The following is a 56,264-nucleotide window of genomic DNA, read 5'->3' as shown; positions in this document are numbered from 1 at the left end:
ATTTTTAATACAATTATATTTCGACTGAAAAATTAGAACGGACAGGAGGGAATCATCAAATGAACAACATTTTTGAAGAAGAGTTACAAAAAATGAAAGATACATTACGTACGATGGATGATCAATTAGAACAGCTCGAAAAAATTCCAGTTTATTACGGCGATGATTTTAAAGAGCAAATTCTTGAAAGTATGAGGGAGTCTAATAGACAAAACTTACGTATTGGGGTACAAGAACCGTACTTTGGTAGATTAGATTTTCAAGAGGATGGCAAGGAAGAAGTTATGCCGATTTACATCGGTAAAGTTGGTGTTTCAGATAAAGATACGATGAAGCCAATTGTAATTGATTGGCGGGCACCTGTCGCAAGTATGTTTTATTCATTTACCGGCGGTGATGAACTAGCATTTTATCAATCACCAGACGGATTAGTAGAAGGTGATGTTTATTTAAAGCGAAACATCTCTATTCGAAAAAGAGAATTAGAACGTGTTGTTGATACATATGTAAAAGGAAATGAAGATGTCTCGCATGCCGATGATTTTCTTCTATATCGATTAGGTGAGAATAAAGATAATAAACTAAAGGATATTGTTTCGACGATACAATCGGAGCAAAATGATATTATTCGTGCGGAAAGAAACTTGCCATTACTTATTCAAGGGGTTGCAGGAAGCGGTAAAACAACAATCGCTTTACATCGCCTTGCTTTTTTAATTTATGAATATCGTGAGCAACTAGAAGCTGAAAGAATGATTGTATTCGCTCCGAATAGTTTGTTTTTAGACTATATTTCGAGTGTGCTTCCTGAATTAGGTGTCGGGAATATTAGTCAAACAACATTTCCGGACTGGGCATTACGTACGTTAGATGATTCGGTGAAACTGAAGCAGACAGAAGAAAAGTTGAAAGAAGCATTTTCTATTAATCGTGATGAAAGAAAGGTTATGCTTGGTAAATTGAAAGGTACGCTAGAATTTAAGTCCTTTATTGAAGAGCAAATGGTTCAATTTGAAAAAGAACTAGTGCCAACAAGTAATTTTGAGGCATGGGATAAAGCTGTTATTCCAGTGGAAGATATAAAAAAATGGATGCAAGTTGAGTATAAACATTATCCATTAAAGAAAAGAAGAGAACGTTTAGTTGGCCGAATGAAGCGCTGGATTGAAATTGAACTAAAAAAGTATGGCGAAACAAATGAGAAGAAATTATTAAAAAAAGAAGCGACAAAGAGATTGAACAGTTATATGAAGTTTTGGCCGAAAATGAGCTCGCTTTCAATATATAGTTCAATATTGAAAAGCAAAGAAATACTCGAAGTATTACCCGAGGAACTTGTGAAAGAAACTGAGAAGAGTTGTCGTAAAAAAGAAGTGTATGTAGAAGATTTACCCGCTTTAATTTACATACATCATCGCATAACAGGTATTGAAATCGGGCAGAAATTTCATCACGTCGTTATTGATGAAGCGCAAGATTTCTCACCATTCCAAGTTTATGTATTAAAAGAAATTACATTAGGTAATTCTTTCACTATATTAGGTGATTTATCTCAAGCGATTTATGATTACCAAGGGATTGAAGATTGGAGTGCTTTTAAGGAAGTATTCCAAGAAACAGGCTATTATGAACTGACGAGGAGCTATCGTTCTACAAAAGAAATTATTGAATTTGCGAACGAAATAATTAAAAACGCCGAGATTCCAGTAGGGCTTGCGACACCAGTTTTTCGTAGTGGTGAAGAGGTCAAAGTAATTCAAGCAGAAGATCAATTTAATGAGATTATGAAGACGTTAAAACATTTACAAAATGATGATGTGAAAACAATTGCGGTAATAGGAAGAACAGACGATGAATGTCGCGATATATATGAGAAATTAACAAAGGCAGGAGTAGCTGTAAACGTCATTGAAGCAGATCAAAGTAAATATGAAGGTGGTATTTCAGTAGTACCTGTATACTTGGCAAAAGGGCTAGAATTTGACGCTGTTCTACTCATTGATGTTGATGAAGAACATTACAAAAATACAAAACACGATGCGAAGTTACTATATGTCGGATGTACGAGATCACTTCATGATTTATGGATTTTCCATAGTGGGGAAGCATCGCCTTTAATTAACGGATTAAAATAAAAATGAAACGCAAGAGGCTTTTCTAGTAACAAAAAGAAGGACCTCTTGTTTTTCCATATAAAGGTTCGGGGAGAGAATAACAATGATTACAAAAGTAATAACGAAAAGAAATTGGGGAATCGCAAAGATAAATGGAGAAATTAATGAAGCCTCATTAAAAGAAGAGGGATTTATTCATTGTTCGTTTTTTGAACAAGCTTTAAAAGTCGCAGAAAAACATTTTAGTCATGAAGAAGAAGTTTTATTACTAACAATTGATCAAACTCTGTTAAAAGCAGAAATAAAATATGAACTTGCTTCTAACGGCCAAGAATATCCGCATGTTTACGGAGCAATTAATATAGATGCAATTATAGATGTTGTTCCATTGCTTAAGGAAAAAGGGGAATTTATATTACCAGAGTTACAAAGTTAAGCGTGTTATAAGTAAGCTAGAAAAGCACAAATTACAAATTTGTGCTTTTTATTATCCGTTTTTTGGTAAAATATTGTTGTTTTTGTCACACTAATACTGTACGACACATAGTATAAAACATATACTGTATGACATATAGTAATGAAAATGAGGTGAATACATGGATACTTTATTAAATTCGTTAATTACTGAACTAAGAAGAGGTACATTAACATTAGCAGTTTTAAGCCAATTAAGAACGCCGCAGTATGGATATTCACTTGTCCAATTATTAGAGAAATCAGGAATCGTAATCGATCAAAGTACTTTATATCCACTACTTCGCCGGTTAGAAAAGCAAGAGCTAGTGACGAGTAGTTGGGATAAAACAGAGAGTAGACCTCGTAAATATTATGTTTTAAGTGAATACGGATTAGAAATATTCCAGCAGTTGAGAAAGGAATGGATAAAGGATTCGAAAGAACTTCATAACTTATTAAAGGAGGAGGACAAGAATGAATTTGATTGATATTTATGTCGAGGAAGTAGCGAAGAGATTACCTGAAAAAAATCGTGAAGATATTATTCTTGAGCTACGGTCAACAATTGAGGATATGTTGCCTGATGATTATAATGAAGATGATGAAAAAAGAGTTCTTGAAAAATTGGGGAGTCCGGTTTCATTAGCTAATGGATATTTGGATAGACCGATGCATTTAATTGGACCGCGTTATTTTGATGTATATACGACATTATTAAAAATGATCATTCCAATTGCAGCCGTTATCGCCCTCATTGCAATGGTTGCAGAAAATTTTTTAAGTTATACTGGTGATCAAGCAGTATTAAATGTTATTTTACAAGTAATAGGTAAAGGCATTGGAGAAATTTTTGAAGTAGCCCTCCATGTATTTTTCTGGTTAACACTCGTATTTGCTATTTTAGAAAGAACGGATAAAAACAAAGATACTGAGCCGTTGACGACAAGTTTAAAAAAGTGGACGCCAGATGATTTGAAAAACATTTCGCACATTCCGAAGAAAAAAGCAATCTCCAAGTTTGAAGTTTTTGGAGGGTTAATGTGGACGGCAATATGGGCTACACTTTATTTTTATGCGAATCATCTCGTTGGCGTATACAGTGGTACGGAAAGTGGATTGAAGTTTGTCGCGCCAACGTTTAATCAAGATGTGTTACTTCAGTATTGGCCAATCGTTGTGATGATAATTGTTTTTGAAATAGCGATATCTCTTTATAAATTAGTACAGGGACAATGGACAAAAAGATTGGCAATCGGGAATGCTATTCTCCAAATAGCTGGAACGATAGTATTCATTATAATTGTAGTAAATCCGCACATATTTACCGATGGATTTATTACGTTTGTGGCAAATGTGTTCACTATTTCTCCGGAAGAACTTAAAAAGTGGCTAATTAGTGGGGGTATTCTCATTTACGTTTTATCTGCTGCATTAAACATTTATGATGGCTTTCGAAAAGCTAGTGTTCGTGTAACAAATAGGTAGTTAAAAAGAGAACGTATATGAAAGGAAGAAAACGATGATAAGGGAAGCAACGGAAAAAGATGTAATATACATTTTAGATATTTATAATGATGCGATACTGAATACAACTGCTGTATATACGTATAAACCCGTAACCCTTGAAAATAGAATAGATTGGTATGAACAAAAAAAGGCTGATGGTTATCCGATTTTTGTATACGAACTAGATAATAAAGTAGTAGGATTTGCGACATTCGGTCCGTTTAGAGCTTGGCCTGCCTACAAATATTCAATTGAGCATTCTGTGTATGTTGATAAGGAATATAGAAAATGTGGGATTGGAACTTCTTTGATGAGAGCATTGATCACAATTGCCAAAGAAAGAGAATATATGACTTTAATTGCTGGAATTGATGCGGAAAACGAGAAAAGTATTGCCTTACATGAAAACTATGGATTTGTTCATGCTGGGACGATTAAAAAGGCTGGTTATAAGTTTAATAAATGGCTAGATTTAGCTTTTTATCAATTGGAGCTTAATGGTCCTAAAAATCCTTTAGAAGAATAGAGATTTTTTGTAAACATGTATCTTTTAGGTAGCAAGGAGTAATTCATGCTACCTTTTTTTATTGTAAAAGCCTATTTAATCTGCAAAAAAGGGGTTTTTACATTCTATATTGAATGATTAAAGGTGATAAAACGATATGAAATGAGGAATGAAAATGGAAACTGTCATTCAAAAAATGAAAGAGATACAATCTGATCATGTTGGGATAGCAATTTATTCTGCAAAAAGTAATCGTATAGTTGCTTCATATAATAGTGAATTAAATATTCCGTTAGCATCGGCAGCAAAAGTAGTAATCGGATTTGTAGTAGCGCAAATGGTGAAGGAAAATAAACGTAATTGGCATGATATACTTCATCATGTTAAATTTAATCCAAATGAAGATAGTGCGCAGTTGTATCCACATTTACAAGGAAGAAGGAATTTAACACTTAGTAAAGCAGTAGAAGTGATGATAGCATGTCATGATAGTTACGTTGCACAGTCAGTTGTAATGTACTGTGGTGGATGGGATGCTGTGAAAATGTATGTCCAAACGTATTTTTCAAAAATTCATATACAAGAGGACGCTAGAGATGAGAAAAATGTTGGAGAATTAAATGAAGTTCTTTCACTTTTAGTACATATTTTTCAAGGTTATAAATCAGAAGCAGAATTATGGGAACCAATTATTAGCGGCATGGTAAGACAGCAAGGTGAATATGAAGGAATACATTCATATCACTTAGCTCATATGACAGGTGGACTATCTTCAGCTGCAATAAATATTGGTATAATAGGAATATTTAACAAATTCCCGTTTCTTTATGTTATTGGGGGAAAAGATTTACCTAATCGACGTGAAAATAAAGAGGTAGATGAAGCTTTTGCAGTAGCTTTGAAGTACATATACAAAGAATATAGTGAAAGCATCATGCTAGGAGTGAGTAATTGAAAAGAAACTTAAAGACATCAACAATCATTATGTTAATTGTAACGATTATTGCTCTTGAAGTGGGTATCGCACTATACGATCACAATTTGTCATTAGATACTATTTATTTTGCAGCGATCCTCATTTGTATTGTATTACTTTTTGGTACACGTGTTTCTGAGAAGAAAGAGAGACGAAGAAAAACAGCTCTTTTATTTTGGCCATCTATTTTACTGTCTATCGCTTGTTTTGCAGTTATAAGTTACATAAGAATAGGCTATGTTTCTGTACCAGGTATAATTGGCTTTTCATGCTTTGTTATTTATGGTGGTTTCGTATTTATTAGTATGTTAAAAAGGAAAAGTAAAAATGAGAGGTAGCTTACTAAGTTGAAAGGAAGAGATATATGAAACGCATAGAGAATGGTACTCGCATAGAAGGAGAATATATAAAGAATAAAGTCATTCAATATAACATGTCTATTTTAACAGATGAAGCAAAACAGCCGATGGAACAAGTAAGTTTTGTTCTGAAAGATGAGGCTGGGAAAATCTTTGGCGGGGTAACAGGAACGATGTATTTTTATCATCTTCATATAGATTTTTTATGGGTTGATGATTCAGTTCGTCATGATGGTTATGGTAGTCAACTATTACATAAAATTGAAGATATTGCGAAGGAAAAAGGTTGTAGATTAATATTATTAGATTCATTTAGTTTTCAAGCGCCAGAGTTTTATAAAAAGCATGGCTACCGAGAATATGGTGTTGTTGAAGATCATCCTAAAGGGCATAGTCAACACTTTTTAGAGAAGAGGTTATAGTATTCGTGTTTTGCGAGAAAAGTGTTTTTTAAAAGCATCGCCAATAAGGCGATGCTTTTTTTAGTTTATAGAAACTAATCAATCTGATGCAATTATGCGAAGAAATAGTTCGATTCGTATTACAAGGATTTTCTTTTTTTACTATTCAAATAGCTTATTCATTAAATCTTGTATTTCACGTCTTCTTGTATCTGTTTCATCCTTATCAATTGTATACGTATCATCCTCTATTATAAGAACATCACCCTCTTTTGCAGTGGAAGGGAGTTTGGATTTAGGTACATCAATTGTTACGTTATTCACTTCAATAACTGCTAGTTCGCCTTCAAAACGGTCAATAATACCTCTCTTCATAATTATCTCTCCGTTCTTACAGAAATGTTAGAACCATCACTATTAATAATTACAGTTCCATTTAAATCAGTTCTATATACCTTAACAGACATTGCATTTAACTTTGCTAAAGTTTCTTGAGTAGGATGGCCATATCGGTTACCTGCACCTGCACTGATTACAGCGATACTTGGTTTCACTGCATCTAAAAATAGCTGAGAAGAAGATGTCTTACTTCCGTGATGGCCAGGTTTTAATACATCGGATTTTAGGCCGGAACCATACGTTGCAACCATATCTTTTTCACTTTTAGATTCAGCATCACCAGTAAATAAGAAAGATTTGCTGCCATGTGTTACTTTTAATACAGCACTCCACTCATTTAGATCGTTACCGTATTCTTTAACAGGAGCTAAAAATTGTGAGTTTAAACCATTGATTGGTAAAGTTACTCCAGACTTCGCTTCTTTAATAGTTAACCCTTTGTTAGCTACTGCAGTTAAAAAGTCTTTAAACGTTTGTGTCGTATGACTTACTTTAGGTGCGTAAACGTTTTTTACGTTCATAGCATAAAGTACTTCATCTAATCCACCTACATGATCAGCATCAGGATGAGTGGCAATCATATAATCGATAGTTTGGAATCCTAATCCTTTTAAATAGTTTGCTACTACTTTACCTTTCCCGTTATTTCCACCATCAATAAGAATCGTTTCTCCACTTGGAGATTTAATAAACGTCGCATCACCTTGTCCGACATTTATATAATGAACTTCTAACTCTCCTTTAGGCTTAGGAAGAGCCGGACGGAAACTAGGTTCTAATACACGAGCTAAAAATGCAGCGAACTGTTCACGAGTTACTTTTACGTCTGGACCAAATGTACCATCAGGAAACCCAGCTGTAATATTATTTTGAGCTAAAATTTTGACATAATTGTAACCCCAATGAGTAGATGGAACATCAGGGAAATTGACGTCTGCACCTGTAGGTTGCAAATTAAAAGTTTTAACTAAAACTACTGCCATTTCTGCACGAGTTAATGAACGGTCAGGGAAATAGTTTGTTTCACGTTGTACAATGTTATTATGTGCTAACTTATGTACAGAATCATAGTAATAGATACCTTTGGCTACATCGGAAAAAATATGATTATAGCTAGATGGTTTTTCTAATTTTAATGATAAATCTAGCATTAAGGCCATTTGTCCACGAGTTACATCATCACCCGGTTTAAAAGTTCCTTCTGGCGTACCATTAATGATACCTTTATCCGATAAATAGTTAATTTCCTTAATTGCCCAATGATTAGATTGGACATCTGGGAAAGCTTTAGCACTTGTAAGATTTGGAATGAACAATGTTAAAATCATGACAAATGCTGTTAGTAATAAACTAAACTTTTTCAAAAAATCGCCTCACTTAATGTATTTTTTACCTTATTAACTTTACCATTTCTTACAAGTAATTCAAAGTTTAATAGGTAAATATTTTATTAGTTGTTTTGTATTTCCATAAATTCGTTAATTTGAAATAATATAACTTAATAGAGGGGATAGGAAAGGTATTAGAAAATTGTTTATATTGCAATTGTAAAATCCATATTATAAATTTATAAAATCATTTATAATAATTTATATCATGTTAAATGGGAGAAAGAAAATGTATACGTATAAATTACAAGATGAGAAACCAATCTGTTCAGAAAAATTAAAGAGGCTTTACGATTCTGTCGGTTGGTGGCCAGAAAGAAAAGAAATCGATATTCAAAAAATGTTAAAAAACAGTATAGCAATTGGGGTATGGAAAGAAAATGAGTTAATTGGTTTTGCTAGAGTTGTTTCAGATGGTGTTTTTCGAGCGTACTTAGAAGATGTTGTTGTCCATGAGAGTGTAAGAAATAAAAGTATTGGTGAGAAGATGCTTACAATGTTGCTTGAAGAGATATCTCATATCAATATTGTGAGCCTATTTTGTGGAGAGAAACTTATAAAGTTTTATGGTCAACAGCAATTTCAAGTGACGCAACAAATTGTGATGCACCGTAATCAAATAGTGAAAGAATAAGAGGTGACAATTAGAATGATTGCGACAAGAGCGTATTGTTTATCGAAAAGAAAAGCGACAGAAGATTCTCCTGATGGTTGGAATGCAACATGTATGAGGCTAAATAATAAAATATTTGCGATATTGAACCATGAAGAAGGCGAAAAAGCGACAATTACATTAAAATGTGATCCAGAACTTGCGCTAAGATTAAGAGAAGAGTATCCAGAAACAATCATTCCGGGGTATCATATGAATAAAAAACATTGGAATACGGTGTATATACATAAAGATGTGGAACAGGTGCAAATTAATAAGATGATTGATTGGTCGTATGATTTAGTTCTACAATCATTTTCAAAGAGAAAGCAGCAAGAGTTATTAGATTAATATGTATAAGGGGTGGATGTATTGAAAGGCACGATCAAAGATACATATGATAAATTAGCGAGTACATATAAAGAAAATCTAGATGTGGCAAATCCATATAACAGCTATTATGAAAGACCAGCGATGATGGAGATGGTTCCAAAGAAATTAGAAGGGAAGAGTATACTAGATGCCGGATGTGCAGCTGGATGGTATACTTCTCAATTTGTAGAAAGAGGAGCAAATGTTACTGCAATTGACGTAAGTTATGAAATGGTAAAAGCTGCAAAGGAAAGTATGGGTGATAAGGCAACGTTTCTTTGTCATGACTTGCAAGAAATATTACCGTTTGAAGATCATACTTTTGATGTAATTGTAAGTTCGTTAACCCTTCATTATTTAGAAAATTGGAATCAAGTATTTCAGGAGTTTCGTCGCGTACTGAAGCCAGGTGGAGAATTTATATACTCCATTCATCATCCTTTTATGGACTTTACAAAGTTTACTTGTAAAAATTATTTCGAAAAACAATTATTAGTAGATACTTGGGTTAAACCAAACATTACAATTGAAGTTAAATTTTTTAGAAGGTCACTTCAAGATATTATTAATGAAACAACAAATTATTTTGTGTTAGAAAAAATGGTTGAACCGAGGCCAGTTGAAAAGATGAAAGAAGTAAATGAAAAATCTTATTACTATTTAAATACAAATCCACATTTTCTTATTGTTAAAGCAGTTAATAAATAGCTAGTAAAATGATTATATTTTACTAGCTATTTTGCAGTTATAAATGATGAATTAGGAGTTTTGAAATGAATACGAAACGAAATAGATTACTATACGCAATGTTTACAATCCTTGTTATTATTTTAGGGCTTAGTTCAAGAAAATTTGCTTTTGCGCTGCCGGCTCTATTAAATGATTATTTAGGTGATGCTTTATGGGCGTTAATGATTTTCATTGGATTTGGATTTTTATTTCCTAAAATAGCGACGAAGAAATTGGCTTTTATTAGTTTAATGTTTTGCTACGGGATTGAAGTGAGCCAATTGTACCATGCCGAATGGATAGATAGCATTCGTGCAACGACTTTAGGTGGACTCGTGTTAGGTTATGGATTTTTGTGGAGTGATTTAGTGGCTTACACAATTGGTGTTGGAATAGGATTTCTTTTTGAGTTGATTTTACGGAAGAAATAAGTGAGTTTAAATGGGGGGATTTATTATGAGGGATATATTAGAAATTGTAAAATTTTGGTTTCGTGATTATGATGTCAAAGCTACTGAAATAAAAGCAAATGTAATAAAGATTCATTGTAATAATAAATCTTATATTTTAAAGGAGAAGGGATCGATAAAACAGCTTTTAGTTGAAATAAACGCATTAGAACAGCTTGAGGAAAAGGGGGTTAAAGTACAAAGAATAGTTAAAACGAGTAATAATGAAAGGTATGTATTTTACAAAGAGAAGTATTATTGTGTGTATGAATATGTTGCTGGAGATGTACTTGAAATAAAAGATATAGAAAATCTGAAAGAGCTAGGAGGCACAATCGGGGAAGAAATAGCGTATCTACATCAAGTTCTTAATTCAATAGATAGTGGAAATGGGTTCGCAAAGAGAGATTTATACAAGGTAGTATACGGTTGGGCTTTACCTATTTTAGAAAGGAATGAGCATGTTCATCAGGATGTAATTCGAAAAATGAATCAAATACATACAAATTTCAAGGAAACAATCCGCCCATTACGAAAACAAGTCATTCATCGCGACATGCACTTATCAAATGTAATCTTTAAAGAGAATGAATTTCAAGGATTTATAGATTTTGAACTGTTAGAAAAGAATATTAGAGTATTTGATTTATGTTATTGTTGTACGAGTATTTTGAGTGAATTATATAGTGATAAAGAATTAAGAGAGAAATGGCAACATATCATTAGTAAAATTTTTGAAGGGTATAATAAGCAGGGCGTTTTAACGCGAGAAGAACTACAATCCATTTGGTATGTTATGCTTTCTATTCAAGTTATATTTATTACTTATTTTGTTCAGTTAAAAGATTTATTAAAGTTAAATGAAGAGATGTTTTTCTGGATTTTTGCTAATAAAGAGGCTATTGAAGAGTCAATAGAAAGGATCGCACGAAAATGAAAAAAATTATATTAATAGGTTCTGGTGGTTCAGGAAAATCTACACTAGCAAGGCAGTTAGGAAATAAATTAAATATTAAAGTACATCATCTTGATGCGTTATTTTGGAAACCGAATTGGGAAGGGGTACCGAAAGAGGAGCAAAGAACGGTTCAAAATGAATTAGTTAAAGAAGATGAGTGGATTATTGATGGGAATTATGGTGGGACAATGGATATAAGAATGAACGCAGCTGATACAATTATTTTTCTTGATATTCATAGAACAATATGTGCTTATCGTGCTTTTAAAAGAGTTATACAATATCGAAATAAAACAAGACCGGATATGGGCGCGGGATGTAAGGAAAGATTTGATTTGCAATTTTTTAAATGGATATGGGAATATCCTAAGACGAAGCGACCTACAATTTTAAAGAAGTTAAATCAATTGAGTAAGGATAAAGATGTTATTATTTTAAAATCTACAAATGAAGTAAGACTATTTTTAGAGAAGTACAATGCTATAAATGGTTAGATTATAAAAAGAAATAACCTGGGGGTATAGAATTGGATAGATTTATTAGGCTAGTTGATTCTAATATGGTGAAAATTCCAGCAGGAAAAGTAGAATTAAGAGATGATCGAATAAAGAAAGAATGGAAAGTCCAAGTTAATTCGTTTCTTCTTGCAAAGTATGTTGTAACGATGGAATTATATGATGCGATTACGAATCATACATCAAATTTATCCAAAGATAAAAACAAACCAGTTGTAATTTACATAGATGACCTTGGATTTAGGCTCGCTAAGTCCATTTAGAAAAATTATAAGAGCAAAATTATATAGATAAGATTTAAAGTAAGGAGTGTTTTAAGTGGCACGTGTTTTATTCATTAATGCTGGATCAGAAGGACATATAAATCCAACGTTGCAAGTTGTAGAAGAATTAGTTTCGCGTGGAGAAGAGGTAGTTTATTTTTCAATAGAAGCTTTCAGAGAACGTATTGAAAAAACAGGGGCTATTGTAAGAACAATTGACGACCAAAGGTTTATAAAAGCATTTCTTTCCGGTGGCCGAAATTATTTGCAGGAAAGAATAAATGGCCTTCTACATACAGCAGATGTTATTATACCAAGTGTTCTTGAACAAATTGAAGGAGAACATTTTGATTATATGATTCATGATTCGATGTTTGGCTGTGGCCGTATAATTGCTCAAATTTTAAAGCTTCCGGCAATAAATTCCTGTACATCTTTTGCACAAGATGAAAAATCATTTCAACAAATGTTAGATCACTTGTCTAAAAGTATCCCAGTGAAAGTTCAGGAGAGGATACATAATGATTTTGAAAGATTAACTAAGGAGGTTGCGGAAAAGTATAGTGTTGAAATAAACTCACCATATGAAGTTTTCTGTAATCCAGCGTCACTTACTATTGTATATACAATAAAAGAGTTCCAGCCTTTTGGAGATATGTTTAATGAAACATTTAAATTTGTAGGTCCATCCATCCCTGCACAAGTAAAAAATGAAGACTTTGATTTTACTTCAATTGAAGAAAAAAGCCCGATTTACATTTCGCTAGGCACTGTTTTTAATGAAGCGCTTGATTTTTATAAACTTTGTATGAAGGCGTTCGAGAATAGCGAGCATACAATTGTGATGTCTATTGGTAATAAAACGAAAATAAGTGATTTAGGTGCTATTCCTAAAAACTTCATTGTAAAAAACTATGTACCACAAACGAAACTACTTGCATATACAAAGTTGTTTATTACACATGGTGGAATGAACAGTACACATGAAGGGCTATATAACGGGATTCCACTCATTGTAATTCCGCAAAGTGCAGATCAGCCAGTAATCGCAAAGCAAGTGGAGAATCTAGGAGCTGGGATTAAGTTATCTATGAAAGAATTAACTGTAGAACAACTACGTGAAAGTGTAGAACTTGTATTAAATAATCCATCATATAAAGAAGTTGCATGGAATTTGAAGAAATCTTTTCGGAAATCTGGTGGCTATCAGGAAGCTGCTGATGAGATTTTTACATTTATAGGTCAATAATAAATAGAAAAGTAAACATGAGAAGAGTGTCTATATGAAATGAAATAGACACTCTTTTTTTATATGAAGCGGAGAATTCGTTGTTTTGAAATGTTAAATATTCTGTTTTGCAAATTCGAACCATAGTTTTACGTGTTACTAATGCTTTCATCATTTCTGCACAACTTCTGCACATACTTTGATGATTTCTATGTCATGATATATTCATCAAGTGAAATATTTCACAAGAAATGAAATATATTTTCACTGCGGTGTATGCATAACACACACATACATCGTTACAAGATTGTCTCTTGTTATTCTTTTACATCGAAGCCCACATTACACTACGAATTATAACAAAAAGGGGACAGGAACATGAAGAATCAATTTTTAAAACAACTACAAAATATGAAAATGAACAAAAAAAGTCTAGGAGCTGTTGCATTAACAGCTGGAATTATTGGCACGACACTTATTCCTCAAAACGCATACGCGCACGGTTTTGTTGAAAAGCCGAGCAGCCGATCTGCTTTATGTAGTCCAACTTATGGTGCACTAAATGTAAACTGCGGAAGTGTTATGTATGAACCACAAAGTTTGGAAGCTCCAAAAGGGTTCCCGCAAACTGGCCCAGTTGATGGTCAAATCGCTTCTGCAGGTGGTAAGTTTGGTGGTATTTTAGATCAACAAACTGCCGATCGTTGGTTTAAAAATACAATTACAGGCGGGGAAAATACATTTACGTGGAAATATACAGCGCCTCACTTAACGAGCAAATGGCATTACTATATTACAAAAAAAGGATGGAATCCAAATAAAGCGCTCACAAGAGCAGATTTTGAACCAATTGGAACTGTGCAACATGATGGTTCTGCAGCCTCAAATCATTTAACTCACAAAATCAATGTACCTACTGATAGAAGTGGATATCATGTAATTTTAGCAGTATGGGATGTAGCTGATACTGCAAATGCATTCTATAATGTCATTGATGTTAATCTCATCAATGACGTAAAACCAGATACAGAGGCTCCAAGTATTCCAAATGGAATTCAAGCACAAAAAATAACAGCGAATAGTATAGAACTAGCATGGAACGATTCTACGGATAATGTAGGGGTAAAAGGGTATCAAATCTTCCGTAACGGAGAGATGATTGATACAGTACCAGGAACTCATTTTATTGATAAAAAATTACAACCAAGTACAGAATACTTTTATACTATAAAAGCAATTGACGCAGCTGGAAATGTATCGAAAGAAAGTGCAACGCTTACAGTGAAAACAACAGTTGAGGCTCCTGATACAGAAGCACCAACACAACCAAAAGGATTACATAGTATGGGAACGACAGCGTCAAGTGTGGACCTAATGTGGAGTCCTTCTGACGATAATATTGGTGTAGACCATTACGATATTTATAGAGAAACAAAAGGATCAATGGAAAAAATTGCAACATCCAATACGACTTCTTATATGGATAAATATTTACTCTCTAATACTACTTATAAATATGTAGTGAAAGCTGTTGATGTAGCTGGAAATGAATCTGTACAGAGTGATATATTCACAATTACTACAAAAACTGAAAGCGCTTCATACGAAGAGTGGGATGCAACGAAAGCATATGAAAAAGGAGATAGAGTTCTATACGAGGGAAAAGTATATGAAGCAGTGCAGAGTTATAAAGGAAATGGGGATCCAAACTGGATTTATGCCTTATCATTATGGAAAACAGTGTAAGATTTACCTTGGTATGAACTAAGAGATAATGGGCTTTGATGCAAAAGGACATCTTGAGAATTCATTTTTCTATAAATAAAAAAGGACAGTATATGAATACATAAAGTAGTTTCATATACTGCCTTTTTTATTATGATAACATTTTCGTCATAAGTATATGCGGAATGCCATCTTCCATAAATACATCAGAAGAGGTTTGATAACCTAGTTTTTTATAAAATCCTTTAGCCTGCGTTTGACCGTGTAGTTTTACTTTTGTAGATTCTTTTTCACGAGCAATTTCTTCTAACGTTTGAATAATTATTTTTCCTAAACCGTATTTACGATAGTCGTTTAAAATACAAATACGTTCTAATTTTCCAGTTCCATCAACAAATCGTATGCGACCTGTACCAACAGGAAGATTGTTATAATAAACTAAAATATGTTTACATTTCTCCCCGATTTCATCAAACATATCGAATTCATCTTCAAGTGGAACATTTTGTTCTTTTACAAATACTTCTTTTCGAATATGAAAGGCAGTTTCTAAATCTGTAAGTTCTGTTATGAGTTTGGAGTGCAAATTGTTCAATCCTTTCTAGTGTGATGTGCTTTTGTTTTCATAGTATATCATAATGTTACGTAATAACGAGAAAATATAAAAAAGCTGACTGTAAGAGTCAGCGTTCATTATAATTCCTGTATCCCGTTTTTTGTTCCAATAATCGCCTTACTAGTCATATTAACAAACAATCCGGTTTCAACTACACCAGTAATCATTTTTAATCTTTTGTGTAAATCGGAAGGAGTAGCTATATGATTAGGGAATATACAATCGATAATCATGTTATTATTATCGGTTATAAACGTTTCATTATTTTTTAAGCGTAACGTTGTTTGACATCCTAAAGATTGAATTTTACTTTCGGTTTGTTTCCATGCAAAAGGTATGATTTCAATAGGTAATGGAAAAGTCCCTAAACGTGTCACAACTTTTGATTCATCAACGATAATGATAAGTTCTTTCGAGGAGGAGGCTACAATTTTCTCGCGAAGTAATGCACCACCGCCTCCTTTAATAAGCTGTAAATTAGAATCAATTTCATCAGCTCCATCAATTGTAAGATCAAGACTTTGTACGTCGTTTAACGAAATCAACGGAATATTTAGCTGCTGTGCCAATGCTTCCGTTTCCTTTGATGTCGGGACAGCTTGAATTGATAATCCCTCTTTTACACGTTGACCTAATTTTTGTATCGTCCAGTATGCGGTTGATCCTGTACCAAGTCCAACTTTCATGCCATCTTTTACAAAGTTAGCAGCATATTCACCAGCTATCTGTTTTAAATCCATCGCTTTACTCCGCCGGACGTGGTCCAGCATCAAGACCTGAACTTTCAGCTGTAAGTACTGGACGAACTACTATATCCTTATGTACACGCATTTGACAAGATAATCGTAAATGATCTTCAATTCCTTTTTCTGTCATCGCATTTTTTTCATTCGCACTCGCTTCACAAAAATCACCGGCTATAATTTCTACTCTACAAGTTGTGCAACGTGCTTTTCCGCCGCAACGATGGAGTATGTTTACACCGTTATCTTCAATTGCTAATACTAATTTTGTGCCTTCTTTTACATCAAAAGTTCCCGCACCTTCAATTGTTAATTTTGGCAAATTTGTTCCTCCTCACGTAAAATTGTACATAACATATTTATGACCGCGAATTATTGAACATAAACATAATTTTTTTATATGCCCCGTAACTTTTTTATTTGTTGAATCGTTAATTAAGTAAGCGCTGAAAAGGAGTGGTTATTTTGTGCACAAAAGTAACTCATATTTTGAAAAATCATATCGATATGAATCATTCAAATATAACTTTTTTAATTGAGCAATACGGAGAGTTGAAAAGATACTGTACATTTTTAACGAAAAATAAATGGGATGGCGAAGATCTTGCCCAAGAAACAGTTTGTAAAGTACTTCAAAAATATAGTAATAAAGATATTTGTATGACGCTCGTATATAAAATAGCTAGAAATCGTTGGTTAGATCAAATAAAGTCAAAATCAGTTCATGAAAAAATAAGAGACCAAATTACTTTTGAAGAACCCCATGAAAAAATTGCAGATTTGCATGAAATGGTAGGGAAAGTATTATTTTCATTAAATGTACAGCAATCCGCAATTTTATTATTAAAAGATGTTTTTCAATATAGTATCGCTGATATTGCTAAAGTATGTTCCGTATCGGAAGGGGCAGTAAAAGCTTCTTTGTTTCGGAGTAGAAATAGGTTGAAAACTGTAAGTGAAGAAGGGGTAGAGATAGTTGAATTCACAGACGATATGGAAGTTGTAGTAACGTCTATTCGAGAAGAGAGACCGGAATTATTAACGAAACTGCTTCCAACAATAGATTTTACTAAGTTACCATCTAAACAGCCAGTCTTATTATTTAATGTGAAACAACCTTCTTCCTACAGTTGTATGCTTTTAGCAGCATAACAATTATTGGAGGGATTTAAAATGAATGCAATTCCATATGTTGTAGAACAAACGAAATTAGGAGAACGTTCCTATGATATATACTCAAGGTTATTAAAAGACCGTATTGTTATTATCGGTTCAGAAATAAATGATCAAGTAGCGAGTAGTGTCGTAGCTCAATTATTATTTTTAGAAGCAGAAGATGCAGAGAAAGATATATTTTTATACATTAATAGTCCAGGCGGATCAACGACAGCAGGTTTTGCCATATTGGATACGATGAATTTAATTAAACCAGACGTGCAAACGCTATGCATGGGCTTTGCAGCATCATTTGGTGCATTGCTATTATTATCAGGTGCAAAAGGAAAACGGTTTGCACTCCCAAATAGTGAAATTATGATTCATCAGCCGCTTGGTGGTGCACAAGGGCAAGCAACGGAAATTGAAATCACAGCAAAAAGAATTTTAAAGTTAAAACATGATATTAATAAAATGATTGCAGAAAAAACAGGGCAACCGATTGAAAGAGTAGCACATGATACAGAAAGAGATTATTTTATGACTGCAGAAGAAGCGAAGGCATATGGGATTGTAGATGATGTTGTTACGAAAAAATAGCAGAAAGCAGGCTAGAGAGTAAAGTATATTCTCTAGCCTGTTTTATTAATCTTTTATCCATTTATCAACTAACGTTTGATTCTTTTTAATCCATTTTCGCGCCGCTTCTTCGGGATCTTTCGTTTTATTTAACTCGACCATTAATGTACCAAGCTGTTCATCGTTCATTTTCCATTTATCAAAGTATTTTATGATATCTGGATGATCTTTTTCGAAACCTTTACGAACGGAGTAATAAATGTCATCTTTTTCACCATATACTTTCTTAGGGTCTTTTAAATATTTTAAGTCAAATTCTGAAAAACCCCAATGTGGATTCCAAAGCGTAACAGCGATTGGTTTCTTTTTCGTATATGCTTTTTTTAGTTCACTCATCAAAGCAGCTTCAGAAGACTGGACAAGTTTTAGCTTTATATCATATTCCTTCATCGCTTTATTCGTTAAATTCATAAGACTGCTGCCAGGTTCAATTCCGACAATTTTATTATCTAGTTCATCTTTATGTGCATTTAGATCTTCAATGCTGTTTATGTTTTTCACATAAGAAGGAACAACTAAACCTAGTCCGGTTCCTTCATACCATTTTGATTTTAAGACAATATCATCTTTATAACGATCATTTAGTGGTTTATCCGTAACGGGTAGCCATACTTCTAAATTAGCATCAACATCACCGCGAGCAACACCAGTCCAAATTGCCGCTTTTTCTAAATACATGAGTTCAACTTTGTAGCCTTTTTGTTCTAGTAGTACCTTCCACATATTTGCAGTTGCAATGTTTTCTTTCCAACTTGTTACACCTAGTTTAATTTTTCCTTTCGAATTTGCATTTGTTGCATTACATGAAGAGAAAATCATAGTAATAAATAATGCAAGGCATATGAGCCATATTTTCTTTCTCATTAAAAACCTCCTAAGAAACGTTTGCTTTTTAAATAAATGTATAAGTAAGCATTCTTATTATGAACGGAAAAAAGAATTTTAAAGAAATCTTATAAATGTTATTTTTATGTAATATTTCTTTGCAAAATCGCAACACTATGTGAATAGATGGGTAGAAAAGGAGTAGTGACATGGATAATACAAAGGTACGTGTTGAAAACGTAACAAAAGTATTTGGGAAACACCCGCAAAGAGCGCTTACCTTATTAAAAGAAGGAAAAAGTAAATCGGAAATTTTGAAAGAGACAGGAATGAACGTTGGCGTAAAAAAGGCGACGTTCGAAGTATATACGGGAGAAATTTTCGTTATTATGGGATTGTCTGGTAGCGGGAAATCAACATTAGTTCGTATGTTAAACCAACTGATTAGACCAACAGCGGGGCATATATACATAGATGGAGAGGATATCGCAACGATGGGAAAAGAAGAGTTGCGAAGAGTGAGAAGAACGAAGATGAGCATGGTGTTTCAGAAATTCGCTCTATTCCCTCATCGTACCGTTTTGCAAAATGTTGCATATGGGTTGGAAATACAAGGAGTTCCAGTAGAGGAACGAGAGAGAAAAGCGTTAGAGTCCTTGAAGTTAGTTGGATTAGACCATCATAAAGATAATTATCCAAGTCAACTGAGTGGTGGTATGCAACAGCGTGTCGGCATTGCGAGAGCGCTTACGAATAATCCGGATGTTTTACTTATGGATGAGTCATTTAGTGCATTAGATCCACTGATTCGAAAAGAAATGCAAGATGAACTGTTAGAATTACAAGATAAAATGGAAAAAACAATTATTTTTATTACGCATGATTTAGATGAAGCCCTTCGAATTGGTGATCGAATTGCGTTAATGAAAGATGGAGAAGTTGTCCAAATTGGAACGCCAGAAGAAATTATGATGAGTCCTGCGAATGAATTTGTAGAGAAATTCGTGGCGGATGTGAATTTAGGAAAAGTAATAACGGCGGAATCTATATTAAAACGACCAGAGACGTTATTAATTGACCGTGGACCACGTGTAGCACTTCAAATTATGAGAAATGCCGGCGTTTCTACAGTGTATGTTGTTAACAAAAAATATGAGTTTTTAGGAATATTAACGGCAGATGATGCGAGTAAAGCAGTACAAAAGCAATGGCCGATTGCTGATTTATTACTTACCGATATTCCGCACGTGTATGTAGATACTTTACTGGAAGAAACTTATGCGAAAATGGCGGAGATGAAATATCCGTTACCAGTAATTGATGAGAAGAAAAGGCTAAGAGGAATTATTAAACGTGAAAGTGTCATTCAAGCTCTTGCAGGTAATATTGAAGAAGAGGTGAAAGACGATGAATAGTATACCACGTATTCCTTTAGGGGAATGGGTCGACTCATTTGTTGCAAGTTTATATGAGCACTTTGAAGGCTTATTCCGAGGATTCTCTTATATTATCGGCGGATTCGTTGATTTACTCACTAATTTTTTAACAATAATACCGGCCATATTGATGATTATCATCCTATGTTTCCTCATTTGGTACACAACGAGGAAGGTATCTTTAATTATTTTTACACTGATCGGTTTATTATTTATTTTAAATATTAACTACTGGGCACAGACAATGCAAACATTAGCACTTGTACTTACATCTGTAATTATTTCAATTATTGTCGGAATCCCAATCGGAATTTTAGCTTCGCAAAATGAACGGTTTTCAAAATTTTTAAAACCGACATTAGATTTTATGCAAACAATGCCGGCTTTCGTATATCTTATTCCCGCGATTACATTTTTCGGAGTAGGAGTAGTACCTGGGATTATTGCATCCGTAATCTTTGCAATGCCACCGACAATTCGTTTTACTGACTTAGGAATTAGACAAGTTCCAGAAGATTTAATAGAAGCAGCGAATGCGTTTGGCTCTACCGCATCACAAAAATTATTTAAAGTACAATTACCACTCGCAACTGGAACGATCATGGCTGGTGTGAACCAAAGTATTATGCTCTCTTTATCAATGGTAGTAACAGCATCGCTTGTAGGAGCTCCAGGTCTTGGAGTTGATGTATACCGCTCTGTGACACAAGTTAATATCGGGATGGGATTTGAAGCGGGACTAGCCATTGTTGTCATTGCGATTATATTAGATCGTATTACACAAGGATTTCACCAAAAAAGAAGATAACAAGAAAACACACTTTATTATACAAAGTGTGTTTTTTGTTTGAATAGATTATATTCGAACGATAACAGAACCGTCAGCTGACGCAAAAACTTGTTTTTTTATTTCATTGATTTAATTCTTCGATGAATAACGATATGTTTGTTTAATAGCGACTTGAAAATCTCTTCTTAAGAAGAGGATTATGTGGTGGAAAAGTATAAGTAATAAAGTACATTTTTTGGAAATTATTAAGTGGAATAGCGAATATATTAGGAGACAGTGAAGTCATGTAAATAGATATTATTTTGGAAGAAATTATGAGAGGAGATGCTATTTTGTCTAAAAAGAAAAAAAGCAATGATGCCTTGGCAATAGGCGTCGGTATAGGGGTTGTAATCGGTGTAGTCCAAGGTTATTTTACAAATAATTTAGTAATCGGAATTGTGATTGGGATTGTAATTGGAGTTGTGGTTTTGAAGAAAAAATGAGCTGTAAATTCAATTCAAAATTGTTACATTAAAAGAATGAATTTTTGGAATATAAATCCTATTTTTCCTTTTTTTATGATATTATATATATAAAGGTTGATGGTGCAGATATTAATAAACAATCGTTTGCGAAAAACATTCAGAAAAAGTGTATTGGTTACAAAATGCTTGATATCATCGGCCAAATTGCATATTGGACTGGTGCACGATATGAAGATTCAGTAGAAATAAAAAAATATGCGAAAGTATATGGTGAGTGAATATGCATACAACAAATAATAGACAATATTCATGGGTTGGAAGTAGAGAAATGTGCTTAGACGAAATTTCGATAAAGCAATATGGTGAAATCGTAATTGGTAAATACGGCGGGAATATAAGTGCCGGAGCAAAAAAGAATGAAGATGGTGCGTTAGTTTGGTCAAATGGTGATTGGGAATTTGCAGCTATACTAGATGGACATAATAGTGCAGAAAGTGTTGATTTAGTAGTAAATACAATTCAAAAAGAATATGAAAATATAAAAGAAATGATGAATGAATCGATTGATACAGTATTTCGATCTGTTGAAAATCATATTCTTACAATCTTACAATCTTCTTCATTTAAGGAAAAGTGCAAAAGAATTAAAGGTGAAACAGCTTGCTTACTATGTGTAAGAAAAGAAAACTACATATGGTGGCTATCTATTGGAGACTGTTTAGTTTATGTATTTCATGAAGAGTTACATAAGTTAGGACAATACGCACTAAATCAACGTCATTTTTACGAATGGATTGGTAACGTAAATACTTTTGATTTACCTGTTCCTTGTTATTCAACAGGCATTCGTGAATTACGTAATGGAAAGAATCGAATTGTAATGGTGACAGATGGAGTATTAGAATGCGGGGAACGTCGGTATGAAACTCCTGTAAATCTGTATAGTGATATGAATAGAAATAATATAAAACTTGAAGAAAGTGTTCATCATGTATTAGAGCACGTTCATCATCAATTCGGACGCGACAGTGCGACAATTATTAGTTGGGACATTGATAATAAAGGAAAAGCTACTTATCCGAGTGATCAGCCAGATAAAAAGTAAAGGAGGAGACATCACTGTTTTTAGTTAAAGGAATTTTATTAATAGTATGGATCATATTCTTAGTTGTTTTGGAAAAAGTAGTGAGAAAAAAATTAAATATACCGAAACAAACAGATTGGAATAGTAAATATGTAAACAACTCTCATAAATGGGGGACTAGGGCTCTTATCGTTTCTTATATAATTGTTACGCTGATATGTGCTACTTTAAATCCCATTTATATTAGTAATTTACCCATATTATTTTTAATAACTTTATACTGCTTTCAATCATATATGGAGTGGAAATATGATAAAGAATCGAGGGAATATGTCATTTCTTTAGGAACGGTTCCGTTATTAATAATAACAGGAATTATGCTTAATCTTTTCTTTTATAGATATTGGATTTAATTATATATGGAATGAATGGGGAGACAAAATGAAAATGCCTAAATTACGTGCTGAAGCAATGATTGTAAATAAAGATCATTCTAAAGTACTAGTACAATGTGATTTAAGTGAAACATTTTATCGTTTTCCAGGAGGCTCTATTGAATTTGGTGAACCAGCAAAAGAAGCGATAATACGAGAATTAATGGAAGAATACGATTTGAAAATTGATGTCCAAGAGCTAGCTGTTGTAAATGAGCATATTTTCGAGTGGAACAACGAAAAAGGACATCATTGTACATTGATACATTGGGGAACTGTTCAAGAGATGGTTACAAATGAAATAAGGCATAAAGAACATGAGAATATTATATTAATATGGAAGAGCATAGAGGAATTAAAGGAGAAGCCAACATATCCTGAAGGAATTGTAAGTTATTTAGAAGAGAATAACCATAATATAGTCCACTTTGTTTCTAAAAATATATAAAGTAATTGGAGGGATAACAATGGATACCTCTACAATTTTAATTATTATTATTGGACTTGGTATAGGTGGTTACTTTTTAGAACAGTTTTTAAGAAGAAAATTAAATATGGAGAAAAGAGGCTTTTTTGGATATAAGCATGTGAATAGCTTGCATGTGAAATTGGAAATAGGATTGTTCTTTATTTATTTCGTAAGTAGTATCATTTATGTTAATAGTAATGAAAATGCAAATGTAGGATATGCCCTTTTCATTTTTTTTGGAACATTATGGACGTTAAGGGCATGGATGGAGTGGAAATATGATAGGGAATCGAAGGAATATATTCTTTCGATAATCGGTTTATTGGCATTTATAGTTATGATTTCATTGCTCATTTACTTTGATCCGTTTTCAATTTAAAACGAAAAGAATAAAAAAAGGGGATGGAATAATTTAGGGCTAAATAAGATAATTGAAAGAATTCAAGAAAAATGTACGGAACAATCAGTTATAATAATAGGTATTGGTGGTACAAATAATGAGATAACTAATAAATAAGAAACCATTTACTGCTAAATGGTTTCTTATTCAATTTAAACATTTAATTTCGCTAATACGGATTTAACGAAATTTGTTTTATCCTCTGCATATTGATGTTTATCATTAGGATTAGCTTTTGAAAGTTGAATCTTCAATTGTTCATATTGTTTACGAGCAGTTTTATTGTCTATTAAGTAATCACGAAATTGTAATTGTTCTATTAAATATGTATTCCCTCGTTCATACATATGAATTTGATGAGTTCTTGGCTCACCTTTATTAAAATAATATCGTTCAGGCAATACATCTTTTCTATATTTATAGTTTAGTAGTTCTAATTTTTTAATACAATGTATACCGTCCCTATAATTTTCTAATTCAATTGCTATATCAATAATGGGCTTTGCACTTAAATGTGGAATAGAAGTACTACCAATATGGTGTATCGCTAAAATATGTTCGCCAATTTGTTCCTCAATGAATTGTTTCTCCTTTACAAATTCAATTGCCCACTCTTCAGTCCACGGAACTAAAAACACTTTACCATATGGTAAACCTAACATTTAATTAGCACCTCTTTCAAAATGTTTTTCAATAAAGGTAATTACATTTTCTTAAAGCTTCTCAAAACAAGATATTCCCACAATCTCCAAGGAAGAATTTTCTTTGCAAAGATCATAAATTTTACACCTTTACCGATTGGATAACGTAAATTCGTACGCTTAGACTCAGCAATTTCTACAATTTTATTAGCAACATCTATCGGATTACCAAATGTATCACTGCCGCTATTAATATGTTTTTGTATTTTATCCATATATTCTTTGTATGGAGAGGTAGTTTCAGATTGATTTTCTGCTAATTGTTTACCAACTTCCCATATATTCGTGTTATAAGAACCAGGTTCCACTAAAGCAACATTTATTCCGAACGGTTTTACTTCTAAACGAAGGGATTCGCTCCATCCTTCTAATGCATGTTTTGAAGAAACGTAAGGAGATAGACCAGGGAATCCAACTTGACCACTAATGCTGCTTATATTAATAATTTTTCCGCTTTTTTGTTCTCTCATATAAGGTAAAACAAGCTGAGTAATTGATATAGCTCCAAAAAAGTTCGTTTCAAATTGTTTACGGTATTCCTCTACTGGAATTTCTTCTACAAAGCCACCATTTGCATATCCTGCATTATTAATGAGGAGGTCCACTTTGTTTATTTCTTTTAAAAATAATTGAAAGTTATGTAAAGAGTTTTGATCGGTTACATCTAATTGTTGAATTTTTATGTTTTGCTGTAAGTTGAGTTGAGTAACTTGAGATAATAAGTTTCCTTGTTTTTCAAGGTTTCTCATTGTTGCGATAACTAAATAATCTTTTTTTGCGAGTTCGAGTGTAGTTAATAGTCCGAATCCACTTGAAGCTCCTGTAATAACCGCGATTTGTTTATTCATTTTCTGCCAGCTTTCTTTTTCTTTTATCATAACGAGTTATGATAAGAAAATCTATTATTCTTATACTTTCTTTGAAAGCTATTCATGTTAATTCTATATTCTATGGTTTTTAAAGAGGGAATTATACGGACTTATCGTATATAGAGAAGTGAGTATGAATACGTTTATGAAATGAGGGAAGAGAGATGGCCCATGTGAAAGATGTATTAGCAGATCAGTTATTAGCGAATGCAAACGATCCTAGTTGGTATATTCCGTTTTCAGATGCAGTTAAGGGTTTATCTGAGAGGGAAGCTTTCTGGAAACCGAATGAAGAGAGTAACAGTATAGCTGAAATTGTACAACATTTATTGTATTGGAATTCTACGTGGCAAACTAGATATAAAGAATCGAATGTGAATGCTGTGCCTGCTATCGGAGATAATAACAAAAGTTTTATGCTTTCAAATAATCAAACTTTCGATGAATTACGAGAAAAACTACTAGAAAAACTGTTACTATGGCAAAATCTCATAAATGAAGAAAAGGTTGAAAGCGATGTAGTGGGATTTCCTGTTTCTGCAAAGTGGTGGGAAGTGCTAGCCAATGTAACTACTCATAATGCATATCATATCGGTCAAATTATTTACATCCGAAAATTACAGAAGAGTTTTGATGGTGAATAAGATAATAATTTTCAAATTAGGTGAACAAAAGTGGACAAAACGAGACTAATGTCTCATTTTGTCCACTTTTTTATTTTCAACATAGAGAGAAAACCTATTAAATCAAGGATTGGAAATTGGCACGGTACTTGCTATATAAATGATGAACAAGAAAATAGGAGGGCTGAACATGTTAAAAACAACTGAAAGTAAAGGGAATGGAATTACGAAAGAACAAGCTCGCTGGATGTACGAAAAAATGTTAGAGATTCGTAAGTTTGAAGATAAGGTGCATGAATTATTCGCGCAAGGCGTTCTGCCAGGTTTCGTTCATTTATACGCTGGGGAAGAAGCGGTAGCAGTTGGTGTATGTGCTCACTTAACGGATAGTGACAGTATTACAAGTACGCATAGAGGCCATGGGCATTGTATCGCAAAAGGTTGTGATTTAAACGGTATGATGGCTGAACTTTTCGGGAAAGCGACAGGATTATGTAAAGGTAAAGGCGGATCCATGCATATTGCTGATTTAGATAAAGGAATGCTTGGTGCAAATGGTATTGTAGGCGGTGGTTTCCCGCTTGCTTGCGGATCGGCATTAACAGCTAAATATAAAGGAACGAAAGATGTAAGTGTTTGTTTCTTCGGTGATGGAGCAAATAATGAAGGAACATTCCATGAAGGGGTTAACTTAGCGGCGATTTGGAAGTTACCAGTTATTTTTATCGCTGAAAATAACGGTTACGGTGAAGCAACGACATTTGAATATGCTTCAAGTTGTGATTCTATTGCGGATCGTGCAAAAGCTTATAACATTCCAGGTGTTCAAGTGGATGGAAAAGATCTGCTAGCTGTATATAAAGTTGCTGAAGAAGCAGTAGAACGTGCGCGTAATGGCGATGGTCCAACAATAATTGAATGTATGACATATCGTAATTACGGTCATTTCGAAGGTGAAGCACAAACGTATAAAACTTCAGAAGAAAAAGAAGAACATTTAAACGAAAAAGATGCAATTGTGAATTTCCGTAAGCATTTAATTCATGAAGCTTTATTAACTGAATCTGAGCTTGTAGATATGGAAAAGGCAGTAGATGAAGCAGTACAAAAATCAATTGAATTTAGTGAAAATAGTCCATATCCAGAGGATGAAGAATTATTAAAAGATGTATACGTTTCTTACAAATAAGAGGAGGGTGAAACAGAATGACTAGAACAGTAAGTATGTCAACTGCAATTAATGAAGCGATGAAAATCTCAATGCGCCGTGATGAAAATGTAATTTTAATAGGAGAGGACGTTGCAGGTGGTGCTCAAGTTGATCATTTGCAAGATGATGAAGCATGGGGCGGTGTTCTTGGTGTTACGAAAGGTCTTGTACAAGAATTTGGTCGAAATCGTATTTTAGATACGCCAATTTCTGAAGCGGGTTATATGGGAGCAGCGATGGCAGCTGCGGCAACAGGTTTACGTCCGATAGCTGAATTAATGTTTAATGATTTTATCGGTAGTTGCCTTGATCAAGTATTAAACCAAGGTGCAAAGTTCCGTTATATGTTCGGTGGTAAAGCGAAAGTGCCAGTTACAGTACGTACGATGCATGGTGCTGGATTTAGCGCAGCAGCGCAGCATTCACAAAGTTTATATGCGTTGTTTACGAGTATTCCAGGAATTAAAGTTGTCGTTCCTTCTACTCCGTATGATGCAAAAGGTTTACTATTAGCGGCAATTGAAGATGATGATCCAGTAATCTTCTTTGAAGATAAAACACTCTACAATATGAAAGGTGAAGTGCCGGAAGGGTATTATACAATTCCATTAGGTAAAGCAGATATTAAACGAGAAGGTTCTGATGTAACAATCGTTGCCATTGGAAAACAAGTTCATACAGCACTTGTAGCTGCTGAGCAATTATCGAAAAAAGGACTTGAAGTAGAAGTAATTGATCCACGTTCTTTATCACCACTGGATGAAGATACGATTTTAGCATCAGTTGAAAAAACAAATCGCCTTATTGTTATTGATGAAGCAAATCCAAGATGTAGTATCGCAACGGATATTGCGGCAATTGTAGCGGATAAAGGATTTGATTTGTTAGATGCACCTATTAAACGAATTACAGCACCACATACACCAGTTCCGTTCTCACCACCACTTGAAAAGTTATATTTACCAACGCCGGAGAAAGTAATTGAAACTGTATCAGAAATGATCGGAGACCAATCTTTATTACATGTGTAATGAAACGATGAGAAGGGAGAGAGAAATATGGCTGTAGAAGTTGTAATGCCGAAGTTAGGTATGGCGATGAAAGAAGGTATTATTACGAGCTGGAATATTAAAGCAGGCGATCATGTATCAAAAGGTGAACTAATTGCTAGTATTAATTCGGAAAAAATCGAAACGGAAATAGAAGCACCAGCGGATGGAACTGTTCTTGATATAGCTGTAAGTGAAGATGAGGGAGTTCCACCTGGCACTGTCATTTGCTATATCGGTAAGCTGAACGAAAAAGTAGAAATCAATGAAAGTATAAATGTTGTAGAAGAAAAAGCACCTAATCTAGAGCCTAAAAAGGTCCAATATCCAGAACCATATGCGAAAGAAGTGGCGAAGAAAAGAATCAAAATTTCACCTGTAGCGAAGAAAATTGCAAAGTCTGAAAATCTAGATATCAAAGCATTAGTTGGTACAGGCCCTGGCGGAAGGATTACAAAAGTAGACGTATTAAAAGCGATTGAAGAAAGAGTAACAATTCCAGAAGTACTTGAACAAGAAGAAAGTAAAGTAATTCCTGTTACTGGTATGCGGAAAGCAATCGCAAACCGTATGCATGCAAGTTTACAAAATAGTGCGCAATTAACATTAACGATGAAAGTAGATGTTACAGATTTAGTTGCTTTACATAAAGAAATAGCGTCAGTTGTACAAAAACGATACGATAACAAACTAACTATTACGGATTTCGTTTCTCGTGCTGTTGTATTAGCGCTTGGAGAGCATAAAGAAATGAACAGTGCTTATATGGATGATACAATTCATCAATTTGAACATGTTCATTTAGGCATGGCAGTCGCATTAGAAAAAGGATTAGTCGTTCCAGCTATTCGCTTTGCTAATAATCTATCTGTAGTAGAGTTATCTAAACAAATTAAAAACGTTGCACAAAAAGCAAGAGAAGGTAGTTTAAGTAGTGATGATATGCAAGGGACAACCTTTACAATTAGTAATTTAGGTAGCTTCGGTATTGAATATTTTACGCCAGTATTAAATACACCTGAAACTGGTATTTTAGGTGTAGGTGCAATTGAACATGTTCCAGTATATAAAGGGAAGAAAATAAAAAAAGGCAGTATGTTACCTTTAAGTTTAACATTCGATCATCGTGTATTAGATGGTGCACCAGCAGCTGCATTTTTACGCACAATTAAACGTTATTTAGAAGAACCTGTAACAATTCTTTTATAAAGAGAAGGTGAGAGAATGAGTAAACTAGTCGTTATTGGTGGCGGACCTGCTGGCTATGTAGCGGCAATTACCGCAGCTCAAAATGGAAAAGATGTCACTCTTATTGATGAAGCTGATCTTGGCGGGACTTGTTTAAATGTTGGGTGTATGCCTACAAAATCATTGTTAGAAAGTGCGGAAGTGCATGACATTGTGAGAAAAGCGAATCATTATGGAGTTACACTCAATAATGGAAGTATATCAATTGATTGGAAGCAAATGCAGGCGAGGAAATCACAAATCGTAACGCAGCTCGTCCAAGGAATTCAATATTTAATGAAGAAAAATAAAATAAAAGTTATACAAGGTAAAGCGAAATTTGAAACGGATCACCGTGTTCGAGTTACAAACGGTAATAAAGAAGATGTAGTAGATGGAGATCAGTTCATTATAGCGACAGGTTCAGAACCGACTGCATTACCCTTTGCTTCATTTGACGGAAAGTGGATTTTAAATAGCAGCCATGCAATGTCCATAGATTATATACCAAAATCATTATTAATCGTTGGCGGTGGTGTAATAGGATGCGAGTTTGCAAGTATTTATAGTCGCCTTGGAACAAAAGTTACGATTGTTGAAATGGCACCGCAATTATTACCAGGTGAAGATGAAGATATCTCACACATTTTAAGAGGGAAACTAGAAAATGATGGTGTAGAAATATTTACAGGAGCAGCTTTAAAAGGATTAAATAATTATAAGAAGCAGGCTTCATTTGAATATGAAGGAAGTATCCAAGAAGTTAATCCAGAATTTATTCTCGTTTCTGTCGGCCGAAAACCACGTGTACAACAATTAAATTTAGAAAAAGCAGGCATTCAATATTCAAATAAAGGAATTTCTGTGAATGAACATATGCAAACCAATGTATCACATATTTATGCAGCAGGCGATGTGATTGGTGGAATCCAGCTTGCTCACGTTGCCTTCCATGAAGGAACGACGGCAGCATTACACGCGAGTGGAGAAGATGTAAAAGTAAACTACCATGCTGTACCTCGCTGTATTTATACCGCTCCAGAAATTGCTAGTGTCGGTTTAACAGAAAAAGATGCAAGAGAGCAGTACGGTGACATACAAATTGGAGAATTTCCTTTTACAGCAAATGGAAAAGCGCTTATTATTGGAGAACAAACGGGGAAAGTAAAAGTTATTGTGGAACCTAAATATCAAGAAATTGTTGGAATTTCTATTATTGGTCCTCGTGCAACAGAACTAATTGGTCAAGGAACTGTAATGATTCATACGGAAGTTACTGCCGATATTATGAGAGATTATATTGCAGCGCACCCTACTTTATCTGAAGCGATTCATGAAGCGTTATTGCAAGCTTTAGGACATGCTGTACATGCTTAAATGAAAATATAATAAACCACTATTCTCTAAATGAATAAGAGAATAGTGGTTTGCATTTTTACAGAAAAAATTGAATATCCTATTATTTTTTTACGTCAATCGCTGAAGTAATATCGTTCCAATCAGCAGCTAAATTAGCAGTTTTACCGTACCAATCAGCATGTTTAAATATAACACCTTTTCCATAGCCTTGTGTAGAAGTATGCTCCCAAAGTGTCGTTGAATAACTTGCTGAAGGCGATGCTGTACTTACAGAGGAAATTCTGTCGTTCCAGCTAGATGGTAAGTTTTTAAAGCCGCTGCTCCAGTAAATATATTGGCCACCTTTATCTTTATGTTCATAAAAATCAGTACTACCAGCACCGCTACCTAAAGGATTAATTTTATTTTTAAGTACTTTTTTATCCTTTTCAATATAAGCATCTAATGTTTCGCGGCTAGTAAAACCATAAGCTAGCCAATCTCCATTTTCATTTTGCTCTGGTAATACCATAGTAATTTGGATGTCTTTCTTATCTTGATCACTTAATTTTGTAAGTGAATTAACATTCTGTTCATCCACTTTTAAATAATCAAAAGACTTAATTGTGTTACTTTTTTCTTCAGCACTTGCTACTCCTAGTCCTCCAGTTAATGCAAATCCCGCTACTAATGTACCTGCTACTAATTTCTTCAACATATAACCATCCCTTTTTGTTTAGATTTTTGTACAGGTGAATCTTTGTACTAGTAAAATGTATTCTAATCATTAACTATTGTAAATATTCTGAAGTTTTAGAAATAAAAGATGGAATATTTACATTTTTGCATTTTTTCTTTAGAAAAAATAGTTATTGGAATGATATAATAAATAGATATATCGCTTTTGTTAGATCTTAAAATATTTTAGGGGGAAAGTTTTTGAAGTATTTTAATAAAGATTGGTATAAAGAAATGCAAGTATCTGGTTTTTTAAATTTCCCAGAAACAGTAGAAGAATGGGAAGAGATGTTGCGAGAGAGCGAAAAGGTAGGAATGGATTATAAGCAAAGTTTAAGAGAAGACGTGGAAGAAAAGAAAGAAGATTTATTAAAGTTCCTCCCTAAATCACTGCATCCATACATTCATGACAATACAATTAATTCAGAATACCCAACGGAAAAATTAAAGAGACTTATGCTTGAGTGGACAAAAGATTATGAGAAAAGAATGAATGATTTAGAGAAAGCCTATATAGATAATTATAATTCTATAAAAGAAAAGCTCGCGCAGAATGTCGTTCAACTACATGAATACTCACTACATGACAGTGTAGTCAAATCAGTGGAGAAAAAATCAGAAGCTACGCTAATTATAACTTTAGATTGCAGTGGTACTTTCAGTGAATTTGATAAACTACAAGCAACTTTTACAGGAGTAACGAAATGTTCTATCCCGGAAAATTTTGAAGGTGCTTGGTGGTTATGTCATGAAATAGATCTTATTCATGAAGGATTTGAATTGGGTGTTTTATTTGATTGCCCATTTGAAGAAGTGACGATTTGTGCAAAAGATGTATTGCTTAAGATAGGTAACTAGTAAACTTTACAAACAAAAAACAGTCTTATTTGACTGTTTTTTATTTAGTTGCTAAATTATCAAGTTTCCAATATGTATCTGTTAACGGCGCAGATTTGCTATCTATGTATAAATACATATTATTTAAATCTTTTGGTGAAGTTTTCATATTAAATACAATGTCGGTAGTTAAAGAAAACTCAGATGGAACCTTTTTAGCATTTTCATTTTGTATAACTTCACCTTCGTATTTTTCACCCGTTTTTTCATCTTTTATGAAATATTTTATTTCTGAAAGATCTATCGTTTGTCCGTCAGCACGAGCGTTATTTATAGTAACACGAGCTGTGAGACGCCACTCTTTGTCTATTTTTTCGAATTTAGCATTTTCAACAGTTGCTCTATAGTATTCATTTTTAACTATTTCCCCATAGTGCATTGCATTCTTTTCAAGAGCGCTCTTTTCTTGTTTCGGTGCAGTATTCCCACTACATCCTGCCATAAGTCCTGTAAATAATAATGCTGTACAAGTTACTTTCATTATAGATTTCATAATAATTCCTTTCTGTATTAAAAAGTAAAACATAGGAATAATTTTACATGAATAGGAAAGGAAATGGAAGCATATTTGCAGAATATGCAAATATGCATTTATTTTGTTGTCAAGTTAATGGAATAGAAAGAGGGAGAAAGCTGAATAAAACAGAGTGAACAAGAATTAAAAATATTGTAACACGGAAGAGACATGCATATAATTAAAATAAAGATAAAGTTTCAGAATCTTCAATGACGGCGGTGGATACATGTTTACTGAAGAGCGCAGAGAGAAAATTTTAGAATTACTTAAGAAAAACGGAAGGGTAATTGCTAAAGATCTTGCGGAAAGTTTCGATATGTCTATTGATTCTATAAGAAGAGATTTGTCTATTATGGAGAAGGATGGCTTGTTAAAAAGAACACATGGAGGTGCAATCGAACTTACTAGAGTAAGAAATTTAACTGCTGAACCATCGAAATGTTATCGTGATAGTTCACTAGGTGAAGAAGCGATTGCGAAAGTTGCTGCATCCTACATACAAGAAGGAGATTCCGTTTTTATTGGTGGAGCTTCTATCCATTATGCCATGTTAAAATATTTACCTGAAACATCATTTACAGTGATTACGAATGCTTTAGAAATTGCTAGTAAGTTAAGGGAGTATAAGAATGTAGAAACATATTTAATTGGTGGAAAGGTGAAATCATCAGGAAATATGACAGATACACTTGCCTCTGAAATGATCAATAGATTGTCTATTGATTTGTATTTCTCTACAGGTGGCGGCATTTCATTGGATGGTATAAGTACTGCCACGCCGGAAGTTGCTTATTTTGGAAAAACAGTAAGTAAAATTGCTAGAAGAAATATTTGTTTAGCTCCGCATACTAAACTTGGAAGAGATTGCTTTATAAAAGGAGAGTCACTGAGAGAAATTGAACTTATAATAACAGATGAAGAAGCTCCTAAAGAAATAATTCAACAATTTGAGAAACAAGGCAAAGAAATTTTGATAGCATCAATAGATTGCATTTAAAAGGAGTTTAAAATGATTATAAAAGAACAAGAGTTTCACATAAATGGATTAACTTACACAATTCGTTCAGCAGCTGAAACGGATGCGGAGCAATTATCGAAGATTAGAGTTCAGATCGATGGCGAAACTGAAAATATGGATAGAGAAGCTGGAGAGGGATTTATAGATAAAATAGGTTTTCAAAAAATAATAAAAGCAGATAGTGAAGAGGTGAAGAATCTCTTTTTAGTTGCAGAAGTGCACAACCAAATCGTAGGGTTTTCAAGATGTGAAGGGTCAAATTTGAAAAGATTATCCCATAAAGTAGAGTTTGGCGTTTGTATTTTAAGAGAGTTTTGGGGATATGGAATCGGGAAGAGTCTCATGCAACAATCTATTCATTGGGCTGATGAAAATGAGATTAAAAAGATATCATTACAAGTATTAGAGACAAACGAAAAAGCCATTCAGCTATATAAAAAATTAGGTTTTGAAGTAGAAGGTATTTTAAAAAATGATAAAAGGCTGTCGGATGGGAAGTATTATAATACGGTTGTAATGGGAAGGTGTATTTGAGTCTGTTCATTAAAGAGGTGGAAATGTATGTTTTATAGAAGAAAGTACTATATAGTAAAAAATGAATTTATTAAAATTTTTAATGATCATTTCAATCATACGAACTTACCTAATCAGTTAAAGCATGGCTCTAGGCTAATAGGACGCTGGATGAAAGATAATAAGAATGGTACGACTGAAGTGTTTGCCATATGGGAATATGATAGTTATGAACAGTATAAAGAAATAGAATCAAAGATTAGAAATGACGAGAAGCATATTAGAAAAATACATGAATGGTATGAAAAACATGGCGGAAGGGAATATGTTTTACAGGAGTACATAGTAGAGATGAAAAACGAAGAGTTAGTATGTACTGTAAAGTGATAGAGAGGTGAGAGATAGTGGGAATGAAAACAAAATTATATTTTAGTGTAGCATCCACAATTTTATTTGCAATAGCCGTAATTATTTTCTTTATAAACGGTAATCCACAAATGTGGTTTTGGTTATGTATTTTCTTTGCGTCCATTATACAAAACATAGTGCTACTAAAAAAGAATAAAGAAGTGCATTAAGATATTCAAATTATTAACATATTTGTGTCGTCTTTCTAGTTTTATTGAAAACGCTTTTATTCAGTTTTATAATAAAGGTATGTTTTTACAGATCTCCAAAACAATGAATAGGGAGATGATACAATGTTAGCTTCACCGTTTTACTTACATACATGGAAAAAGTTTGTTGATGAAGGGGTCCTTGATTCGAACCGTATGAACGAGAGAATTTCAGAGTCATGGCATCGATGTAAACAAGCAAATGTGAATCCTCATATGAATAAAGGTCAGAAAATTTTGTCTTCTAAAGTTTTTCAAGATCAAAAGAAAAAGAGTGAAATCTTCCTCGATATAGCAATACCTCAAATACAAAATATGAGAAAAACCATTGATGAACTACAAATGATGGCATTATTAATCGATCCAGACGGTTACGTTCTATCGCTAAGTGGAAATCAACAAACGTTAAAACGAGCGAAACATATTAACTTCATTGAAGGTGTGAAATGGACGGAAGCAGCTGTTGGTACAAATGCGATAGGAACAGCGCTTGAGATTGAAGAGGCTATTATGATAAGTGGTACAGAGCATTATTCTGTCGCATCTCATAGCTGGAGCTGTGCGGCTGCTCCCATTCATAATGATGACGGGAAATTAATTGGAGTTCTAGATTTCTCTTGTCCCATTGAATTTTCCCATCCGTATATGCTCGGGATGGTAACTTCGATTGCACATGCGATTGAACGTGAATGTAGTATTCGAGTGCATCAAAATGAATTACATTTAATCCATCGTTTTTTAGATGTAATTGACAGTGATGAACAAGTTGTAATTTGTAATCATCGTAATGTTATCGTTTCTGCAAGCAAGAGGGTTCGGGAACGAGTATGTAATTGGTCACGGATGAAACTTGAAGATTTAATGCACTATGGATTGAAAACTAAATTAGAAGTTCCAGTATACAGTAATAATAGAATGATTGGGAAATGTATTTATGTAAAGGGAAATAAACAAGTAAAATCATTTTCAACGTCCCCATTTATAAATGGCATCACTTTTCCTGGAGTAATTGGGACAAGCAGTGCATTTCAACATACTTTAGAAGAAATTAAGCTCGTATCACCAACTGACGCAAGTGTATATGTTTGTGGTGAAACAGGTGTAGGGAAAGAATATGTAGCGAGAGCGATTCATGAAAATAGTCCAAGAAAAAATGGTCCTTTTATAGCTGTTAACTGCGGTTCATTACCGAAAGAATTAATGGAAAGTGAATTGTTCGGTTATGCTGAAGGAGCGTTTACAGGTGCACGGCGCCACGGATATAAAGGGAAATTCGAACAAGCAGACGGAGGAACAATATTTTTAGATGAAATTGGTGAAGTGCCGCCAGAGATGCAAGTAGCATTATTGCGTGTTTTACAAGAACGAACAGTAAACCCAATTGGCAGTTCAAAAGAGATACCAGTAAATATTCGTATTATTACTGCGACACATAAAGATTTATTGCGATTAGTAGAAGAAGGGAAATTCCGTCAAGATTTATATTATCGTTTACATGTTTATCCACTATATGTCCCATCGTTAATAGAAAGAAAAGAGGATATTCCGTACTTCATAAAACATTTTTGCAAACGAAAGAATTGGAATGTTGCATTTCCAAAAAGTATTTGTAATCAATTTTCTCAGCATACATGGCCCGGAAATATTCGAGAATTATTAAATGTATTAGAACGCATCTACATTTTGTCGCAAGGACGAGAAATATGCGAAAAACAAATCTCTTTTTTATTACAAACAATGATGGGAAATCAACCTCAATTTGAATTGCAAGCAGAAAATAAAACAGAGAACACATTAAATTTTCGTGAAAAAATACAGCGTGATAGCATGATTGAAGCGTTAGAAAAGACAAATGGAAATGTTTCATTAGCTGCAAAACTTTTAGATGTACCTCGAAGTACATTTTATAAACGAATGCAAAAATATAAGTTATAAAGTAGATTTTTGTAATCTACTTTTTCTTTGTGGGCTCATGTTCTGTCGGAATGTGCGCTTACCGGGGAAATAATAGAATAGTTAGAAATTAATTTCCGGAAGGAGGACTTATGTGAAGTATATTGAAATTGGCATCGGAAATAAGTGGTTTGTTCGAACAGAAACCGAAAATAAAGATGGAACTGAATTTGAAGAAAGAGGAATTATAAAACCTATTTATTTTGAGTCATTATATGTACGAGTGTGGTTTCGGAAAACGTGTTTAATTTTTGATACGAAAGAAGGGTTTAAAAAGGTTAAGAAGAGAAGGATTGAATATAAATTTATAGTTGGAATTGTAAGTAGACTGGATAAAGAAAAAGTGGGCTAACATGCGTAGTTATATTGGACAGGAAATTCTTTTGACTTATATCAAATTCATGAAAAGCACTTTTACTAAATATAAATTGTTAATAAAACCGCTAAGGAAACTTAGCGGTTTCTTTTTATAAAGGAGAGATTTGCGTATGAATAGGATCGTAACTGTTTTACTTGCAATTATTATAATGGGGTATTCTATTTATAGTTGGAATAATACTTCGGAACTGAGTATGCTAATTTTACAAACGCTTTTAGGGTTTATGTTAGGTAGTTTAGGGGTGCAAAATTTTAAAAATAAAGAAAATAGAAGTGTGGGTATCGTTTTACTACTCGTTGCGCTATATTTAATTGTTGTATCGTTAGTAAAATATTTGGCATGAATAAGTATTTAAATGACTTATTCATACTTTCCTTATTACGATAAATATTCTCGTAATAAAAATTAAAATTCCACTTGTATTTCACTATATAAAATATGGCATAATGATTTAGTTAAATAGAAATGGATAGGGTATTTGAGAGGGGCAGTATAATGAGTTTTGCAATTGAAATAGTAATAAAAGCACCAATGGATGTTGTATGTGACTACATAATAGAAGATGAAAAAATAAAAGAATGGAATACATTTATGATAGAAAATCGCTATCCTTCAAATATAGATAAAGAGAATCCACGTGTAGGAGATAAATATATTTCTGTTCAAAAAGTCGGTAAGAAAATATTGGAGGCAGAAGTAGAAATTCTTGAATACGATGCACCCCATATTATTTCACTTGGCAGTGAAATGAAGCAAGGTTATTCGGCAATGACTTATATGTTAGAAGAAGATGAGGAGGGTACAGCACTGACATTAATTTCAGAATATGAACCTAGTAATCTTTACTATAAAATTATGTATAAGTTAACAGGCTGGATTTCACGAGGTTTAACTATGGAACAAATTGAGCGTCTAGCAGAATGTGTAGAAGCTGCTTATCATAAAGAAGATTAATATTAAAGATATGTATGAAGGTAAAAGCGTTACTCAATCTCATGAGTAACGCTTTTACTGTTTAAAGATTTTTTATTGAAAACCTCAATAGCTTTTTCATACATTTCTTTATCAATACAAAATCTTTCTGTTATCCAATAATTAAGTTCAGAAGATGTAATGATTTGTTCTCTTTTCTTACCTTGGAAATATCGTTTTAAAACATTATCATTAATAGAAGTTGGAATACCATTGATATAACCGAAAATCTGAATTTTCTTTAATACAGGGGCTGTATACCAATCGTTAGACTTTGTAATGAGTTCTTTCATACTTGATAAATGTATTGGATCTGTATGTAAGATTTTTGTTGGACCTGGATCTCTAGTAATTTTAATCCTATTATTTGAGACTTCATAAGTGAAAGTTTCTCTTACATTACTTACTTGAAATGATTCATAAAGTGGGTAAGCTTGGAATAAAGGTGCACAATAACCAACATCAACATAATAAGGTTGGTCTAAGTTAACCCGTAAGCATAAATGTCCGGGATCCATATACATATAATGAACATTAAAACCAAGATTTGATAATAACCAATGGAATCCAATTGAGTGCGTCCAACAAGTACCCCCGAGACCTTTTGTTGTAATACGGTTTATGTATGTCTCAATGGAAGGGAAATAATTACCTGTTTCCTTACCCTTTTCCCAGTCAATTATTTTAGTGAGGGTTTCCCATTTTATTTTTTCTTGATGAGCTTTAATAAGCTCATTTAAAAACTTTAAGCTAGTAGGCTGTTTTGTCGTATCTAAAAATGATAGAAAGCTATTTACTAGTTGTACTTGGTTCATTTTCTTATCCTTTCTATATAGAAATTGTTATTGGTATTATTATACAATAGGTGTCAGAAAATACAGTTATTTATTAATGGAGTGGGAGAGAATTATATGTCGATGTCGCTATATTATAAACAAATCCGGGAGAAATTAGGTCATGAACTAATTTTTATACCGAGTGTAGCTGCTGTTATTAAAAATGAGCAAGGGGAAATCTTATTTCAATATCCTGGCGGAGAATACTGGAGCTTGCCAGCTGGAGCAATTGAACCTGGAGAAACTCCAGAAGAAGCAGTAGTTCGGGAGGTTTGGGAAGAAACGGGGCTGAAAGTACGAGTGAAAAAGCAAAAAGGGATATTTGGAGGGAAAGAGTTCCGTCATACATATTCGAATGGAGATCAAGTAGAATATATTGTTGTTGTGTTTGAATGTGAAATTACTAGTGGAAAACTGAAGTCAATAGATGGTGAATCTTTAAAACTACAATATTTCTCATTATCTGAAAAGCCTTCTTTAGCGCTACCATACCCAAATAATATATTTTTATAGATGTAAAATAGCACACCTTATGTATTGAAGGTGTGCTATTTATATAAACCAGTCGTATACATTTTCGTCAATGTATGCACAATTTCTTCTAGGTTGATCTTTTTATCATTTTGCACAATCGTCCAAAGAAACATCTCATTCATCGCAAACCAAGCACGTGCTACAATTTCTTTATTCAATTTAGAATGTGCTAACCCACTTTCTTGAGAGTATGTAATATCTTGCGTAATACTGTTTATAAAGCGTTCCCGTATCTCGTCCCATTTTTGACGTATCTCTTTTGATAACCCAATTGCTTCTTCTACAACTTGTAAAATTGCTCGTTCTTTCTCTGCTAATTGTAGAAATGCTTTAACTTGATTTTGGATCATTGTACGTGCTTCTTCTGTCGTTTGAGGCGAAAAAGAGCGCTCAGCGATATTATAAAATTGATTCATAACATCTTCCATTAAAACGATGAGAAGATCATCTTTGTTTTTAAAGTATACATATGCCGTGCCATAACCGGTTTCAGCGTGTTTAATAATTTGTGTAATGGTTGTTTTCTGAAATCCATTATTAATAAAAACAATGTAGCCGGAATGTAAAAGTTTCTTTTTAGTTTCTAAGGAGCGGTGTTTTCTTGATGAAAGAGTAGTGTTTTTCAAAGAATCACCTCTTTATACTGAAATATCTGAAAATATAACTGTATTGTAAAAGAAATTCATATATAAAGTCAACTGACATAATATCATTGACGTTATATCAACTAAGGTGATATATTTCAATTAGTTAGAATAAAAAGAAAATTAAGAGAAGGTGACACCATGTATAAAGAACCATTTCAACCAACTTATGAGTATGCGCTTGAATGTGATAAACATGATGAACTGAAAGATTTTCAAACTGAATTTTATAAAAAAGAAGGAACAATATATTTAGATGGAAACTCATTAGGGCTACTTTCAAAAAGAGCAGAGAAATCGTTACTTACGTTGCTAGATTCATGGAAAGAGTATGGCATTGACGGCTGGACCGAGGGTGAGCATCCGTGGTTTTTCCTTTCGGAGAAATTAGGTGAATTGACTGCACCTCTTATTGGAGCTTTACCAGAAGAAACTATTGTAACCGGTTCCACGACAACGAATATTCATCAAGTAATCGCAACTTTCTATGAGCCGAAAGGAATACGCACAAAAATTCTTGCAGATGAATTAACATTTCCGTCAGATATATATGCACTTCAAAGTCAAATTCGTTTAAAGGGCCTAGATCCAGATGAGCATTTAGTACGAGTGAAGAGCCGAGATGGTAGAACACTTTCTGAAGATGATATTATTCATGCGATGACAGATGATGTCGCTTTAATTTTATTGCCTTCTGTACTGTATAGAAGCGGCCAAATTCTTGATATGAAACGTTTAACAGCGGAAGCGCATAAGCGTGGTATTCATATCGGGTTCGATTTATGTCACTCAATCGGTTCTATTCCGCATCATTTCAAAGAATGGGATGTTGATTTCGCTATTTGGTGTAATTATAAATACTTAAACGCAGGACCTGGTGGTGTTGCTGGCCTTTATGTAAATAAAAAACATTGTAATAGACTTCCAGGCTTGTCTGGCTGGTTTAGTTCTAGAAAAGATAAGCAGTTTGATATGGAACATACATTAACTGCAGCAGACCATGCAGGTGCATATCAAATTGGTACCCCTCACGTATTAAGTACAGCGCCGTTAATCGGTTCTCTTGAAATGTTTAAAGAGGCTGGTATAGAACGTTTACGTGAAAAATCTTTACATATTACAAGATACATGCTTAATTTAATTGCTCATGAATTAAGTGATTTTGGATTTACAATTGGAAATCCATTAGAGGATGAAAAACGAGGCGGGCATATTTATTTAGAGCATGCAGAAGCAGCACGTATATGTAAAGCGTTAAAAGCAAATGGAGTAATTCCAGATTTTAGAGCGCCAAATGGAGTGAGACTTGCGCCAGTTGCTTTATATAATACGTACGAAGAAGTATGGCAGTCTGTTATGATTTTAAAGAAAATTATGAAAGATGAAGAGTATAAGCAATTTGAAAATAAGCGAGAGGTTGTGGCATAAGTATGAAAACATCAGAGTGGATTGATATTTCACAACCTCTAAATAATGATATTGCTACTTGGCCAGGGGATACACCGTTCTCGTATGAAGTTTCATGGTCAAAAGAAGAGAGTGGTTCAGTAAATGTCGGAAAGTTAACGATGAGTATTCATACAGGTACTCATATTGATGCACCGTTTCATTTTGATAATGATGGAAAGAAAGTGTTCGATTTAGATATTCAAGTTTATGTCGGACCTACGCGAATCATTGATGTTTCTAATCTTGAAAGCATTGGGAAAAAGGAATTAGAGAAATTTCATTTAGAAGGAGTAGAACGCTTGTTGTTACGCACATCTTCACATGGTAAAGCGAATGAATTCCCAGATGTAATCCCACATTTACGTGCGGATATAGCACCATTTCTTTCAGAAAAAGGTATACGTTTAATCGGAGTGGATGTACCATCAGTTGATCCATTAGATGATAAAGAATTAGCAGCGCATCATCAATTGTTTAAACATGGTATACACATTTTAGAAAATGTCGTACTAGATCACGTAGCAGACGGTGATTATGAATTGATCGCATTACCACTTGCCTTATCAGATGCAGATGGAAGTCCAGTTCGAGCAGTTATTAGACCAATATAAGTAGAAATATATATAAAGGGGCGTTTTGCTAATATGAAAGAAAATGAAAAGGTAATTATGGAAAAAGGGATTCATACGGACTTTAAAGAGAATATGACGTACGGGGAATATTTACAATTAGATAGTTTACTATCTTCTCAAAAGAGATTATCAGACCACCATGATGAAATGTTGTTCATCGTTATTCACCAAGCAAGCGAACTTTGGATGAAGCTTATTTTACATGAGTTAAACGCAGCAATTGAATCTATTAAACAAGACAAATTACAACCAGCTTTTAAAATGTTAGCACGTGTATCAAAAATTCAGTCTCAAATTATTCAATCTTGGGATATTCTTGCGACATTAACACCATCCGAGTACATTGAGTTTCGTGACTCGCTCGGTCAAGCTTCAGGTTTTCAATCGTATCAATATCGTATGATTGAGTATGCACTTGGTTATAAAACGCCGCATGCCTTAAAAATTTATGAAAAAGATCCAGAATTACACGCTCGACTTCATACAGCGCTACATGCACCAAGTTTGTATGATGTCGCAATTCAAGCTCTTGTAAAAGAAGGATTCCCAATTCATAAAGATGTGTTAAATCGTGATATTACACAGCCATACGAAGAAGATGCAACAGTAGAAGCAGCATGGCTTGAAGTGTATGCGGATGTGAAAAAATATTGGAATTTATATCAGCTTGCTGAAAAACTTATCGATATTGAAGATTGGCTACAACAATGGCGTTTCCGTCATATGAAAACGGTAGAACGCATTATCGGACATAAAATGGGAACAGGTGGCTCTTCTGGTGTATCTTATTTAAAACGAGTACTTGATCAACGATTCTTCCCAGAGCTTTGGAATGTTCGCACGAAATTATAAAAACAAACCTGTCAGTTCATTACTGGCAGGTTTGTTTTTTATTTGAACCCAAGTATGTTTTAATGAAAGCTACAAGATATAATAAATTAGGTAATGATTTAATTGGAGGTAAAGTATTGGATTTCAAGCAGCTAAAAAATAAATTTGAAAAGAAAAAAGTAAATACATTTCTTGTTTATCAAAAAGGGGAATTAATAACCGAGTATTATAAAACACCCGAATGTACAAATAACTTATATAAAATAAATTCGATTACAAAAAGTGTCGTATCTTTATTAATTGGTATTGCAATTGATAAAGGCTATATAAATGATATACATACACCTATTACAGAGTGGATTGGAAATGTACCTGAGGGAAAACATGATTTGACGCTTTATCACTTATTAACAATGACTACTGGTGAGGAGTGGAAAGAGTTTGGAAATGGAGTAGTATTCCCGAATGACTTTGTAGAATCAGCGAACTGGGTGCAATATATATTAGAAAAACCAATGATTGAAGAACCGGCTACAAAAATGAATTATAACTCAGGCTCTTCGCATTTACTTAGTTACATTATCCAAAAAGCTACTGGAATGCCGACAGAACAGTTTGCGAAAAAATATGTATTTGATCCATTAGAAATTACCGAATATGAGTGGCAGCAAGATCCGCAAGGAATACATGTCGGCGGCTTCGGAATGAAAATGAAGTCTAAAGATTTATTAAAGATCGGTATATTATGTTTGCAGAATGGATATTGGCAGGGGAATGAAATCATATCATCAAAATGGTTAGAAGAATCAAGTACGGCTCTATTTGAAACGTATGAACATATCGGGGCATATGGATATCACTGGTGGGTATTGAATAACGAAAGATTTCACATACCGTACTGTATGTACTTTGCTATGGGATATGGCGGGCAATACATCGTTATCATTCCGCAGTTAGAGGTCATTGCTGTAATAAGTAGTCATATGCCTAAACGTGGGCTCGTTCCATTAAAGTTATTTATCGAGCATGTACAGGAGAATTATAAGTTTGTATGAGAAGAGGAGGGACTGTATGGGGGATGTAAAAACATTATCACTATTTAGACTATGTTTAAGCCTTCTAGCATTTAGTGCAATCATTACGCAATTTATAATACGGGCACAAGTGAAACCGTTCAATCCAGTTAACTTTTTTAGTTTCTTCACTATCGAAAGTAACATTTTAGTTGCATGTATTCTCCTTTTAAGTAGTATCGGAACAGCTACATTTGGTCGATCAGAACAGTTTGGTATACTTCGTGGTGCAGCAACTGTATACATACTTACGACTGGACTCATTTATTTTTTATTATTAAGAGGGTTAGAAGAATCACTTCAAACCGCAATACCATGGGTAAATACGGTGTTACATTATATCATGCCAATCGCAATGCTTTTAGATTGGATTTTAAATCCGCCTAGTAAGAAAATCACTTGGAAACAAGCCGCAAGTTGGCTCTTATTCCCGTTTTTTTATGTTTTATATAGCTTAATACGTGGTCCAATCGCGAATTGGTATCCTTATCCGTTTTTAGATCCGAGAATAGGTGGATATGGTAGAGTACTTTTATACAGTATAGGTATAGCAGTTGTAATTGGCGCTATTTGTATATTGGTAAAATTTTTAGGGAATCGAAATTTTAGAAATGAAAGAAACCCGGCTGTTTAAATTCATAACAGCCGGGTTTCTTTCATTTTATCTACTCGTTTTCTGAAACGACATTTTAATAAATTTCTCCGTCTTCGTTTCAAACTCTACATCAACAAAAATACCATATTCTTTTCCATCCTCGCGTAGCCATAATTTAAATTTTTCAACTGTTATTTGAACGGTTTTTGGTTTTCTACCTATATGAAGGTAATCAATAATCTCTGCTTTTGGGTATTGTTCTTTCGTCTTTTCTACAGCAAGTTTACCCCATTTCGCATACGGCGGCTGCGCATGAACAATTGATGAGCCTGTATATACATTTGAACATATTGTTAGGAACAGAATAACGAGTGCGACACGCTTTAACAATTTTTTCATAATGAACTCCTTTTACCTTTTTTTATATTGTTTACATACTTTTTCAACGATATTAGTTTGGATTTTTTTGTCTTCTTTACATAAAAGCGAGCCTTTTACAAAACATAACCAAGAAATCATTTCCGTAATTAAGGAGGGAAAATTATGCGCCAAAAAGCTGTTTTTAAAATAGCAGTTTTGCTTGCGTTCATAGGACTGTCTTTCATGGTCAGTAGTATACAACTAAAAAATGTAGAAGCCTTTTCTAATCAAGTCATTCAAAGAGGAGCATCTGGCGAAGATGTCATTGAACTGCAATCTCGTTTGAAATATAACGGATTTTATACAGGAAAAGTGGATGGTGTTTTCGGCTGGGGTACATACTGGGCACTTCGAAATTTTCAAGAGAAATTCGGTTTACCTGTTGATGGTTTAGCCGGAGCTAAAACGAAGCAAATGCTCGTGAAGGCAACGAAGTATGATAAGTCAATTGCTAATAAAGGAACGACAACGAATAAAGGAAATAGTGGTGGTACAGCACAAGAAAATAAACCACCTCAAAATAAAGGGACAAATGTTCCAAATGGTTATTCCCAAAACGACATTCAGCTTATGGCAAACGCAGTATATGGAGAATCTCGTGGTGAGCCGTACTTAGGACAAGTTGCAGTCGCTGCAGTTATTTTAAATCGTGTTACAAGTGCATCATTTCCAAATACTGTTTCGGGTGTGATTTTTGAGCCAAGAGCATTTACAGCGGTAGCAGACGGACAAATATATTTAACACCAAATGAAACAGCGAAAAAAGCTGTATTAGATGCAATTAATGGATGGGATCCAACAGGAAACGCATTGTATTATTTCAATCCAGATACTGCAACAAGTAAATGGATTTGGACTCGTCCACAAATTAAAAAGATCGGGAAACATATTTTCTGTAAATAGAGCGGAGGTGGAACTATGTTACGAGGTATTATAATCGTATTATTAACAATCGGTGTAGTCGGCACAGGGTACTGGGGCTATAAAGAGCATCAAGAGAAGAATGCAGTATTAATTCGGGCTGAAAATAGCTATCAACGTGCGTTTCACGATTTAGCGTACGAGGTAGATTTATTGCACGATAAAATTGGCACAACGCTTGCCATGAATTCACGTGCATCTTTATCACCTGCATTAGCAGATGTATGGAGATTAACATCTGAAGCTCGTTCAGATGTAGGGCAACTTCCTTTAACGTTAATGCCTTTTAATAAAACGGAAGAATTTTTAGCGAATATCGGTGATTTTAGTTACCGTGCAGCTATTCGTGATTTAGAAAAAGAGCCGTTAAATGATCAAGAATACAAAACGTTGCAAACTTTATACTCAAATGCCGGAAATATACAAGATGAACTAAGAAAAGTGCAACATCTTGTTTTGAAAAACAATTTACGCTGGATGGATGTTGAGATGGCACTCGCATCCAATCGTGATCCTGCCGACAATACAATTATTGACGGACTAAAGACAGTAGAAAAAAATGTAACATCGTATTCATCTACAAACTTCGGACCTACCTTTACAAGTGCACAAAAAAATAAAAAAGGTGGATTTGAAGCAGAAGGAAAAGCAATTTCAAAAGATGAAGCGGCGAAAATCGCAAAATCGTTCTTGAATTTAAAAGGAAATGAAAAAGTAGAAGTCGAGAAAAGTGGAAAAGGTGCGAAAGAATCTTTCTATAGTGTGAAAATTAAAGACGAGGCAACGAATAATGAGTTTTATATGGATATTACCGGAAAAGGCGGATATCCAATTTGGGTTATGAATAATCGAGAAATTAAAGAACAGAAAATTAGTTTAAACGATGCAGGAAGTAAAGGTTTGAAATTCTTAAAGGACCATAAGTTTCATAATATGGAGCTTTATGATAGCTCACAATATGATAATGTTGGAGTATTTACGTATGTAGTAAATGAGAATGGCGTACGAATTTATCCAGAGGCAATTCAAATGAAAATTGCTTTAGATGACGGTTCTATCGTCGGATTTTCGGCGAAAGAATATTTAGCATCACATCAAAAACGAACAATCCCTTCGGCAAAGCTAACTGCAGCAGAAGCAAGAAAGAAAATAAACCCTGATGTAAAGGTAATGGAAGAGCGAAAAGCAATGGTAGTAAATGATTTGCATAACGAAGTACTTTGTTATGAATTTGTAGGTACTTTAGGGAAAGATACGTACCAAATTTTCATTAATGCAAATAGCGGAGCAGAAGAAAAAGTGAAGAAAATGCAAGCTGTTGAAAAAATTTATGATTAAACTTTAATGGTAAAGTGGTGAGAATAATGAAAATCTTAATATATCTATTGATGGTTTGTTTTTTTATAACTGGATGCAGTATTGGAAAAAAAGATAGTCCAAACGAAAAGCCAGAGCAAAAAAATGTTTCGATGAAAAATGTTAATTATACGAACAAGTCAAATAAGCCAAATGAAAAAGCGGCGGACCATCTAGCATCTTTAGCAGCAAGTGTGCCAGGTGTGAATGATGCGACAGCGGTAGTAGTTGGGAAATATGCTATCGTAGGAATTGATGTAAAAGCGAAACTTGATCGAACTCGTGTTGAATCCATTAAATACTCTGTTGCAGAAAGTTTGAAAAACGATCCTGATGGTGCTAATGCAGTTGTTGTAGCAGATGTTGATACGTACGAACGACTGAAACAAATTGGAAAGCAAATTAAAAAAGGAAAAACAGGCGAAGGTATACTGGATGAGTTAGCAGCAATTGTTGGCCGTGTAATGCCACAAGTTCCAAATGACATGATTGAAAATAAAGAAACGAATCCAATTCAAGATAATGATAAACAATTACCAAAAGATGAAGAACAAGAACTAAGAAAAGAACAGAATGATCAATCAAATAATCATTTGAATAAATAAAGATAACCTTAACCCTGTACTAAATTGTGCAGGGTTTTTCAATATAATATTAAATATTCAGTTTATTTTTAAGGGAATATATGGTTTAATTATTATGGGAGGGACAACTGTTATGATGAAAAAAAGCACATTAATATTATGTAGTTTATGCTTAGGTTTCAGTATGACAGCGTGTGAACAGAAGAAAGAAGTAAAAAAGCACACAGCGACTTCTTCTACTGTAATGGAAAATCAGAAGAAAGAATCTATCAATATAAATCATTTTTTAAATATAAATGAAGGAATGACTTATAAAGAAGTAAAAGATTTAATTGGTTTTGAAGGGGATTTACTCATAGAAGAAGGTGTAGAACATTCTACACAAATTAAGCAAATTTTTGCTTGGAAGGGAAGCAATCCAACTGCATTAGTTGAAATTACCTTTTTAGATGGAAAAGTACATTCTAAAATGCAGCAAGGTTTAAGCTAATAAGTTGAAAATGGGAGAGTTTAGCATGGACATACATACAGGGGAGATTCAATTAGTTCCGTATAAAGAGGAATATAAAGAAGTTATAGAAACATTTACTTTACCAAGTGAACAAGTTCAATTTACGTCGGACCCAGCTGAATTATTGAAAAAAGCAAAAAATGATCGTACAAAAAATGTCATTGTTATTTTAGATTACAATGGGGTACCTGTTGGTCTTTTTGCATTGCAAACGGGAGATAGAGTACAGGAATTCACAGAAAATGAGAACGCTTTACTTTTAACTTCATTTTCTATAAATCACAATAGGCAAAGGAAAGGATATGCTAAAAAATCACTGGCATTATTACAAGAGTTTGTACAACGTTATTTTCCGATAAAAAATGAAGTTGTACTTGCTGTGAATGAAAAAAATATTCCAGCACAAAATTTATATGAAAAAGTTGGTTTCCAAGATAAAGGTTTTAGAAGAATGGGACCAATTGGTCAACAAATCATAATGCATTTACCTATCATAAAATAACGAGAAAAAACTTACTCTTGTACAAAAGTAGTAAGTTTTTTATTTAGAAAGATATATAATATAGAATATATAAATAAAAGAAATAGAAATGAAGGAAATACAAAATGAATCAAGTTAGAAAATGGAATATTATTGGTGGAAGGGTGATAAAAACAGGAATTGCGGTTTTTCTTACAGTTCTAGTTTGTGAATTTTTCAATATTCCAACTATATTTGCTGTTATCACCGCAATTGTAACGATTGAGCCAACTGCAACAGATTCTATAAAAAAAGGACTGGTTCGCTTTCCAGCTTCAACAATTGGATCAGCGTATGCAATGACTTTCACATTTTTCCTAGGTCATCAGGCGCTTTCTTATGCGTTAGCGGCAATGTTTACAATCGTTACATGTCAAAAACTAAGGCTACACGCTGGAACGTTAGTCGCAACTTTAACTGCTGTTGCAATGATTCCCATTACGGCAGATCATTATTTTACTGCATTTTTAATTCGATTAGCTACTACATCTACTGGTATTATAGTGTCTACTGTAGTCAATTTTTTTATTTTGCCACCACACTATGTTAAAACAATTTCGGGATGTACAGAGGAGCTATTTGTTAAAACGGCAAATGTTATGGAGGAATGGCTTACTGCGTTAATGGATGGGAAAGTTATAAAAAAGGAGACAACCTATACTCTTTCTAAATTAACTGTATTATTACATAAAGCAGTACAATTTGTTCAATATGAGCAAAAAGATTGGAAATACCATCGACATACAAAAAAAGAAATGAGAAGTTTTTTACTTGTACAAAAGCAACTTCATTTATTACAGCAAATTATTTATCATATAGATAATTTAGCTCGAGCACCAATTGAAACATGTGATTGGTCACAAAATGAAAAAGAAATTTTGCGACGAACAATTCATTCTATAATTTCTATATTAAGAAATCATTGTGAAAAAATAGATGAGGAACATTTTAAACTGATTGATGAATTAGATAAGCAATTTTGGACTAATAAAAATGATTTAGCACATTGTAAACCGAATCAATATCATCATCATTTTTCAAGCAAATCTATCATTTTATTTGAAGTATTATCTATACATGATATGTTAGAGGAATTAAAACAAATATCTGAGAAATATGAGGGTGAAAATCAACTCAATTGTTCAGTTCATTAAAATGTGGAGGATTGCTATGACAATTTATATTGCATTACTAAGAGGAATCAATGTAGGCGGGCATAAGATAATCAAAATGGCTGATTTAAAACAAGCGTTTGAATCAATAGGGTTGAAACAAGTGAAAACATATATTCAAAGTGGGAATATCGTATTCAAATCTGAGGAAGATATAACATTTCTAAAGGAACGAATACAGTCTGAAATTAAAAACGTTTTTGGTTTTGATGTTCCGGTTATGTTAAGAACACATGAGGAATTTATAAACATTACAAAAAGATGCCCCTATGAAGTCAATTCATTGCGAGAAGGCGAAAGTATACATATTGCCTTCTTAGCACATGAACTTTCTAAAACAGAAAAAGATCAGCTACTTATGCAAAAAAATGAGATTGAAGATTGTTGTATTCATGAAAAAGTTGTGTATTTATTTTTCAAAAATAGCATTCGAAACTCTAAATTAATGAACCAGTTTCAGAAGTTGCATACACCAGCTACAGTAAGAAATTGGCGGACTGTGAATAAATTAAAAGCGATAGTTGAGGGGATGTAAATATAAAAAGATGAGATTTTCTGTATAAAGAAAATCTCATCTTTTTATTTATATTGTTTTGCGACTATAAGTTCGACAATAGGGTAAATAAAGAATGAAGAGCACAGTGCAATAAAAAGAGGGAAGTTTTTAATCCCATTTAAATTAGCTCCCATAGAAAACCCTTCAGAGAAGAGTAATATAAGGAACATTACAACTATGAGCGTAAAATATGCAATTTTAGAGCTTTTATATGTAATTTGTTGTCCCATTTCATCCTGACTTTCTTCTGATACACCGTGGGAATCTCCCCATGTAATATGATTGATAAGGTAGCTAAGTATTAAAGCGCTTGTGAAAATTGTTCCACCTAAAATCGCACCTTCAGCGATGTATTTATAAGCCCCGTGTATAAGCACTCCAAGTAATGATAAAACGATTGTTATTAAAATGAATTTTTTGCGATTCATATGAAAAATGGCACCTCCACTGTTGTAAAAAACTCTTTACAACTATAGTATAAAATTGGAAAAGTTTAATGTCAAATACTTTTTACACATAGAGCCGAGAAAATAATATTTTGTATGTACGGTTAATAAAAAATTACATTACATTTGAATGTAAAAGAATGGGCTCGCATATATTTGGAAGGGATGTCAGATTAATTTAGGGGGTAGTTATGTCTATTCTTTTAAAAGCTGGTGCTGATGCAGGAAATAATGGTTTGAAGTTAATGGTGAAAGGGCAAGATCCTATTTTTATTCCGAGTATATATGCTTTATATATAGGAGAGCCTACAGGACTCTTAGATGAGGAAGATGTTTCATTATCTGAATTAGAAAATCACATTGACGTGACCATTAGTTCTCCATCGTTAATGTTAAATAATGTGCGGTATATCGTTGGAGAAAAAGTCATTCAAGATCAATTAAAAGGTACTGAGGTTGAGAAGAAATCGAATAAGTCAACTGATGAGTTAATGGTTATTACAATTCTATCTGGTTTAGCCGTAAGTGCTATGCGTCAAAGCCCAACTTCTAGCCATATTAACATTCGATATGATTTATCTGTTGCTCTCCCTATGCAGCTTATTACACAAGAAATAGCGGCGGAAAATGCAAAACGTTATATGGGGAATCATAAAGTTGTGTTCCATTATCCAAACGGACGTGATGTTACAATTAATATTTCAATCGAATATTGCAAATGTCTACCTGAGGGTGCTTCTGGGACGTGGGGCATTGTATATGATGAAGAAGGAAATGTTGTGAAACATAAAATAGAATGTGAACAAAATAAAGTTTCAGAAATTGATTTTGTTGATAAAACACTATTATCTTTTGATATTGGAGCAGGGACGACAGAAGAAGTCGTTTCATTAGGTGTTAATTTTAGACCACAATTAAGTAAGGGTTTATCATATGGTGTGAAAGAAACGTTACTACAAATTATTACGAGATGGAACCGGAAATATCCAACAAAGACAATTGATAGCATTACAGAATTCAATCAAATTTATTTAAATGATAAACACCCTAGAAATGCATTATTAGTTGAGGAATCACAACCAGCGTTATTAGGTTTAGCAGCGCGCGTTGCAACGGATATTATAAACAAAATTGATGATATGAAAGACGATCCATATGTATTTATTTATGGCGGAGGCGCAGTTATCATAAAAAATAGCCTGAAAATGATTTTAAAACAAAAAGGGCGTTTAACAAATGTAATTTTTGTAGATAATCCATTATTTACAAATGCACGTGGATTATTAGTCTACACTTGTTCACCGAAATATAGAGAGCATAAGCAAAAAGAGTTAGGATTTACAAACTTAACGATAAGTTAGTTGGTGGAAGTATGCGATCTAGGCGATATAAACGTGGTGATCGAGTGAAAATCAATATTCATAAATCAGTATCACCTGAAATGCTTGCATGGCTGAATAAACAATCAAACCCAACCAATTTCTTTTTCTTTGCTGCGCAGCAACTTTTTAAACAAGTAGGAGATATTGATGTGGCAAAAGCTATACCAAGTAGCCATGTTTTCTCATTATACGTGGAACCATCATCTTTATTAAAAGTCGAAGTAAATCCTTTTAAAAACGTACCACTAGATGCTAATAAATCCACCGAAAATATTAAAAAAAAATCATGGGAAGCTGTTGATCAATTAGATTGTCCGTTTTTTTAAACATAGAAAAATATAAGTATTGCCCATCACTATACATACGGATACAGTGATGGGCTTTTTTACATGTAAAGATAGGGGGGACACAAATTGCGGCGTGCCCCTCCTATTCATTATTTTTCTATTATTTTAGCTGTATGTTCAGTAACAGTATGAATGATGTCTTCCCAGTCATCAGGATGAATCTCATGTCCGGCGCCTTCAAGAGTTAATAGAGCTGAGTTAGGAATCTCATCAATAAGTGCAAGGCCATGTTCAAAAGGGAGTGCGGTATCGTCTGTTCCGTGAATGACTAATGTAGGTGCTTGTATGGAGTGAAGCACCCCTTCATATGCATCATCGCCTTGAAGTAAAGCGTGATTAAACATGCTTAATAAATTGTTAGCTCGTTCAATTTCTTGTTTTACTTGATTATAGACTCTTTTTTCATCAAATGTGCGTTTGGACCCGCATAATAGACGGGACCCTGAAACTAAATATTCTGCTACAATATTTTCATTTGTCCAATCTAAATGCTTGCCATTTGCGTGATGTGTTAAAATTCTTTCATCCATCGGTGGTAAATCGCGCGTGTTATTGTCAGAGCCTATTATACTTGTAGCTAGTAATGTTAACGTTAAAACTCTTTCGGGATGTTTTACAGCAGCGATTTGAGCAATCATACCACCTAATGACATACCAAATAGATGCGCCTTATCAATATGATAAGCATCTAATACCCCAATTGCATCTTCAGCCATATTTGTAACGGTATAATTGGAAGTTCCTGGTTCATATGCGACAGAGCGTCCGACATCACGGTTATCAAAACGAATAACAAATTTCCCCGTGTTAGCCAACTGTTCACAAAATTCTTCATCCCAATAAACCATTGAACACGTAGCACCCATAATTAATAAAATAGCTGGATTTTTAGGGTTTCCAAAGCTTTCTGTACATATATCAATCCCGTTTATTTTAAATATCTTTTCGGTCATAGAGTTCTCTCCATTTCTTTTGAATGTAATTAAACATAAAATTTTGAATGACTCTAAGTTGTGTGTTAGATTTGCTTTGTTTCTTGCATAATTACCCCCAAAAATAAGTTTATGATAATTTAAGGGGAAAAATTTGAGAAATAATTGTATGTTATTACAATAAACAGCAAGGAGATGAGGAATTGAAAGCAATTGTTATAGATCAATATGATAGTGTTGAAGAATGAAAAGAAAAACAAGTTTTAAAACCTGGTGGTGTTTCAGTTTCAATTGTTCATGAACCAATTCAAAAAGTAAAAGGGATAAAATCAGGTTTTTTATAGCATAAACTTTCGCATTGTATCATGTAATCTCTCTAATCCACTTATCATATCTTTTTCATTTAACATTGAATAGCTAATTCTTAAATGATTATTATTTGTTTCGGGATTTAATAGACAAGCTGTACCTGGTAAAAAAGACACATCTACTTCATTTGCTTTTTGTAATAAGGTAAAGGGATCTATCGAATCAGGAAGAGTAATCCATAAATTAAAGCCGCCATTTGGTATTTCAAAGTGCATTTCTTTAAGTGGTGATAACATATCAATCGTTATATCACGTCTAATTTGTAAAGCCGTACGTAATTTTTCTAAATGATGTTTCATACGTTCTGCACGTAAAAACGGTAGAAGTGCTTTTTGTGTTAATAAAGGACTACCGATATCCATTGAACCTTTTACAGCATATAACCATTCGAAAATAGGGCCATCAGCAATAAGCGATGCGATACGCAGTCCTGGTGCTAACGTTTTACTAAATCCTTTTATATATAGTACGTGGCCGTTTGTATCAAAATTTTTAATAGGAGGGGGGACAGTCGCACCCTCAAAATATATTTCACCGAAAGAATCATCTTCAATGATAAAAAACTCATATAGCTGTGCCAATTCTATAAGTTCCATTCTCCGTTCTTTACTCATTACGGTACCTGTTGGGTTCTGGAACGTTGGATTCGTATACAATAAAACGGGATTTTTACTTTGACAAATATCATCGATTAAATCGGATCGAACCCCGTGATTATCTAGAGAAACAGGTATAATTTGAGCCCCTTTATTGATGAAAATATCAAGTGCAGCACTATAACACGGACTTTCCACTAATACAATATCACCAGGTTTTAATAGTGTTTGAGCAATTAAATCAATTCCTTGTTGTGCGCCGCTTGTAATTAATAACTGGGATGGGTCTGTCACTAATTTTTGATGTTCATTTAAGTAATTTGCTATTTCAACTCGTAGTTCATAATCTCCTTGAACTGGCCCATATGTTGCTAGGATCATCTGGTCTTTATTAAGTATTTTATGCATTTCGTCTGCCAAGAATGGATTTGGCAATAGACGTGGATACAAAATCGCTTGTGAAAAATCGTAATATTTCCGGTGCTGATTCATTGCATATTGAGATCGCATAACATTAATCGTTTTCGTTTGTTGCCATTTATACGGAATTGGTTTGGAATCTTTCTTTACATGTTTATGTATATAAGCACCTTTACCTTGCTGGATGCGTATATATTCTTTCTTTTCTAGCTGTTTATACGCCTTACGAACAGTTAATAGGCTAATCTGTAAATCTTCCGCCATAGAGCGTAAAGATGGAAGTGAGTCACCATGCGAAAGCATGCCACTTTGTATTCTTTCAACGATTTGCATATATATTTGCTTGTAATACGGTATGTTGGATTCTTTACGCAGTACAATCTTCATGGTTTCACCTTTTTCGTTTTTATTTAATTTAAGCGAAAAATATAAAGAGAATCAACTATAATTTTAGGCAACTGTTA

The 56,264-nt window shown here is 33.7% G+C and carries 71 protein-coding genes and 1 pseudogene; 56 read left to right on the top strand and 16 right to left on the bottom strand.

Translation table 11 applies throughout. From position 1 onward, the window contains the following. Positions 1-59 precede the first annotated feature (59 nt). The 8 genes from MR070_RS09505 (at position 60) to MR070_RS09470 (ending at position 6,338) form a co-directional block, all read left to right on the top strand. Positions 60-2,135 carry a HelD family protein gene (locus MR070_RS09505; protein ID WP_001059515.1) on the top strand — a complete coding sequence of 692 codons (2,076 nt, stop codon included), beginning with the start codon at positions 60-62 and terminating at the stop codon, positions 2,133-2,135. Between the two features lie 82 nt (positions 2,136-2,217). Then, on the top strand, positions 2,218-2,550 hold the full coding sequence (locus tag MR070_RS09500) for a DUF952 domain-containing protein (protein WP_242261127.1): 333 nt from the start codon (positions 2,218-2,220) through the stop codon (positions 2,548-2,550). A gap of 160 nt (positions 2,551-2,710) precedes the next feature. Further along, positions 2,711-3,058, top strand: coding sequence for a PadR family transcriptional regulator (locus MR070_RS09495; protein WP_000380293.1), 348 nt, complete (start codon positions 2,711-2,713; stop codon positions 3,056-3,058). Then, positions 3,045-4,055 carry an HAAS signaling domain-containing protein gene (locus tag MR070_RS09490; RefSeq protein ID WP_242261126.1) on the top strand — a complete coding sequence of 337 codons (1,011 nt, stop codon included), beginning with the start codon at positions 3,045-3,047 and terminating at the stop codon, positions 4,053-4,055. Before MR070_RS09495 ends, MR070_RS09490 begins: the two co-directional genes overlap by 14 nt. Before the next feature lie 34 nt (positions 4,056-4,089). Then, positions 4,090-4,602 carry a GNAT family N-acetyltransferase gene (locus MR070_RS09485; RefSeq protein ID WP_000617502.1) on the top strand — a complete coding sequence of 171 codons (513 nt, stop codon included), beginning with the start codon at positions 4,090-4,092 and terminating at the stop codon, positions 4,600-4,602. 154 nt (positions 4,603-4,756) lie between these two features. Continuing rightward, the gene (locus MR070_RS09480) at positions 4,757-5,536 is read left to right on the top strand and encodes a serine hydrolase (protein ID WP_242261125.1); all 780 of its coding nucleotides are present in this window, start codon (positions 4,757-4,759) and stop codon (positions 5,534-5,536) included. Further along, positions 5,533-5,895, top strand: coding sequence for a hypothetical protein (locus tag MR070_RS09475; RefSeq protein ID WP_070806223.1), 363 nt, complete (start codon positions 5,533-5,535; stop codon positions 5,893-5,895). Before MR070_RS09480 ends, MR070_RS09475 begins: the two co-directional genes overlap by 4 nt. Positions 5,896-5,921: 26 nt before the next feature. Further along, positions 5,922-6,338, top strand: a complete 417-nt coding sequence (locus MR070_RS09470) for a GNAT family N-acetyltransferase (RefSeq protein ID WP_044792169.1) — start codon at positions 5,922-5,924, stop codon at positions 6,336-6,338. A gap of 141 nt (positions 6,339-6,479) precedes the next feature. Here the strand turns inward: MR070_RS09470 and MR070_RS09465 are convergent, their stop codons facing one another. Both MR070_RS09465 and MR070_RS09460 read right to left on the bottom strand, forming a co-directional pair. Then, a complete protein-coding gene (locus MR070_RS09465; protein WP_242261124.1) occupies positions 6,480-6,692 on the bottom strand; it encodes a DUF3006 domain-containing protein in 213 nt (70 codons plus the stop codon). A gap of 2 nt (positions 6,693-6,694) precedes the next feature. Continuing rightward, positions 6,695-8,080 carry an S-layer homology domain-containing protein gene (locus MR070_RS09460; RefSeq protein WP_044792170.1) on the bottom strand — a complete coding sequence of 462 codons (1,386 nt, stop codon included), beginning with the start codon at positions 8,078-8,080 and terminating at the stop codon, positions 6,695-6,697. A 253-nt stretch (positions 8,081-8,333) separates the two neighbouring features. On the opposite strand from MR070_RS09460, the gene MR070_RS09455 reads away from it, so the two are divergent. The 9 genes and pseudogenes from MR070_RS09455 to MR070_RS09415 all read left to right on the top strand — a co-directional run bounded on the left by MR070_RS09455 (position 8,334) and on the right by MR070_RS09415 (position 15,016). Then, positions 8,334-8,738: a GNAT family N-acetyltransferase gene (locus tag MR070_RS09455; RefSeq protein WP_044792171.1), complete on the top strand. Its 405-nt coding sequence runs from the start codon at positions 8,334-8,336 to the stop codon at positions 8,736-8,738. A gap of 15 nt (positions 8,739-8,753) precedes the next feature. Further along, positions 8,754-9,107: an MmcQ/YjbR family DNA-binding protein gene (locus tag MR070_RS09450; RefSeq protein WP_044792172.1), complete on the top strand. Its 354-nt coding sequence runs from the start codon at positions 8,754-8,756 to the stop codon at positions 9,105-9,107. A 21-nt stretch (positions 9,108-9,128) separates the two neighbouring features. Then, positions 9,129-9,836 carry a class I SAM-dependent methyltransferase gene (locus MR070_RS09445; protein ID WP_242261123.1) on the top strand — a complete coding sequence of 236 codons (708 nt, stop codon included), beginning with the start codon at positions 9,129-9,131 and terminating at the stop codon, positions 9,834-9,836. A 65-nt stretch (positions 9,837-9,901) separates the two neighbouring features. Next, on the top strand, positions 9,902-10,288 hold the full coding sequence (locus MR070_RS09440) for a ribosomal maturation YjgA family protein (RefSeq protein ID WP_242261122.1): 387 nt from the start codon (positions 9,902-9,904) through the stop codon (positions 10,286-10,288). Positions 10,289-10,313: 25 nt separating this feature from the next. Next, positions 10,314-11,243, top strand: a complete 930-nt coding sequence (locus MR070_RS09435; RefSeq protein ID WP_242261121.1) for a phosphotransferase enzyme family protein — start codon at positions 10,314-10,316, stop codon at positions 11,241-11,243. Beyond that, entirely contained in the window at positions 11,240-11,758 is a 519-nt protein-coding gene (locus MR070_RS09430; RefSeq protein WP_000720549.1) for a DNA topology modulation protein, read from the top strand. Before MR070_RS09435 ends, MR070_RS09430 begins: the two co-directional genes overlap by 4 nt. 32 nt (positions 11,759-11,790) lie before the next feature. Then, positions 11,791-11,997: pseudogene (locus MR070_RS09425) on the top strand (formylglycine-generating enzyme family protein); the annotation flags it as partial. Between the two features lie 100 nt (positions 11,998-12,097). Beyond that, positions 12,098-13,291 (top strand): macrolide family glycosyltransferase, encoded by a 1,194-nt coding sequence (locus MR070_RS09420; RefSeq protein ID WP_242261120.1) that lies wholly within the window; start codon positions 12,098-12,100, stop codon positions 13,289-13,291. A gap of 357 nt (positions 13,292-13,648) precedes the next feature. Further along, positions 13,649-15,016: a lytic polysaccharide monooxygenase gene (locus tag MR070_RS09415; protein ID WP_242261119.1), complete on the top strand. Its 1,368-nt coding sequence runs from the start codon at positions 13,649-13,651 to the stop codon at positions 15,014-15,016. A 130-nt stretch (positions 15,017-15,146) separates the two neighbouring features. Here MR070_RS09415 and MR070_RS09410 read toward each other — a convergent pair whose 3' ends face one another. From MR070_RS09410 to MR070_RS09400, 3 genes are all read right to left on the bottom strand, one after another. Then, complete coding sequence (locus MR070_RS09410; protein ID WP_242261118.1) at positions 15,147-15,581, bottom strand: GNAT family N-acetyltransferase; 435 nt, start codon at positions 15,579-15,581, stop codon at positions 15,147-15,149. A 107-nt stretch (positions 15,582-15,688) separates the two neighbouring features. Next, positions 15,689-16,351, bottom strand: a complete 663-nt coding sequence (gene rpiA / locus MR070_RS09405) for a ribose 5-phosphate isomerase A (protein ID WP_242261117.1) — start codon at positions 16,349-16,351, stop codon at positions 15,689-15,691. 4 nt (positions 16,352-16,355) lie between these two features. Then, positions 16,356-16,676 (bottom strand): 2Fe-2S iron-sulfur cluster-binding protein, encoded by a 321-nt coding sequence (locus MR070_RS09400; RefSeq protein WP_001125377.1) that lies wholly within the window; start codon positions 16,674-16,676, stop codon positions 16,356-16,358. Between the two features lie 143 nt (positions 16,677-16,819). On the opposite strand from MR070_RS09400, the gene MR070_RS09395 reads away from it, so the two are divergent. Next, positions 16,820-17,506 carry an RNA polymerase subunit sigma-70 gene (locus tag MR070_RS09395; protein WP_242261116.1) on the top strand — a complete coding sequence of 229 codons (687 nt, stop codon included), beginning with the start codon at positions 16,820-16,822 and terminating at the stop codon, positions 17,504-17,506. A gap of 21 nt (positions 17,507-17,527) precedes the next feature. Next, positions 17,528-18,109, top strand: coding sequence for an ATP-dependent Clp endopeptidase proteolytic subunit ClpP (gene clpP, locus MR070_RS09390; RefSeq protein WP_000991625.1), 582 nt, complete (start codon positions 17,528-17,530; stop codon positions 18,107-18,109). A 45-nt stretch (positions 18,110-18,154) separates the two neighbouring features. On the opposite strand, the gene MR070_RS09385 is transcribed toward clpP, so the two are convergent. Continuing rightward, positions 18,155-19,012: a glycine betaine ABC transporter substrate-binding protein gene (locus MR070_RS09385; RefSeq protein WP_242261115.1), complete on the bottom strand. Its 858-nt coding sequence runs from the start codon at positions 19,010-19,012 to the stop codon at positions 18,155-18,157. Positions 19,013-19,182: 170 nt separating this feature from the next. On the opposite strand from MR070_RS09385, the gene MR070_RS09380 reads away from it, so the two are divergent. The 8 genes from MR070_RS09380 (at position 19,183) to MR070_RS09345 (ending at position 24,032) form a co-directional block, all read left to right on the top strand. Then, a complete protein-coding gene (locus tag MR070_RS09380) occupies positions 19,183-20,388 on the top strand; it encodes a quaternary amine ABC transporter ATP-binding protein (protein WP_242261114.1) in 1,206 nt (401 codons plus the stop codon). Beyond that, on the top strand, positions 20,381-21,217 hold the full coding sequence (locus MR070_RS09375; RefSeq protein ID WP_242261113.1) for an ABC transporter permease: 837 nt from the start codon (positions 20,381-20,383) through the stop codon (positions 21,215-21,217). The genes MR070_RS09380 and MR070_RS09375 overlap by 8 nt, the downstream gene beginning before the upstream one ends. 296 nt (positions 21,218-21,513) lie before the next feature. Continuing rightward, positions 21,514-21,684, top strand: coding sequence for a glycine zipper domain-containing protein (locus tag MR070_RS09370; protein WP_001992228.1), 171 nt, complete (start codon positions 21,514-21,516; stop codon positions 21,682-21,684). Between the two features lie 44 nt (positions 21,685-21,728). Next, positions 21,729-21,944, top strand: a complete 216-nt coding sequence (locus MR070_RS09365; RefSeq protein WP_242261112.1) for a hypothetical protein — start codon at positions 21,729-21,731, stop codon at positions 21,942-21,944. Between the two features lie 2 nt (positions 21,945-21,946). Continuing rightward, a complete protein-coding gene (locus tag MR070_RS09360) occupies positions 21,947-22,771 on the top strand; it encodes a PP2C family serine/threonine-protein phosphatase (RefSeq protein ID WP_242261111.1) in 825 nt (274 codons plus the stop codon). A 68-nt stretch (positions 22,772-22,839) separates the two neighbouring features. Further along, positions 22,840-23,163, top strand: coding sequence for a DUF4181 domain-containing protein (locus MR070_RS09355; RefSeq protein ID WP_277931266.1), 324 nt, complete (start codon positions 22,840-22,842; stop codon positions 23,161-23,163). Positions 23,164-23,191: 28 nt separating this feature from the next. Next, the gene (locus tag MR070_RS09350; protein ID WP_000783750.1) at positions 23,192-23,632 is read left to right on the top strand and encodes an NUDIX domain-containing protein; all 441 of its coding nucleotides are present in this window, start codon (positions 23,192-23,194) and stop codon (positions 23,630-23,632) included. 19 nt (positions 23,633-23,651) lie between these two features. Next, a complete protein-coding gene (locus MR070_RS09345) occupies positions 23,652-24,032 on the top strand; it encodes a DUF4181 domain-containing protein (RefSeq protein WP_048557920.1) in 381 nt (126 codons plus the stop codon). A gap of 173 nt (positions 24,033-24,205) precedes the next feature. Here MR070_RS09345 and MR070_RS09340 read toward each other — a convergent pair whose 3' ends face one another. Together MR070_RS09340 and MR070_RS09335 are read right to left on the bottom strand one after the other, a co-directional pair. Beyond that, positions 24,206-24,715 (bottom strand): GrpB family protein, encoded by a 510-nt coding sequence (locus MR070_RS09340; RefSeq protein ID WP_226639378.1) that lies wholly within the window; start codon positions 24,713-24,715, stop codon positions 24,206-24,208. 41 nt (positions 24,716-24,756) lie between these two features. After that, a complete protein-coding gene (locus MR070_RS09335; RefSeq protein ID WP_242261109.1) occupies positions 24,757-25,602 on the bottom strand; it encodes an oxidoreductase in 846 nt (281 codons plus the stop codon). 185 nt (positions 25,603-25,787) lie between these two features. Here MR070_RS09335 and MR070_RS09330 point away from each other — a divergent pair, with 185 nt between their 5' ends. The 5 genes from MR070_RS09330 (at position 25,788) to lpdA (ending at position 31,109) form a co-directional block, all read left to right on the top strand. Beyond that, positions 25,788-26,267 (top strand): DinB family protein, encoded by a 480-nt coding sequence (locus tag MR070_RS09330; protein ID WP_000951609.1) that lies wholly within the window; start codon positions 25,788-25,790, stop codon positions 26,265-26,267. A gap of 169 nt (positions 26,268-26,436) precedes the next feature. Continuing rightward, the gene (gene acoA / locus MR070_RS09325; RefSeq protein WP_242261108.1) at positions 26,437-27,435 is read left to right on the top strand and encodes an acetoin:2,6-dichlorophenolindophenol oxidoreductase subunit alpha; all 999 of its coding nucleotides are present in this window, start codon (positions 26,437-26,439) and stop codon (positions 27,433-27,435) included. 17 nt (positions 27,436-27,452) lie between these two features. Beyond that, positions 27,453-28,487, top strand: a complete 1,035-nt coding sequence (gene acoB / locus MR070_RS09320) for an acetoin:2,6-dichlorophenolindophenol oxidoreductase subunit beta (RefSeq protein WP_070806207.1) — start codon at positions 27,453-27,455, stop codon at positions 28,485-28,487. Positions 28,488-28,514: 27 nt separating this feature from the next. Next, a complete protein-coding gene (locus MR070_RS09315; RefSeq protein WP_242261107.1) occupies positions 28,515-29,714 on the top strand; it encodes a dihydrolipoamide acetyltransferase family protein in 1,200 nt (399 codons plus the stop codon). A 15-nt stretch (positions 29,715-29,729) separates the two neighbouring features. Then, the gene (gene lpdA, locus MR070_RS09310; RefSeq protein ID WP_242261106.1) at positions 29,730-31,109 is read left to right on the top strand and encodes a dihydrolipoyl dehydrogenase; all 1,380 of its coding nucleotides are present in this window, start codon (positions 29,730-29,732) and stop codon (positions 31,107-31,109) included. A gap of 82 nt (positions 31,110-31,191) precedes the next feature. Here lpdA and MR070_RS09305 read toward each other — a convergent pair whose 3' ends face one another. Next, entirely contained in the window at positions 31,192-31,788 is a 597-nt protein-coding gene (locus MR070_RS09305; RefSeq protein WP_000914455.1) for a hypothetical protein, read from the bottom strand. A 221-nt stretch (positions 31,789-32,009) separates the two neighbouring features. On the opposite strand from MR070_RS09305, the gene MR070_RS09300 reads away from it, so the two are divergent. Further along, positions 32,010-32,666, top strand: a complete 657-nt coding sequence (locus MR070_RS09300) for a DUF4085 family protein (RefSeq protein WP_242261105.1) — start codon at positions 32,010-32,012, stop codon at positions 32,664-32,666. A 40-nt stretch (positions 32,667-32,706) separates the two neighbouring features. Here MR070_RS09300 and MR070_RS09295 read toward each other — a convergent pair whose 3' ends face one another. Then, the gene (locus tag MR070_RS09295; protein ID WP_139895369.1) at positions 32,707-33,198 is read right to left on the bottom strand and encodes a hypothetical protein; all 492 of its coding nucleotides are present in this window, start codon (positions 33,196-33,198) and stop codon (positions 32,707-32,709) included. Between the two features lie 250 nt (positions 33,199-33,448). Here MR070_RS09295 and MR070_RS09290 point away from each other — a divergent pair, with 250 nt between their 5' ends. From MR070_RS09290 to MR070_RS09255, 8 genes are all read left to right on the top strand, one after another. After that, a complete protein-coding gene (locus MR070_RS09290; protein ID WP_000493628.1) occupies positions 33,449-34,219 on the top strand; it encodes a DeoR/GlpR family DNA-binding transcription regulator in 771 nt (256 codons plus the stop codon). 12 nt (positions 34,220-34,231) lie between these two features. After that, complete coding sequence (locus MR070_RS09285; protein WP_000584319.1) at positions 34,232-34,774, top strand: GNAT family N-acetyltransferase; 543 nt, start codon at positions 34,232-34,234, stop codon at positions 34,772-34,774. Between the two features lie 27 nt (positions 34,775-34,801). Next, positions 34,802-35,140, top strand: a complete 339-nt coding sequence (locus tag MR070_RS09280) for an NIPSNAP family protein (RefSeq protein WP_000499968.1) — start codon at positions 34,802-34,804, stop codon at positions 35,138-35,140. Positions 35,141-35,163: 23 nt separating this feature from the next. Then, on the top strand, positions 35,164-35,331 hold the full coding sequence (locus MR070_RS09275; RefSeq protein WP_078383688.1) for a hypothetical protein: 168 nt from the start codon (positions 35,164-35,166) through the stop codon (positions 35,329-35,331). 123 nt (positions 35,332-35,454) lie between these two features. After that, complete coding sequence (locus MR070_RS09270; RefSeq protein WP_242261104.1) at positions 35,455-37,305, top strand: sigma-54-dependent Fis family transcriptional regulator; 1,851 nt, start codon at positions 35,455-35,457, stop codon at positions 37,303-37,305. A gap of 112 nt (positions 37,306-37,417) precedes the next feature. Continuing rightward, entirely contained in the window at positions 37,418-37,675 is a 258-nt protein-coding gene (locus tag MR070_RS09265) for a DUF3977 family protein (protein WP_000873834.1), read from the top strand. Between the two features lie 136 nt (positions 37,676-37,811). After that, the gene (locus tag MR070_RS09260; RefSeq protein ID WP_242261103.1) at positions 37,812-38,045 is read left to right on the top strand and encodes a YczI family protein; all 234 of its coding nucleotides are present in this window, start codon (positions 37,812-37,814) and stop codon (positions 38,043-38,045) included. 152 nt (positions 38,046-38,197) lie between these two features. After that, entirely contained in the window at positions 38,198-38,656 is a 459-nt protein-coding gene (locus MR070_RS09255; RefSeq protein WP_000006424.1) for an SRPBCC family protein, read from the top strand. Between the two features lie 29 nt (positions 38,657-38,685). Here MR070_RS09255 and MR070_RS09250 read toward each other — a convergent pair whose 3' ends face one another. Then, on the bottom strand, positions 38,686-39,489 hold the full coding sequence (locus MR070_RS09250) for an arylamine N-acetyltransferase (RefSeq protein WP_138321904.1): 804 nt from the start codon (positions 39,487-39,489) through the stop codon (positions 38,686-38,688). 96 nt (positions 39,490-39,585) lie between these two features. Between MR070_RS09250 and MR070_RS09245 the strand changes: the two genes are divergently transcribed. Next, positions 39,586-40,023 carry an NUDIX hydrolase gene (locus MR070_RS09245; RefSeq protein WP_000062939.1) on the top strand — a complete coding sequence of 146 codons (438 nt, stop codon included), beginning with the start codon at positions 39,586-39,588 and terminating at the stop codon, positions 40,021-40,023. 35 nt (positions 40,024-40,058) lie between these two features. Here the strand turns inward: MR070_RS09245 and MR070_RS09240 are convergent, their stop codons facing one another. Beyond that, complete coding sequence (locus MR070_RS09240) at positions 40,059-40,670, bottom strand: TetR/AcrR family transcriptional regulator (protein ID WP_000799594.1); 612 nt, start codon at positions 40,668-40,670, stop codon at positions 40,059-40,061. A 159-nt stretch (positions 40,671-40,829) separates the two neighbouring features. On the opposite strand from MR070_RS09240, the gene kynU reads away from it, so the two are divergent. The 5 genes from kynU (at position 40,830) to MR070_RS09215 (ending at position 45,307) form a co-directional block, all read left to right on the top strand. Beyond that, entirely contained in the window at positions 40,830-42,116 is a 1,287-nt protein-coding gene (gene kynU / locus MR070_RS09235; RefSeq protein WP_044792197.1) for a kynureninase, read from the top strand. 2 nt (positions 42,117-42,118) lie between these two features. After that, on the top strand, positions 42,119-42,748 hold the full coding sequence (gene kynB, locus MR070_RS09230) for an arylformamidase (RefSeq protein ID WP_000858053.1): 630 nt from the start codon (positions 42,119-42,121) through the stop codon (positions 42,746-42,748). A 33-nt stretch (positions 42,749-42,781) separates the two neighbouring features. Then, positions 42,782-43,621, top strand: a complete 840-nt coding sequence (gene kynA, locus MR070_RS09225) for a tryptophan 2,3-dioxygenase (RefSeq protein WP_000661967.1) — start codon at positions 42,782-42,784, stop codon at positions 43,619-43,621. A gap of 116 nt (positions 43,622-43,737) precedes the next feature. After that, the gene (locus MR070_RS09220; RefSeq protein ID WP_242261102.1) at positions 43,738-44,655 is read left to right on the top strand and encodes a serine hydrolase domain-containing protein; all 918 of its coding nucleotides are present in this window, start codon (positions 43,738-43,740) and stop codon (positions 44,653-44,655) included. A gap of 16 nt (positions 44,656-44,671) precedes the next feature. Next, the gene (locus MR070_RS09215) at positions 44,672-45,307 is read left to right on the top strand and encodes a Pr6Pr family membrane protein (protein ID WP_070806192.1); all 636 of its coding nucleotides are present in this window, start codon (positions 44,672-44,674) and stop codon (positions 45,305-45,307) included. A 27-nt stretch (positions 45,308-45,334) separates the two neighbouring features. Here the strand turns inward: MR070_RS09215 and MR070_RS09210 are convergent, their stop codons facing one another. After that, entirely contained in the window at positions 45,335-45,667 is a 333-nt protein-coding gene (locus tag MR070_RS09210; RefSeq protein WP_139895371.1) for a DUF3889 domain-containing protein, read from the bottom strand. A gap of 144 nt (positions 45,668-45,811) precedes the next feature. Between MR070_RS09210 and sleB the strand changes: the two genes are divergently transcribed. The 7 genes from sleB (at position 45,812) to MR070_RS09175 (ending at position 51,287) form a co-directional block, all read left to right on the top strand. Further along, the gene (sleB, locus tag MR070_RS09205; RefSeq protein ID WP_138321908.1) at positions 45,812-46,591 is read left to right on the top strand and encodes a spore cortex-lytic enzyme; all 780 of its coding nucleotides are present in this window, start codon (positions 45,812-45,814) and stop codon (positions 46,589-46,591) included. Positions 46,592-46,606: 15 nt separating this feature from the next. Continuing rightward, a complete protein-coding gene (gene ypeB, locus MR070_RS09200) occupies positions 46,607-47,947 on the top strand; it encodes a germination protein YpeB (protein WP_044792207.1) in 1,341 nt (446 codons plus the stop codon). Positions 47,948-47,973: 26 nt separating this feature from the next. Continuing rightward, complete coding sequence (locus MR070_RS09195) at positions 47,974-48,570, top strand: YhcN/YlaJ family sporulation lipoprotein (RefSeq protein WP_044792208.1); 597 nt, start codon at positions 47,974-47,976, stop codon at positions 48,568-48,570. A 112-nt stretch (positions 48,571-48,682) separates the two neighbouring features. After that, positions 48,683-49,039 (top strand): hypothetical protein, encoded by a 357-nt coding sequence (locus MR070_RS09190; protein WP_000976535.1) that lies wholly within the window; start codon positions 48,683-48,685, stop codon positions 49,037-49,039. Between the two features lie 25 nt (positions 49,040-49,064). After that, positions 49,065-49,562: a GNAT family N-acetyltransferase gene (locus tag MR070_RS09185; protein WP_044792210.1), complete on the top strand. Its 498-nt coding sequence runs from the start codon at positions 49,065-49,067 to the stop codon at positions 49,560-49,562. A 104-nt stretch (positions 49,563-49,666) separates the two neighbouring features. Beyond that, the gene (locus MR070_RS09180; protein WP_044792212.1) at positions 49,667-50,734 is read left to right on the top strand and encodes an aromatic acid exporter family protein; all 1,068 of its coding nucleotides are present in this window, start codon (positions 49,667-49,669) and stop codon (positions 50,732-50,734) included. 16 nt (positions 50,735-50,750) lie between these two features. Beyond that, on the top strand, positions 50,751-51,287 hold the full coding sequence (locus MR070_RS09175; protein WP_000158236.1) for a DUF1697 domain-containing protein: 537 nt from the start codon (positions 50,751-50,753) through the stop codon (positions 51,285-51,287). Between the two features lie 44 nt (positions 51,288-51,331). Here the strand turns inward: MR070_RS09175 and MR070_RS09170 are convergent, their stop codons facing one another. Then, positions 51,332-51,736: a DUF2178 domain-containing protein gene (locus tag MR070_RS09170; RefSeq protein ID WP_001080323.1), complete on the bottom strand. Its 405-nt coding sequence runs from the start codon at positions 51,734-51,736 to the stop codon at positions 51,332-51,334. A gap of 209 nt (positions 51,737-51,945) precedes the next feature. On the opposite strand from MR070_RS09170, the gene MR070_RS09165 reads away from it, so the two are divergent. Both MR070_RS09165 and MR070_RS09160 read left to right on the top strand, forming a co-directional pair. Next, positions 51,946-53,115, top strand: coding sequence for a ParM/StbA family protein (locus MR070_RS09165; protein ID WP_000025610.1), 1,170 nt, complete (start codon positions 51,946-51,948; stop codon positions 53,113-53,115). Positions 53,116-53,126: 11 nt separating this feature from the next. Then, positions 53,127-53,462 carry a hypothetical protein gene (locus MR070_RS09160; protein ID WP_001257749.1) on the top strand — a complete coding sequence of 112 codons (336 nt, stop codon included), beginning with the start codon at positions 53,127-53,129 and terminating at the stop codon, positions 53,460-53,462. Between the two features lie 110 nt (positions 53,463-53,572). Here MR070_RS09160 and mle read toward each other — a convergent pair whose 3' ends face one another. Together mle and pdxR are read right to left on the bottom strand one after the other, a co-directional pair. Next, positions 53,573-54,436 carry a BCA family alpha/beta fold macrolide esterase gene (gene mle / locus MR070_RS09155; RefSeq protein ID WP_138321911.1) on the bottom strand — a complete coding sequence of 288 codons (864 nt, stop codon included), beginning with the start codon at positions 54,434-54,436 and terminating at the stop codon, positions 53,573-53,575. Between the two features lie 317 nt (positions 54,437-54,753). Beyond that, positions 54,754-56,187, bottom strand: a complete 1,434-nt coding sequence (gene pdxR, locus MR070_RS09150; RefSeq protein WP_000706758.1) for a MocR-like pyridoxine biosynthesis transcription factor PdxR — start codon at positions 56,185-56,187, stop codon at positions 54,754-54,756. Positions 56,188-56,264: the final 77 nt, after the last annotated feature.

The sequence above is a fragment of the Bacillus cereus group sp. BfR-BA-01453 genome (assembly GCF_022662915.1).
Taxonomy (GTDB): domain Bacteria; phylum Bacillota; class Bacilli; order Bacillales; family Bacillaceae_G; genus Bacillus_A; species Bacillus_A paranthracis.
Note: the sequence above shows the minus strand (reverse complement) of the source record. Positions and strands in the feature narration are given on the sequence as shown.

Bases quoted from the DNA above. Each gene is read 5' to 3' on its own strand.
- MR070_RS09505 (WP_001059515.1), top strand. From the start codon at position 60: ATGAACAACATTTTTGAAGAAGAGTTACAAAAAATGAAAGATACATTA.
- MR070_RS09500 (WP_242261127.1), top strand. From the start codon at position 2,218: ATGATTACAAAAGTAATAACGAAAAGAAATTGGGGAATCGCAAAGATA.
- MR070_RS09495 (WP_000380293.1), top strand. From the start codon at position 2,711: ATGGATACTTTATTAAATTCGTTAATTACTGAACTAAGAAGAGGTACA.
- MR070_RS09490 (WP_242261126.1), top strand. From the start codon at position 3,045: ATGAATTTGATTGATATTTATGTCGAGGAAGTAGCGAAGAGATTACCT.
- MR070_RS09485 (WP_000617502.1), top strand. From the start codon at position 4,090: ATGATAAGGGAAGCAACGGAAAAAGATGTAATATACATTTTAGATATT.
- MR070_RS09480 (WP_242261125.1), top strand. From the start codon at position 4,757: ATGGAAACTGTCATTCAAAAAATGAAAGAGATACAATCTGATCATGTT.
- MR070_RS09470 (WP_044792169.1), top strand. From the start codon at position 5,922: ATGAAACGCATAGAGAATGGTACTCGCATAGAAGGAGAATATATAAAG.
- MR070_RS09465 (WP_242261124.1), bottom strand. From the start codon at position 6,692: ATGAAGAGAGGTATTATTGACCGTTTTGAAGGCGAACTAGCAGTTATT.
- MR070_RS09455 (WP_044792171.1), top strand. From the start codon at position 8,334: ATGTATACGTATAAATTACAAGATGAGAAACCAATCTGTTCAGAAAAA.
- MR070_RS09450 (WP_044792172.1), top strand. From the start codon at position 8,754: ATGATTGCGACAAGAGCGTATTGTTTATCGAAAAGAAAAGCGACAGAA.
- MR070_RS09440 (WP_242261122.1), top strand. From the start codon at position 9,902: ATGAATACGAAACGAAATAGATTACTATACGCAATGTTTACAATCCTT.
- MR070_RS09435 (WP_242261121.1), top strand. From the start codon at position 10,314: ATGAGGGATATATTAGAAATTGTAAAATTTTGGTTTCGTGATTATGAT.
- MR070_RS09430 (WP_000720549.1), top strand. From the start codon at position 11,240: ATGAAAAAAATTATATTAATAGGTTCTGGTGGTTCAGGAAAATCTACA.
- MR070_RS09415 (WP_242261119.1), top strand. From the start codon at position 13,649: ATGAAGAATCAATTTTTAAAACAACTACAAAATATGAAAATGAACAAA.
- rpiA (WP_242261117.1), bottom strand. From the start codon at position 16,351: ATGGATTTAAAACAGATAGCTGGTGAATATGCTGCTAACTTTGTAAAA.
- clpP (WP_000991625.1), top strand. From the start codon at position 17,528: ATGAATGCAATTCCATATGTTGTAGAACAAACGAAATTAGGAGAACGT.
- MR070_RS09385 (WP_242261115.1), bottom strand. From the start codon at position 19,012: ATGAGAAAGAAAATATGGCTCATATGCCTTGCATTATTTATTACTATG.
- MR070_RS09380 (WP_242261114.1), top strand. From the start codon at position 19,183: ATGGATAATACAAAGGTACGTGTTGAAAACGTAACAAAAGTATTTGGG.
- MR070_RS09375 (WP_242261113.1), top strand. From the start codon at position 20,381: ATGAATAGTATACCACGTATTCCTTTAGGGGAATGGGTCGACTCATTT.
- MR070_RS09370 (WP_001992228.1), top strand. From the start codon at position 21,514: ATGAGAGGAGATGCTATTTTGTCTAAAAAGAAAAAAAGCAATGATGCC.
- MR070_RS09360 (WP_242261111.1), top strand. From the start codon at position 21,947: ATGCATACAACAAATAATAGACAATATTCATGGGTTGGAAGTAGAGAA.
- MR070_RS09350 (WP_000783750.1), top strand. From the start codon at position 23,192: ATGAAAATGCCTAAATTACGTGCTGAAGCAATGATTGTAAATAAAGAT.
- MR070_RS09345 (WP_048557920.1), top strand. From the start codon at position 23,652: ATGGATACCTCTACAATTTTAATTATTATTATTGGACTTGGTATAGGT.
- MR070_RS09340 (WP_226639378.1), bottom strand. From the start codon at position 24,715: ATGTTAGGTTTACCATATGGTAAAGTGTTTTTAGTTCCGTGGACTGAA.
- MR070_RS09335 (WP_242261109.1), bottom strand. From the start codon at position 25,602: ATGAATAAACAAATCGCGGTTATTACAGGAGCTTCAAGTGGATTCGGA.
- MR070_RS09330 (WP_000951609.1), top strand. From the start codon at position 25,788: ATGGCCCATGTGAAAGATGTATTAGCAGATCAGTTATTAGCGAATGCA.
- acoA (WP_242261108.1), top strand. From the start codon at position 26,437: ATGTTAAAAACAACTGAAAGTAAAGGGAATGGAATTACGAAAGAACAA.
- acoB (WP_070806207.1), top strand. From the start codon at position 27,453: ATGACTAGAACAGTAAGTATGTCAACTGCAATTAATGAAGCGATGAAA.
- MR070_RS09315 (WP_242261107.1), top strand. From the start codon at position 28,515: ATGGCTGTAGAAGTTGTAATGCCGAAGTTAGGTATGGCGATGAAAGAA.
- lpdA (WP_242261106.1), top strand. From the start codon at position 29,730: ATGAGTAAACTAGTCGTTATTGGTGGCGGACCTGCTGGCTATGTAGCG.
- MR070_RS09305 (WP_000914455.1), bottom strand. From the start codon at position 31,788: ATGTTGAAGAAATTAGTAGCAGGTACATTAGTAGCGGGATTTGCATTA.
- MR070_RS09295 (WP_139895369.1), bottom strand. From the start codon at position 33,198: ATGAAATCTATAATGAAAGTAACTTGTACAGCATTATTATTTACAGGA.
- MR070_RS09290 (WP_000493628.1), top strand. From the start codon at position 33,449: ATGTTTACTGAAGAGCGCAGAGAGAAAATTTTAGAATTACTTAAGAAA.
- MR070_RS09285 (WP_000584319.1), top strand. From the start codon at position 34,232: ATGATTATAAAAGAACAAGAGTTTCACATAAATGGATTAACTTACACA.
- MR070_RS09280 (WP_000499968.1), top strand. From the start codon at position 34,802: ATGTTTTATAGAAGAAAGTACTATATAGTAAAAAATGAATTTATTAAA.
- MR070_RS09275 (WP_078383688.1), top strand. From the start codon at position 35,164: ATGAAAACAAAATTATATTTTAGTGTAGCATCCACAATTTTATTTGCA.
- MR070_RS09270 (WP_242261104.1), top strand. From the start codon at position 35,455: ATGTTAGCTTCACCGTTTTACTTACATACATGGAAAAAGTTTGTTGAT.
- MR070_RS09260 (WP_242261103.1), top strand. From the start codon at position 37,812: ATGAATAGGATCGTAACTGTTTTACTTGCAATTATTATAATGGGGTAT.
- MR070_RS09255 (WP_000006424.1), top strand. From the start codon at position 38,198: ATGAGTTTTGCAATTGAAATAGTAATAAAAGCACCAATGGATGTTGTA.
- MR070_RS09250 (WP_138321904.1), bottom strand. From the start codon at position 39,489: ATGAACCAAGTACAACTAGTAAATAGCTTTCTATCATTTTTAGATACG.
- MR070_RS09245 (WP_000062939.1), top strand. From the start codon at position 39,586: ATGTCGATGTCGCTATATTATAAACAAATCCGGGAGAAATTAGGTCAT.
- kynU (WP_044792197.1), top strand. From the start codon at position 40,830: ATGTATAAAGAACCATTTCAACCAACTTATGAGTATGCGCTTGAATGT.
- kynB (WP_000858053.1), top strand. From the start codon at position 42,119: ATGAAAACATCAGAGTGGATTGATATTTCACAACCTCTAAATAATGAT.
- kynA (WP_000661967.1), top strand. From the start codon at position 42,782: ATGAAAGAAAATGAAAAGGTAATTATGGAAAAAGGGATTCATACGGAC.
- MR070_RS09215 (WP_070806192.1), top strand. From the start codon at position 44,672: ATGGGGGATGTAAAAACATTATCACTATTTAGACTATGTTTAAGCCTT.
- MR070_RS09210 (WP_139895371.1), bottom strand. From the start codon at position 45,667: ATGAAAAAATTGTTAAAGCGTGTCGCACTCGTTATTCTGTTCCTAACA.
- sleB (WP_138321908.1), top strand. From the start codon at position 45,812: ATGCGCCAAAAAGCTGTTTTTAAAATAGCAGTTTTGCTTGCGTTCATA.
- ypeB (WP_044792207.1), top strand. From the start codon at position 46,607: ATGTTACGAGGTATTATAATCGTATTATTAACAATCGGTGTAGTCGGC.
- MR070_RS09195 (WP_044792208.1), top strand. From the start codon at position 47,974: ATGAAAATCTTAATATATCTATTGATGGTTTGTTTTTTTATAACTGGA.
- MR070_RS09190 (WP_000976535.1), top strand. From the start codon at position 48,683: ATGATGAAAAAAAGCACATTAATATTATGTAGTTTATGCTTAGGTTTC.
- MR070_RS09185 (WP_044792210.1), top strand. From the start codon at position 49,065: ATGGACATACATACAGGGGAGATTCAATTAGTTCCGTATAAAGAGGAA.
- MR070_RS09180 (WP_044792212.1), top strand. From the start codon at position 49,667: ATGAATCAAGTTAGAAAATGGAATATTATTGGTGGAAGGGTGATAAAA.
- MR070_RS09175 (WP_000158236.1), top strand. From the start codon at position 50,751: ATGACAATTTATATTGCATTACTAAGAGGAATCAATGTAGGCGGGCAT.
- MR070_RS09170 (WP_001080323.1), bottom strand. From the start codon at position 51,736: ATGAATCGCAAAAAATTCATTTTAATAACAATCGTTTTATCATTACTT.
- MR070_RS09165 (WP_000025610.1), top strand. From the start codon at position 51,946: ATGTCTATTCTTTTAAAAGCTGGTGCTGATGCAGGAAATAATGGTTTG.
- MR070_RS09160 (WP_001257749.1), top strand. From the start codon at position 53,127: ATGCGATCTAGGCGATATAAACGTGGTGATCGAGTGAAAATCAATATT.
- mle (WP_138321911.1), bottom strand. From the start codon at position 54,436: ATGACCGAAAAGATATTTAAAATAAACGGGATTGATATATGTACAGAA.
- pdxR (WP_000706758.1), bottom strand. From the start codon at position 56,187: ATGAAGATTGTACTGCGTAAAGAATCCAACATACCGTATTACAAGCAA.